The following is a 54932-nucleotide window of genomic DNA, read 5'->3' as shown; positions in this document are numbered from 1 at the left end:
GCAGGCGGGCGCTTCATCGACGCTTTGCAACTGGTGACCCGGCTGGTGAATATCGGCGATGCCAAATCGCTGGCCTGCCACCCGGCCACCACCACTCATCGCCAGTTGTCGGCTGATGAGCAATTGCGCGCCGGGGTGCGGCCGGAAATGGTGCGTTTGTCGATAGGCATCGAACATGTCTACGACATTCTGGCCGACATCAACCAGGCACTGACTGCTGCGGCGCGGTAACGCTTGTTTGCGGATGTGTGAGGCAAGATGGAGGGCCGAAGAGGGGGGGGCAAGCCGCGGTTGATCGCGAAGACACTATATATGGATGGATTCAGCCGCGGTGCAGCACTTGCGGATTCATGCCGTTGGGCAGGTGATGATGCCATTTGCCGTCGAGAAAGCTTTGAATCACATGCTGGACCTTGCCGTGCAGCGTCCAGCCGGCGTCTCGGGCGATGGCGGCCGCGGATAGCGGTTTGCCATCGGCTTGCGGTACCGGAGCAAGGTATTCCAATGGATGGTTCGCCAGCATGGGGTGTTCGATCTCCTCGCGCGACAGCAAGGTCAGTTGATGGTGCAGCGGGTCGCGCGCGATGCGTTGATAGAGCGCATCGATGTTTTCTTCAGGGCCTTCCAGTATTTGCAGAAAGTCGTCGTTCAGCATCAGCAGCACGCTGGCGATGCCCTGGCTTTGGTTGTAGTCGCGAAAATGGCGGATGCGCTTATGCATGGTTTCGGCTGAAACCGGGTGGTGGGCTGCGCTGCTATAGATCAGGCGGATCATGTGCGCTCCTGCCGCGTGGGGATTGCTCTGGTTTCAGTATAGAGGTTTAGAACGTGTTTACGATCTCGCGAGCTAAGGCGAGGCAAGGCGAAAACGGCTGAGAAAGCGGAATGTACGCGTGGCACATGAGCATTTTGAGCTTGTTTTTAACGCCGTATCGCCGACGCGCAGCAGACTTTGAACAGGTTTTTAGAGCCGAGCCAGCTTGAGCCAGCCCAATACGCAGGCAAACGCCACGGCGGCGTGGAGCCAGGCTCGGCGGCGGAACCATCGCGCGCTTTGCTCCGGCGACAAGGTGGTGATGATGAGCGGCCCGCTTTGCTCATCGCCGCTCAGCAGCAAGGAGGCCGGCTGTCGCGCCAGTTCCTGCTGCAGGGCGATGACTTCGCGTTGCGCCGCCGCGCGCGCCAGCGACCATTCCTGTTCGCTGAGTTGGCCGTCTCCGTCCAGGTCGAAGCGGCGCAACAGGTCTTCCTTGTCGTTTTTCCATTCCGCCAGTTTGGCGCCGATGTCCAGGCGCAAGTCCAGAGCGGTGGCGCGAGAATCCAGGCGTCGCAACTGGCCGCGGACATAGATGGCCTCGTCTTCGTCTATCCATTCCTCTATCAGCAGCATGCCATCTTCGTGCCAGCGGCGCCGGTGGCGGGCGACCACTTGCGCGGCGCCGGGGAGGATGGTGGCTTCCGCGTCGCCGTCCACTAGCAGGAAGCTGTCGTCGCTGCTGATTTCCGGCGGGTTAGCACTGGTCGCCATTCGGTTGGAGCGTTGCAAGGCCCAGGCCAGCCAGTCATCCCAGTCCAGCTTGCGGCGCTCGTCTATGCGCCAGCAGCGATACCAGGCGCAGCGCCGGCCGCTTAAGGGGCTGTAGTTGGGCGCGCCGGGATGGCAGCGGGCCCGGCCGCATAATTCGACCTGACCCAACGCCGCGCTGCCCAGCCTGGAGGTGGGCGTGTCCGCCACCTGGCGATAATGACGGTAGTTCATGCGCCAGCTTATCAGCCCGACGATGGCCGCGATCAGCAGGCCGTGGCGGGCTTCTCCGCCAAGGAGTGATATGGCTGCGGCCAGCAGGTACAGGGTCAGCCCCAGGACCTGCAGCACAGAGGGGAGCGCCGGCATGTCAGTCGCGCGCGAACAGCGCTTTCATGTCCACGTCGCGGGTTTCCGAGGCGGCAAAACGCAGCGACCGGGCCGGCGGGAAGTGAAATAATCGGGCCAGCAGCACATCGGGGAACTGTTCGATGCGGGCGTTGTGGAGTTTGACCGCCTCATTGTAAAGTTCGCGGCGATCCGCCAGCGCTTCTTCCAGTTGGCTGATGCGCGCGCTTAATTGCGAGAATTGCTGATCCGCCTGCAGTGCCGGATAGGCTTCGACCACCGCGTACAGCTGGCTGATCAGACCGTGCAGGCGGCCTTCCGCTGCGCCGAGGGCTTCCGGATCCCGGGCCCGGGCGGAGTCGGCCACCGCGCCGCGGGCGGCCATGACCTGTGTCAGGGTTTCCTGTTCGAACTGGGCGTATTGCCGGCACACCTCCACCAGCTTAGGCAACTCGTCGTGTCGCTGTTTGAGGATGACATCGATATTGGCCCAGCTTTGCGTCAACTGGTGCTTCAAATTGATCAGCGCGTTGTATAGCGTGATCAGGTAGAGAAAGAGGGCGGCGATGACGCCGAGAAAAACGGCGAGCTTCATGGTGGGATCTCTCCGGAGGCAGGCGTCGCCGATGCGCGGCGTCCATGCACCGCATTATCGTGCAACGATGTTTTTTTGTCTGCGCCCGGGTCGGGGCTCGCCCAGGCGGTTGAGATATTCAGGGGGAAGCGTGATTCGGATCAATATCATAGGCGCGGGGCGCCTGGGCAAGACCTTGGCGGCGTTGGCGCGGCGTTCCGGCCGCTACAGCGTGCAGGACGTGATGACGCACAATATGGACTCCGCCGCCGCCGCCTGCGCCTTCATCGGCATGGGCCGGCCGGTGACGGAGTGGGCGGATTTGGCCGCCGCCGATCTTTATCTGCTGGCGGTGCCGGATGCGGCGATCGCCGATTGCGCCCAGCGGCTGGCCGCGTCCGGCGTGCCGTCCGGCGCGGTGGTGTTTCACGCCAGCGGCGTTAGCGGGTCCGAATTATTGCGGCCGACGGCGGCGCGCGGCGCGCATATCGGCAGCCTGCATCCGGCTTTTTCCTTCGCCGATCCCGCTGTCGCGCTTGAAGGGTTTTCCGGCGTGCTGTGCGCGCTGGAGGGCGATGCCGAGGCGTGCGCCGCTTTGCGGGCGCTGGCGCAGGCCATAGGCGGCCTGCCGTTTCGGTTGGCCGACGGCGGCAAACCGGCCTATCACGCGGCCTTGTCGGTGGCGTCCAATTATCTAGTGACGCTGATGGCCATCGCGCGGCGTTTAGCCTGCCAGGGCGGCGTGCCGGAAGAATTGTTGACGCCTTTGCTGGGAGGGTTGATGCGGCAGACCTTGGGCAATGCGTTGGCGCTAGGGCCGCAAGCGGCCTTGACCGGGCCGATCGCGCGGGGCGACGCGTCGACGGTGGCCCTGCATTTGCAGGCGATGGACGACGGCGAGTTGCGCGCCGTCTATCAAGCCTTGGGCAGGCAGACGGTCGCGCTGGCCGGCGAAGGGTTGCCAGAACCGGCGCGCCGGCAAGTGCTAAGCGCGCTGGCGTTCGAGGAGGGCTCCGAGCCTGTTCAAGGTCTCGCGAGCTAGGGCGAGACAGGCGAAAACGGCTGAGAAAGCGGAATGTGCGTGTGGTACATGAGCATTTCGAAGCCGGTGCTCATCGCACAATTTCCCTTCCGACGCGCAGCGGACTTTGAGTGCGCTCTCAGGTTGGCAGCGCCACCTTGAACACCTGGCGCAGATAGGCGAGGAAGGTTTCGTCGCTGCACATGGTCTTGCCCGGGCTGTCGGACAGCTTGGCCACCGGCTGGCCGTTGCAGCTGACCAATTTGAGGACGATTTGCAGCGGCTCAAGCCCCATGTCGTTGGTGAAATGAGTGCCGATGCCGAAGCTGACTTGTATGTTGGGGCTGAAGTGGCGGTGCAGGTCCAGCGCGCTGTCCACGCTCAGGCCGTCGCTGAAGGTCAGCATTTTGGTGGCCGGGTCGATGCGTAGCTTGCGGTAATGCGCGATCGCCTTTTCGCCCCATTGATAGGGGTCGCCGCTGTCATGGCGCAGGCCGTCGAACAGCTTGGCGAAATAAAGGTCAAAGTCCGCCAGGAAAGCGTCCATGCCCACCACGTCGGTCAGCGCGATGCCGAGGTCGCCGCGATATTCCTGCACCCAGGATTCCAATGCCGCCTTCTGGAAATCGCGCAGCCGCACCCCCAGCGCCTGGAAGGCTTGGAAAAACTCATGCGCCATGGTGCCTATCGGGGTGATGCCCAGTTTCCAGGCCAGATAAACATTGCTGGTGCCGCGGAAAATGTCCGGTAGCGCGTTGTTCAGGCGCTCCACCACGTGCTGCTGCCATTCCCGGCTGAAGCGGCGGCGGGTGCCGAAATCGGCGATCAGCAAGGGGAAGCGTTGCTGTTCGGCCTCGCTGTCGCGGAAGCGTTCCAGCACGGCAATCTTGGCTTCCAGCCGGCGGAGGCCCTCGGCGCGGACCTCGGCTGAATCGAGGCGGCGGAAATACAGCTCGTTGACGATGGCGAGCACGAAGATTTCAAAGAACATCGCTTGCACCAGCGGGCCCTTGATGCGAATCACCAGTTCCTCGTCTTGGCAGGACACGGTGATGAAGCGCCGCTGTAGGTGGAACAGCTCCAGGTAATCGACGAAATCGCTCTTGATGAAGCGTAGCGTGCGCAGATGGGCCAGCTCTTCCTGGGTGAAGTGCAACTGGCACAGCCAGTCCAGTTGCGCTTCCAACTCCTTCTTCAGCTGGGTCAGCGGCATGTCTGGACGGTTGCGGCACTTGAACTCGTACTCGCCGTGCGAGGCGGGGAATTGGTGCAGCACCACTTGCAGCATGGTGAACTTGTAAAGATCGGTGTCCAGCAGGGAGTGGATCAGCGGCGGAATTTTGGCCATGGGCGGGCTCAGGCGGCGTGAATGATGAAAATGGCCGGACGTTTGTGCAGATCCGGCGCGTCTTTGGGCCAGTCCTTGACCCGGCGACTGACGATGGTCTGGCTCGGCAAAGTCAGGTCGCAAGCCACTGCCAGCCGGGTGGCGGGGGACAGCGTGTCCCGCAACTGTTGCAGCAAGGCGTTGTTGCGGTACGGCGTTTCGATGAAGACTTGAGTTTCGTTGCGCTGGCGCGAACGCAGCTCCAGCTCCTTGACGATTTTGGCCTTGTCCGCGGCGTCCACCGGCAGATAGCCGTGGAAGGCGAAGCACTGTCCGTTGGCGCCGCTGGCCATCAGCGCCAGCAGGATGGAGGAGGGGCCGATCAAGGGCTCCACTCGCAAGCCGCGTTCGTGCGCCAGCGCCACCAGTTGCGCGCCGGGGTCGGCCACCGCCGGGCAGCCGGCTTCGGAAATCAGGCCGAGGTCGTGGCCGTCCAGCAGCGGTTGGAGCAAGGCGGCCACGTCGGCGGCCGGGGTGTGCTCGTTCAGCGTGCTCATGGCGAGTTCGCGGATGGGCGCGCTGACGCCCAGCGCCTTCAGATGCTTGCGCGCGGTTTTTTCGGCCTCCACCACGAAGTGGGTCAGGTGCAGCACCTTGGCGCGTTCGGCTTCGGGCAACCAGGCGATGGATTCGTCGCCCAAGGGGGCGGGGATTAGAAACAGGGTGCCGCTCATCGCAAAATCTCCACGCCTTCGTTGGCCAGCATCGTAATCAATTTGAACAAGGGCACGCCGATCAACGCGTTGGGGTCGTCGGATTCCACGCGTTCCAGCAGCGCGCCACCCAGGCCTTCGCTCTTGGCGCTGCCGGCGCAGTGCAGCGCGTCCGGTTCGCGTTCCAGGTAGTTGCGGATTTGCGCTTCGCTCAGTTCGCGCAAGGTAACGCGGGTAATGCCCACCGTTTCCTGCAGGCGGCCTTCGGCGCTGTTGTACAAGGCCAGCGCCGAATGGAAGACGACGGTACGGCCGCTCATCCATTGCAACATCTTGACGCCGTTTTCAAACGATCCTGGCTTGCCTATCTGCTGTCCGTCAAGCAAAGCCACTTGGTCGGAACCTATAATCAGCGCTTGCGGATGCTTCTCCGCCAGCGATTGCGCCTTGGCGCGCGCCAGCCTCAGCGCGGTTTCCAGCGCGGTTTCTCCCGGCAGCGGGGTTTCGTCGCACACCGGCGGTTCAGCGTGGAAGGGCAGGCCCAGACGGGCGATGATTTCTTGGCGATAGCGGGAAGTGGAGGCCAGTACGATCTGCATGGTGTGGACGTCGCTTGTTGCGGAGCCGGGGCGGCCAGGCGGCGCGCGCGGAGGGCTCCTTGTTTCTTTTGACAAATCAGGGGAATGGATTGTACCATGCGAGGTTTATGTCTAAACCGATTTTGATCGATCCGCTCAAGTTCGCCCGGGAAGGGCGTTCGCAAGCCGGCAAACTGCCGGTTGGCGAGCTGGATGAGCGTGTGCACAGCGACCTGTCCGACGCCTCCGGGGAAGTAAAATACGCCCTGGACGGTTTTCGCGACCGGTTGAACCGTTTGTCGCTGCGTCTTCATTTGTCGGCGGAACTCAAAGTGACTTGCCAGCGCTGCATGGAAAGCATGCCGTACAGCCTGGACACCGATTCGGTGGTCACCTTGTTTACCGATCCGGACAAGCTGGAAGAAGCTTGCGAGCAGGACGAAGAGCTGGACGCGATCATCGCCGAACCGGAACTGAACCTGACTGCGCTGATCGAAGACGAAATCATTATGGGCTTGCCGTTGTCGCCGAAACACGACGATTGCGGCAGGGAAACTCTCTCGCTCGCCAAGGCTGACAAGCCCAATCCGTTTGCGGTGCTGGCGGCGCTTAAGAGACCCAAGTCCGAGTAAAACCCGGATTCGAACCGAATCTACTTGAATTTCTTAGGAGTCGACCATGGCTGTTCAACAGAACAAAAAGTCCCCGTCCAAGCGCGGCATGCATCGTGCACACGATTTTCTGACCGCCCCGGCATTGGCCGTAGAAGCCAGCACCGGTGAAGCACACCTGCGCCACCACATCAGCCCGAACGGTTTTTACCGCGGCCGCAAAGTTGTGAAGACCAAGGGCGAGTAATCTCCCCGTTTTCCTACTTTCCTCACTGATTAGGCAGCACTATTACCGCACTCGTTGATGACTATCACCGTCGCGGTTGATGCAATGGGCGGTGACGTTGGCCTCAAGGTTACCGTCCCTGCATCGATCCAATTCCTGCAGAACCATCCCGACACCCGTTTGATTCTTGTTGGCGACCAGCCTGCCCTAGAGGCGGAACTGGATGCGCACCAAGGCGTCGCGCGTGAACGCATCCGCATCCAGCACGCTACCCAAGTGGTGGGCATGGATGAGGCGCCTCAGCTCGCCTTGAAAAACAAGAAAGACTCGTCGATGCGGGTGGCCATCAATCTGGTCAAAGAAGGCGAGGCTCAGGCCGCCGTGTCCGCCGGCAATACCGGCGCCCTAATGGCGACCGCGCGTTTCGTGCTCAAGACCATTCCCGGCATCGACCGGCCCGCCATCGCCAAGATGCTGCCCACCGTCAAGGGCTTGTCTTGCGTGCTGGACTTGGGCGCCAACGTCGATTGCACTCCAGAACAACTGTTGCAGTTCGGCATCATGGGGTCCGAACTGGTGGTGTGCCTTAGCGGCATCGCCACTCCTAGCGTGGGCCTGCTGAACATCGGCTCGGAAGACATCAAGGGCAACGACAATATCAAGAAGACCGCTGAACTGCTGCGCCAGTCCGAACTCAATTTCCACGGCAACGTGGAGGGCGACGACATCTGTAAAGGCACGGTGGATGTGGTAGTCTGCGACGGTTTCACCGGCAATGTGGCTTTGAAGACAGCTGAGGGGCTGGCTCACATGTTCGCCGTGTTCCTGAGAGAAGAGTTTGGCCGCAGTTGGTGGACGCGCTTGTGCGCGCTGGCCGCGCTGCCGGTGCTCAAGCTCTTCAAGAAACGCATTGATCCTCGCCGCTACAACGGCGCCAGCTTGCTGGGGCTGCGCGGCATCGTGGTGAAAAGCCACGGCGGGACCGATGTCACAGGATTCCGTTACGCGCTGGAGCAGGCTTGCGAGGAAGCCGGCTCCGACGTGATTGGTCACATCGCCGACCGGATTGCTCACCAATTAAATAATCTCAAGCAGTCCGAGGCGGAAGCGAACTGACAACCATGGGCTATTCCCGCATTCTAGGCACCGGCAGCTTTCTGCCCGAGCAGGTGCTCACCAATGCGCAGTTGGCCGAACGCGTGGATACCAGCGACGAGTGGATAGTCTCGCGCACTGGCATCCACGCGCGCCATATTGCGGCAGAGGAACACAAAACCAGCGATCTCGCGCTCAAGGCGGCGGAAGCCGCGATCCAGAGCGCGGGCATCGACAAGCACGAGATCGATCTGATCATCGTCGCCACCACCACTCCCGACATGGTCTTCCCCAGCACCGCCTGTTTGCTGCAGGAAAAACTGGGCATTCCCGGCTGCGCGGCGTTTGACGTGCAGGCGGTATGCGCCGGCTTCATGTTCGCCTTGGTAACCGCCAACAACTACATCAAGAGCGGCATGGCCCGTCGCGCCTTGGTGGTGGGCGCGGAAATCATGTCGCGGGTGCTGGATTGGGACGACCGCCGCACCTGTGTGCTGTTCGGCGACGGCGCCGGCGCGGTGATTCTCGGCGATTCCGACGAGCCGGGCATCCTGCATGCCAAGCTGGCGGCGGATGGACGCTACAAGGACATTCTCAACACCCCGGCCCAGATTTCAGGCGGCAAGATCCAGGGCATGCCCTATCTGCACATGGATGGCCCGGCTGTGTTCAAATTCGCGGTCAAGGCCTTGTCCGACATCGCCGTCAAGACGCTGGCGGAAGCCGGCGTCGACAAGAGCGAAGTGGACTGGCTGGTGCCGCATCAGGCCAATTTGCGCATCATCGAATCCACCGCCAAGCATTTGGGCTTGCCGATGGACCGCGTGATCGTCACATTGCCGCAACAGGGCAATACTTCCGCCGCATCGATTCCGCTGGCCTTGGACAGCGCGGTGCGCGACGGGCGCATTCGTCGAGGCCAGACCGTATTGCTTGAAGGCATAGGCGGCGGTTTCGCCTGGGGCGCTGTATTGTTGAAGATCTGATCCAAACATTGGCGCGCAAGCCGCCGACGGCTGACCGTGAGGTCACTAGTCTGAGCGATATTTGATCGTTAGGCTTGGCAGACGTCGCCGGTTTGCGTCATTCTTGCGTCGAATTCTCAGGAGTCGACTATGGCGTTTGCATTTCTGTTCCCGGGCCAAGGCTCGCAAAGCTTGAAAATGATGGATGGCTTTGCCGATTTGCCCGTGGTGAAACACACTTTTGACGAAGCATCGGACGCCTTGAGCGTCGACCTGTGGGCGATGCTGCAGGCGGACTCGGCCGACGAGATCAACGCCACCGTCAACACCCAGCCCATCATGCTGGCCGCCGGCTACGCCACTTACCTGGCCTGGCAGGAATTGAACGGCCGGCAGCCGACGCTGGTGGCCGGTCACAGCCTGGGCGAGTACACCGCCTTGGTGGCGGCGGCGGCGCTACCCTTCGCCGAAGCGGTGAAACTGGTGCGCCTGCGCGCCGAGGCGATGCAATCCGCGGTGCCCGTGGGCGTCGGCGCGATGGCCGCCATCCTGAACTTGTCCGACGAGGACATCCGCGCCGCTTGCGCGGAAGCGGCTCAGGGCGAAGTGGTGGAAGCGGTCAATTTCAATTCGCCGGGCCAGGTGGTGATCGCCGGGCATAAAGGCGCGGTGGAACGGGCCATGGAGCAGTGCAAGGCCCGCGGCGCCAAGCGCGCGCTGCCCTTGCCGGTGTCCGTGCCCTCGCATTGCGCGCTGATGCGGCCCGCGGCGGAGCAGCTGGCCGCGGCGCTGGAGCAGGCGGACATCAGCGCTCCGGCCATTCCGGTGCTGCACAACGCAGACGTCGCCAGCTACACCGAGCCGGCGCAGATTCGCGACGCGCTGACGCGCCAGTTGTACATGCCGGTGCGTTGGACCGAGACCATCCAGAAGCTGGCCGCCGATGGCGTGACGCAGATGGCGGAATGCGGGCCGGGCAGGGTATTGGCCGGCTTGGCGAAGCGCATCGACGGTAACGTCAAATGTCTGGCGCTGACTGATGTGGCGGCGCTGGAAGCCGCTCGCGGCGAACTGAACTGAATGTAATGCGGCCTCGCCAAGACGGGGCCGGGAATAACGATAAGGAGACTGCAATGAGCCTGCAAGGCAAAGTGGCATTGGTCACCGGCGCATCGCGCGGCATCGGCGCGGCGATCGCCGCGGCGCTGGCCGCCGAAGGCGCCGTGGTGATCGGCACCGCAACCAGCGAGGCCGGCGCAGCGAGCATCCATGAGCGTCTGTCCGCACAGGGCGGCGCCGGCAGGGTGCTGAATGTGACCGAGGCCGGCGCGATCGACGCGCTGGTCGAATCCATCGAGAAAGAATTCGGCGCAATCGCGATCCTGGTCAATAATGCCGGCATCACTCGCGACGGCTTGCTGATGCGGATGAAGGACGAAGACTGGGACGACATCATGGACACCAATTTGAAATCGGTGTTCAAGGCGTCCAAGGCTGTGCTGCGGGGCATGATGAAGGCGCGCTTCGGCCGCATCATCAATATCGCCTCGGTAGTGGGCGTGTCCGGCAATCCGGGCCAGACCAACTATTCGGCGGCCAAGGCCGGCATCATCGGCTTCACCAAGTCGATGGCGCGCGAAGTGGGCAGCCGCAACATCACCGTCAATTGCGTGGCGCCCGGCTTCATTGATACCGACATGACCCGCGCGCTGCCGGAAGCGCAACGCGCGGCGCTGGTCGAGCAGATTGCCCTGGGCCGCCTGGGCGACGCCAAGGATATCGCCGACGCCACCGCATTTTTGGCGTCGGATCGCGCTGGCTATATCACCGGCCAGACGCTGCATGTCAACGGCGGCATGTTGATGCCGTGAACGAGCTTGCGGCCCGCCTGGAGATTTAGGTAGGCTGCTCTAATTTTTTTTTGTAGAATACCGGGGTTTTGTTATCCCGAATCAGAAAGGTCAAGGGTTTAAACAAATGGAAAACATCGAAGCGCGCGTTAAGAAGATCGTTGCCGAACAACTGGGCGTGAACGAAGCCGAAGTGAAAATCGAATCTTCGTTCGTGGACGATCTGGGCGCCGACTCCCTCGACACCGTTGAGCTGGTAATGGCTCTGGAAGAAGAGTTCGAGTGCGAAATTCCGGATGAAGAGGCCGAGAAGATCACCACCGTTCAGCAAGCCGTCGACTACGTCACTGCTCACTTGAACAAGTAATTCCTTCCCTTTCGAGGGGTATTAGGACCTCTGCCCGGAGCCTTCTGGTCTCTTCGCAGAGGTCTTTTGCCAAGAGGATGCCAAACGCGCGTTTGATCCCTGCCAAACCGTAGGGCATCGTAATGCGTGGACGGTCTCGTCGGGAGACTGCCCTCCCATCTCTCACGGAGATTCTTCGTGTCAAAACGCAGAGTTGTAGTAACCGGCCTGGGCCATGTGTCCCCGGTCGGCAACGACGTCGCCACCGGTTGGGCCAATTTGCTGGCCGGCCACAGCGGCATCGCCAAGATTACCCGTTTCGACGCCAGCGACATGGCTTGCCAGATCGCGGGCGAAGTGAAGGGCTTTGAGATCAGCGACTATATCTCGCCGAAGGAAGCCCGCCGCAACGACCTGTTCATCCATTACGGCATCGCCGCGGCCTTGCAGGCGGTGGCGGACGCTGGGCTGGATGATATTCCGGGCCTGGACAAGACCCGGGTCGGGGTCAACATCGGCTCTGGCATCGGCGGCTTGCCGCTGATCGAGGAAACCGGCGTGGCCTTGCAGGAAGGCGGCCCGCGCAAGATCGGCCCGTTCTTCATTCCGGGCTCGCTGATCAATTTGATCGCCGGCCAGGTATCCATCCTGAAAGGTTATCAGGGGCCGACCTACGGCATCGTGTCCGCCTGCACCACAGGCGCGCATTGCATCGGCGACGCGGCGCGGATGATCCAGTACGGCGACGCAGACGTCATGGTGGCCGGCGGCGCCGAAGGCGCGGTTTCCCGCCTGGGCATCGGCGGTTTCGCCGCGATGAAGGCCCTGTCCACGCGCAACGACGACCCGGCCACGGCTTCCCGTCCCTGGGACAAGGGCCGGGACGGCTTCGTCATGGGCGAGGGCGCCGGCGTGCTGGTGCTGGAAGACTATGAGCACGCGGTCAAACGCGGCGCCAAGATCTACGCCGAGTTGATCGGCTTCGGCATGAGTTCGGACGCCCACCACATCACGGCGCCCAGCGCCGAGGGTCCCGCGCGCGGCATAAGCAACGCGCTGCGCGACGCCGGCATCAACGCCGACCAAGTGCAGTACGTGAACGCTCACGGCACGTCCACGCCTTTGGGCGACGCCAATGAAACCACGGCGCTCAAACTGGCCTTTGGCGACCACGCCAAAAAGCTGGTGGTCAACTCCACCAAGTCGATGACCGGCCACTTGCTGGGCGGCGCTGGCGGCGTGGAGGCGATCTACACCATTTTGGCGGTGCACAACCAGGTTTCGCCGCCCACCATCAACCTGCATGATCAGGATGTGGAGGCCGGCTGCGATCTGGACTACGTGGCCAATACCGCTCGCGAGATGAAGATCGACATCGGCATCTCCAACTCCTTCGGTTTCGGCGGCACCAACGGCACGCTGGTGTTCAAGCGCGTCTGATCGTAGTCTTGTCGATTGACAGCCCGAACCGCTGCGCTACACTCGCAGCGGTTTTTCTTTGTTTTCACGCCGTCCGGGTCAAAGCGGGCGGCAAGCTGCGCCGGGCTGCCGGCCCGGGACTTTCTCGATGTTCACTCAGAAACTGGATTTTGCGCCGGACTTGCTGGCGATGCATGCGGCGGATCCGCAAACCTTTCCCTACTTGATGATGTCCTCCGGGGACACTGGCTGGGATCTTTTGTTGCTGGAAGACGGGCGCGAGCTGTTTTACGCGGGCGAAGGCGGCGATTTCCTGCGCCGCTTGGCGGAGTTCAAGCCGCAAGCGGTCGATAACCGCCACCAACTGCCTTTTGTCGGCGGGCATTTTCTTTACCTGGGCTACGATCTGCTGTCCGAGTTCGAGCCCAGCGTGCCCGAAGCGTTGCCGGACAGCTTTCCGCTGGCGGCGTTGGCGCGCACCCCGGCCGCGGTGCTGGTGGATCGCCGCGAGGGCTGCGGCTGGATCGTGGCGGAAAGCGCCGAACTGTGGCAGCGGGCGTTGAGCCTGGCCCAAGCTGCGCCGGTGTTCGCGCCGCGTCCGGTGGCCCTGCGGGGTTTGGAGGAAGATCCGCCGCAGTGGTACACCGACGCGGTCGTCCGTCTCAAGCGCTACATCTACGAAGGCGATGTGTTCCAGGTGAATATTTCGCGCGGCTGGCGCGCCGAGCTGGAAGCCGGCGTGGCCGCCGTCGATCTGTTCTCCGCTCTGCGCCGCGCCAACCCGGCGCCGTTTTCGGCCTTGGCGGACTTTGGCGACGCACAGATCGTCAGCTCTTCGCCGGAGAGACTGGTGCGGGTGAGCGAGGGATGGGCGGAAACGCGGCCGATCGCCGGCACCCATCCGCGCTCGAAGGACCCGGTGGAAGACGCCGCCTTGAAGCAACGGTTGATTTCCAGCGTCAAGGAGAGGGCGGAGCATGTGATGCTGATCGATCTGGAGCGCAATGATCTGGGGCGTATTTGCCTGCCCGGCAGCGTTGAGGTCAACGAATTGATGGCCGTGGCAAGCTACGCTTATGTCCATCACATCGAATCCAATGTTCGAGGCCGCCTGCGTTCCGGCGTGGGTCCGGCTGACACGCTGCGTGCGTTGTTTCCCGGCGGCACCATCACCGGCTGCCCCAAGGTGCGCACCATGCAAATTATTCGCGAACTGGAAAACAGCGCTAGGCGCGCCTATACCGGCAGCCTTGGCTACCTCAACCGCGACGGCAGCATGGACTTGAACATCCTGATCCGCACTTTCATGCAAGAGGGCGCCTCGCTGCGTTTTCGCGCCGGCGGCGGCATCGTCGCCGATTCCGATCCCGAGCGCGAACTGCAGGAAACCCGCCACAAGGCGCGCGGCCTGCTGCGGGCGCTGGGCGTGGAGCAGGCCTGATGGCGATGCTGATCAACGGCCGCGCCGACGAGAGGGTCGCTGCTGCGGATCGCGGCCTGGCCTACGGCGACGGCGTGTTTCGGACGCTGGAGCTGATAGAGGGCAAGCCCAGGTTGTGGGCGTGGCAATACGCGCGTTTGTGCGACGACGCGCGCAGGCTGCGCCTGCCCCCGCCTGAGGAGAGCTTGCTGCTGGCGGACTTGGCCGCGGCGGGAGACGGCCTGCCGCGCGCTGCGGCCAAGATTATGCTGACCCGCGGCGCAGGCGCGCGTGGTTATGCGATGCCGGAGGCCCCGTCCTGCACTCGCATCGTCAGCGCCGCGGCCTGGAACGGCTATCCGCCGGAGCGATCTGAACAGGGCGTGACGGCGCGCTGGTGCGAAACCCGCTTGGCCTTGCAGCCGGCTTTGGCCGGCATCAAGCACCTAAACCGGCTGGAGAACGTGCTGGCGTGCTCTGAGTGGCAAGACCCCGCCGTCGCCGAGGGCCTGATGCTGGACATGGAGGGTTGGGTGGCCGAGGGCACGATGAGCAATGTCTACGTGCTGGAAGGCGAAGCGATCGTCACGCCGAGGCTGGACCGTTGCGGTGTGAACGGAGCGGTGCGGGATTGGTTGACCGCGTATTGTTTGGATATCGGACGCTCTTTTACTGAAACGCGACTTTCCACGTCGCGCTTGATTGACGCCGATGCGGTGTTTCTCTCCAATAGCCTGATGGGTATCTGGCAGATTACCCGCTTGGGCGAGCGCAACTGGACACCTCATCCGCTGCTGCGCGCCCTGCAACACAGCCTGTCGCTTCAAGCCTGAAGGTTGAAGCCTGGCGCCGGGAGGGCAGTTCCCGGCGTTGTCGGCAGGCCTGCCCAGACCGCGTCTGCTTTCTTGTCCAAGCCGCCCTTGCCGGGCGGATTCCATTCTTCCGACTGGCGCGCCGTGTCCGGACCGGGCATGGCGGCAAGCGCATGCGCGGATCGCGAACAACATTAAGACCAAGCTCAGAGAGGTTGCCGTGAAATTGATCCTTAAACTACTGGCCGGCATGGCGGTTGGCCTGGCGCTGGGGCTATGGGCCCCGGATGGGCCGCTGACCTTGCTGATGACTTTCAAAGCCCTGTTCGGGCAGTTCATCGGCTTCATGATTCCGCTGATTATCGTGTTTTACATCATGAGCGGCATCGCCGCGTTGGAGTCCAACTCCGGCAAGATGCTGGGCTGGACCGTGGGGTTGGCCTATTGCTCGACTATTCTGTCCGGTTTGGCGGCCTTCGCCGTCTCCTCCGGCGTGCTGCCGTCGCTGATCGCTCAGGGCGTGCACGCTACCGATAAGCCGGCGGCGATCAAGGCCTTGTTCACGCTGGAGATCAAGCCGCTGTTCGACGTGATGACCGCCTTGATGCTGGCCTTCGTGTTTGGCCTGGGCATCGCCGTCACCCGCGCGCAGCGCCTCAAGGAAGTGGTGGATCAAGGCAAGGACATCGTCGAACTGGTGTTGGCCAAAGTGCTGATTCCGTTGTTGCCTGCCTATATCGCCTGCGTTTTCGCGGAGATGGCGGCCGACGGTTCCGTGTTCTCCACGTTGAAGACCTTTGGCGTGGTACTGGTGCTGGCCATCGCCATGCATTGGATCTGGCTGACCCTGCTGTACACGGTGACGGGCCTCGCCAGCGGCCGCAACCCCTGGTCTTTGATCCGCAATATGCTGCCGGCCTACCTGACCGCGTTGGGCACCATGTCGTCGGCGGCGACGATTCCGGTGGCGTTGCGCTCGGCCAAGCAGATGAAAGTCTCCGGCCCGGTGGCGGATTTCGTGATGCCGCTGTGCGCCACGATCCATCTGTGCGGTTCCACCATCACGCTGGTGACTTGCGCCACCGCGGTGATGTTGATGACGGCCGGCCTGGATGTGCCTAGCTGGGATGTGATGTTCCCCTTCATTCTGCTCTTGGGCGTGACCATGGTGGCGGCGCCGGGCGCGCCGGGCGGCGCGGTGATGTCGGCGCTGGGCATCCTGGCCAGCATGTTGCATTTCCCCGAGGCCAGCCTGGCCCTGATGATTGCGCTCTATTTGGCGCAGGATAGTTTCGGCACAGCCTGCAACGTCACCGGCGACGGCGTGATCGCGTTGTGGCTGGACCGCATCATGGGAAGGCCGGCGGGGGAGACGGATGAGGCGGAAGCCAAGCCGGCTTCGCAGCAAGCCTGAATTCGACTCATAGATTTATACGAACTATACAACGAGCATTTAATTATTTTTAGAGATAAAGAGAGCCATGTATATTGAGCCGGTCTTTCTGGCGCAGTAGAGCGCTGGCGGCTTTCGGCGGCGCTGTCGCCTGAAAGCCGGCCTTTTTCTGTTTGCCGGTTCAATGGAACCGCATGCAGGTTTCTCTCGTATCCTGTTTGGGCCGAACGATGTTCGGCCTTTTTCTTGTTTGTTTTCTTGGCGCATGCCGGGAGGCGCGATGTCGGCGATGGCGGAGTGTGAGGTGGCGGTTTGGGACCTGGGCGCGCCGCGCGCGCAGGCGGCGTTGCCGCGCTTGAATCAGATGCTGGCGCGGCATGGCTTCGAGGAGGAGCCCTTGTCCTGGCGTGATGAGCGCGTGCGCGGACAGCACGAGGACTGGCGTTTTCGCAGCGTCTTCCAGCCGGTGTTTCGTTTGCAGGACGGCGAGCCGAAGTTGTGGTCGGTGGAGGCGCTGGCGCGGGTGTCGGACCGCTTTGGGGGCCAATTGATTCCCACGGTGCTGTTCGCCGCGGAAACCACGCCGCGCCGCACCGTGTATGTGGACCGGCAGCTGCGCTGTCTACATCTGCTCAATTTCTTGTTGCAAGCGCCGCCGCCGGGCCTGGTGCTGTCGCTAAACGTCAATGCCCAGCACTTGGTGAACGTCAGCGAGGCGCATGGGCAGTTTTTCGCCGAGGTCTTGCAACTGCTGGGCGTGCAGCCTAGCCATGTGTGCCTGGAGATTGTCGAGGACGCGGTCAGCGATCCGGTGCGGCTGCATGGCGCGGTGCAACGCTACCGCGATCTGGGCTTCCTGATTTCCCTGGACGACTTTGGCCAGGGCGCGTCCAATCTGGAACGGGTGTGGCTGCTGGAGCCTGATTACGTCAAGTTGGACAAGGTGCTGATGCGGCGGGCCTTGATGCGGCCGGCGTTGCGAGACAAATTGGCCGAGTTGGTGGCCATCCTGAAGCTGCACGGGGCCAAGGTGGTGGGCGAGGGCATAGAAAGCGAGATGCAACTGGACATCGCCCGCGCCGCCGGTTGCGACTTTGTCCAGGGATTTCACTTGGCGCGGCCGGTAGATACCCTGAGCTGGCCGATTTCTTAGAACCAGTTCAAAGTCTGCTGCGCTGCGGCGATACCGCCTTGAAAACGGCTGACACGGTGCATGTGCATTTCGAAGGGATACTCACCGTGTCACGCCCCACAACGCGCAGCGGATCGTGAACAGCTTCTTAATCCAGCGGCTGAAACCACTCCTCATGGCGGCTTAAGGCCGCAAGTCCGCATTCGGCGCTGACCTCCTGCCAGACGCGGCGGAAAGCGTCCGCGTCGGCTATCTCCTCATAAACTTCCATCCAGGTGCCGGCGTCGTCGCGTCGACGCAGCAGGCGGCCGGCGACGCCAGCGCGTGCCAGGACGCCGGCTTGCAGTGCCCGCAGCCGCGCAAGCAGGGGCGCGTTGTCCGTGTCGACCTTGAAATAGCAATAAAAACTGTAGCTCATCGGATGTCCTATGCAGGGGGCGCGCTTGATGCGTCGCAACGGAGTGGTTGTCAGCCAACACTAGGCAGGTATGATAGCCGTTCTAGGTTCCAAGGCGATGGATAGAGGAGAAGCGGTGCAGCAAGGGATGGATACCCTGGTGGTGGTGGGCGTGGGCCTGATTGGCGGTTCGTTCGCCCTGTCGCTGAAGCGCGCCGGGATGGCGCGGCATGTGATCGGCGTCGGCCGCACCCGGGAAAACCTGGAGCGGGCGCTGGAACTGGGCGTGGTGGACGAAATCAGCCAGGATTTGGCCGAGGTGGCCGGGCGCGCCGATCTGGTGTTGCTGGCCTCGCCGGTGGGGCAGATGGGCGCGCTGATGGCGGCGATGACGCCGCGGCTGCGGCCGGAGACGGTCGTTACCGACGCCGGCAGCACCAAGGGCGACGTGGTGGAGTTGTACCGCCGGCATTTGCCGGACCAGTTGGCGCATTGCGTGCCGGCGCATCCCATCGCCGGCTCCGATCTATCCGGGGCCGCCGCCGCGCAGTACGGCTTGTACGAAAACCGCAAAGTCGTGCTGACGCCGTTGCCGGAGACCCTGCCTTCCGTCGCCGAGCGAGTGGCGGCGCTATGGCGCGCCTGCGGCGCGGAAATCCACTGCATGACGGCGCAGGAGCACGACGCGGTCTTCGCCACCGTCAGCCACCTGCCGCACTTGCTGGCCTTCGCCTATGTGGACATGGTGGCGGGCAAGGCCGACGCCGAGCGCTGCTTTGATTTCGCCGCCACCGGTTTTCGCGATTTCACCCGCATTGCCGGCAGCCATCCGGAAATGTGGACCGACATCAGCCTGGCCAACCGGGACGCCTTGCTTGAGGAACTCGACCGCTATCGCGCCGGTTTGGACCAATTGCGTCAAATGCTGGCGGCGGGAGACGGAGAGCGCTTGGCGGAGCGTTTCGGCGCGGCGCGCGGCGCGCGCACGCGCTGGCATCAGCAATTCATGCGCAAGGGGTGAAGATGAGCGTCAAAGTGGTGTTGATTACCGGCGCTTCGCGCGGCATAGGCGCGGCGACCGCGCGTCTGGCGGCAGTGGAGGGCTGGCGCGTTGCAGTCAATTACCGCCTTGACCAAACCGGAGCGGAGGCGGTTGTGGCCGAGCTGCGGCAAGCGGGCGCGGACGCCGAAGCGTTTTGCGCTGATGTCTCGCTCGAGGCGGACATCGTGGGCTTGTTCGACGCGGTGGCGGCGCATTTTGGCCGCCTGGACGCGCTGGTCAACAATGCCGGCGTCACCGCGCCGATTGGCCGGCTGGAGGATTACTCGGCGCAACGGGTGGAGCAAGTCTTGCGCAGCAATGTTTTGGGCCCCGTTCTCTGTTGTCGTGAGGCGGTGCGCCGGATGTCCACCCGCCATGGCGGCGTTGGCGGCGCCATCGTCAACGTCTCTTCCGCCGCGTCGCGGCTGGGCTCGGCCGGAGAGTATGTCGATTACGCCGCTAGCAAGGGGGCCATCGATACCCTGACCCTGGGCCTGGCGCGGGAGGTGGCCGCCGAAGGCATCCGCGTCAACGCAGTGCGGCCGGGGCTGATCCATACCGGCATTCATGCCTCCAGCGGCGAGCCCGGCCGGGTGGAGCGCCTGGCCGGCAGCGTGCCGATGGGGCGCGGCGGCGCGGCCGAGGAGGTGGCGGCCGCCATTGTCTGGCTGTTGTCCGACGCCAGCTCTTTCTGTACAGGCAGCTTGCTGGACGTCAGCGGCGGTCGTTGAGCCAGCGCTCTCGCATCAAGTTGAGAAACTGGGCCACCAGCGGCGAATCTTCGTCCTGACGGGTGGCCAAGCCCATCGCCAGATAAGCGCCCTCGTCCAACAGCGGCACATAGCGCACGCCGGGGAGCCGCACGCATTCCAGCGGAGAGGGCAGGATGGCGATGCCGAGTCCGGCGGCCACCAGGCCGATTTGGGTGATCGCCTCGCCCGCCTCCTGTCGCGGCCGCCAGTCCATGCCTTGGCGGCGCGCCAGTTCGCGCAGCACCGTATTCAAGCCGGTGCCGGCCTCCTGGGGATAGCCGATCAGGCTCTCTCCGCGCAATTGCTCGAGCCGCAGCGCCGGCAGGCCCGCCAGCGGATGATCGGCGCTGATCACCACCCGCAAAGCGTCCCGCTGCAATTCCACCATCGCGATGTCCGCCATGGGCTCCAGACCGTTGAAGCGCACGAAGCCGATGTCCAGTCGCCGTTGTTGCAAGGCTTGGTATTGGTCTGTGGTGAACATCTCGCGCAGTTTGAGCCGCACTTCCGGAAAGCGCTGGCGATAATCGTGCAAGCCGGTGTGAAGGATGGGGGACAGCGGCAAAGAGGAGGTGAAGCCTATGCTCAACTCTCCGATTTCGCCGCGCGCGGCACGCCGGGCTTCCATCGCGGCCAGTTCCGCGTCGGCCAGAATGCGTTGGGCGCGGCCCAGGAATTGGCGGCCGGCCTCGGTCAGCTCCACCTTGCGCTGGTGGCGGCGCAGCAGCCGCACGCCCAGTTCGGATTCCAGGGCCTGGATCTGCTGGCTGAGCGGAGGCTGGCCAATGTGCAGGCGCTGGGCCGCGCGGGTGAAGTGGAGCTCCTCGGCAACCGCAACGAAGTAGCGTAGATGGCGCAGTTCCATGATTGATATTTCAAAAGTATCAAATGATGTTTAAATATATATTGGACTGCGCTTTCGGCCAAGACTAAGCTCAAAGCCATATTTCGCATTGAAAGCTTTTTCATGTCCGCCGATTCGTCGTCTCCTTGCCTTCGCGCCCTTGCGCCGCCACCGTCCGAACCCAGCTTTCCCCCGGCCAAATTGCATGCAGGCACCCCAGAATTTCGCGCCACCGCGCGAGCCATGTTTGTCGGCGGCTATTGCACCTTCGCCATGCTTTACGGCGCGCAGCCGCTGATGCCGATGTTCGCTCAGGAGTTCGCCCTGTCGCCGGCCGCCTCCAGCGGCGTGGTGTCGCTCGCCACCGGCAGTCTGGCCCTGAGCCTGATTCCCGCCGGCCTGCTGGCGGATCGCCTTGGCCGGCGCCCCTTGATGAACGCGGCGCTGGCGCTGGGCGCGCTGCTGATGTTGCTGTCTGCGCTGGCGGACAGCTTCCAGCATCTGCTGTGGCTGCGCGCGGCGTTCGGGGTGGCTCTGGCCGGCTTGCCTGCGGTGGCGATGACCTATTTGAGCGAAGAGGTGGACGCCAAGTCACTGGGCCACTCTATGGGCCTGTATATCGCCGGCAATGCGCTGGGCGGGATGAGCGGCCGTTTCATCGCTTCCTTGCTGGCCGATCATCTAGGCTGGCGCTGGGCGTTGCTGACGCTGGCCTTGCTTGGCGTGGCGGGGGCTTGCTTGTTCTGGCGCAATCTGCCCCCGTCGCGTCATTTCCAGCCGCGCAGGCATGATTTCGGCCGCATGTGGCGGGAAGCCAAGGGCTTGTTCCGCGATCCAGGACTGCCCTGGTTGTTCGTCAGCGCCTTTTTGTTGTCCGGTTGTTTCGTCAGCTTGTACAACTATTTGGGTTTTCGTCTGCTGGCCGCGCCGTTCAATATGAGCCAGAGCTTGTTGGGGCTGGTGTTTTCGCTGTATATCGTCGGCGTCTGGTCATCGGCCTGGGTAGGCAAGTTGTCGGACCGCCTGGGCCGGCGCAATGTGCTGTGGCTGATGGTCCTGTCCATGTTGCTGGGGCTGGGCTTGACCCTGAGCGACCGCGTGACGCTGCTGGTGGCCGGCATCGCCTTGTTCACCTTCGGTTTTTTCGCCGGTCATTCGGTGGCCAGCAGCTGGGTGGGGCTGCGGGCGCGGCAGGGGCGGGCGCTGGCCTCGGCCATTTATCTGAGCGCCTACTATCTGGGCTCCAGCTTGGTGGGGTCTTTGTCCGGCCTGATGTGGGGGAGGGGCGGTTGGCAAGGCGTTGCCGCGGTGCTGGCGGCCAGCCTGGCGGCGATGCTGGCGATCAGCCTGGGCTTGAGGCGGCTGCAGCCCTTGCCGCAACCTTGAGCCTGAAAGAAAAAAGCCCTGCGGCTTGGCGCAGGGCTTTTTCATTGTGCCGTCGGCACGCAGCGGACTTTGAATCGCTTCTTATTGGATGATGCCGCCGCCCAAGCAGACATCGCCGTCGTACAGGACCGCGGACTGGCCGGGGGTGACCGCCCATTGCTTGTCGCGGAAGGTCAGCGTGGTCTGGCCGTCGACGATGGCGGATAGATTGCAGTTGGCGTCGGCCATGCGGTAGCGGTTCTTGGCGGCGTATTCGCCTGCCGCCGGCGGCGCCGGCAGCGTCCAGCTCAGGTCAGCCATCGCCAAGGTGGGCTTCAGCAGCAGCGGGTGGTCATGGCCTTGCACCACGATCAGCTTGTTGCCGGGAATGTCCTTGCCGGCGACGAACCACGGTTCGCCGGTGCCGTCGCGCGCGCCGCCTATGTTAAGCCCCTTGCGCTGACCCAGGGTGTAATACATCAGGCCGATGTGCTCGCCCACCACCTTGCCGTCCGGAAGGATCATTTCGCCGGGCTTGGTGGGCAGATAGCGCTGCAGGAATTCGCGGAACGGCCGCTCGCCGATGAAGCAGATGCCGGTGGAGTCCTTCTTGGCCGCAGTGGGCAGGCCGGCTTCCTCGGCCAGCTTGCGCACCTCGGTCTTGCGGATGTCGCCAAGCGGGAAAATGGCCTTGGCCAACTGATGCTGTTGCAGCCGGTACAGGAAGTAGCTCTGATCCTTGGTGTGGTCCACCGCCTTCATCAGATAGTGGGTGCCGTCTTTTTCCAGCTTGCGCGCATAGTGGCCGGTGGCGATGCAGTCGGCGCCCAGCTCCATCGCATAATCTAGAAAGGCCTTGAACTTAATTTCGGCGTTGCACAGCACGTCGGGGTTGGGCGTGCGGCCGGCGGAGTATTCCTTCAAGAAGTAGGAGAACACGCGGTCCTTGTACTCCTTGGCGAAGTTGACGATTTCCATGTCGATGCCGACGATGTCGGCCACGCTCATCGCGTCCAGCGCATCTTGTTTGATCGAGCAGTATTCGTCGTCGTTGTCGTCTTCCCAGTTCTGCATGAAGACGCCGATCACCTCGTGCCCTTGCTGTTTCAGCAGCGAAGCGGTCACTGAGGAGTCCACGCCGCCGGACATGCCGACGACAATTCTTTTCTTACCCGTCACGGGGAATATCCTTCCATCCAAATATCAAGGGCAAGCACCACCGGGGCTTGCCCAAAGTCCTTGAACCAGCTGTCCACTGCCCAGTCCTGGCCGGAAAGCATGTCGCGCAGCACCGCGGTGTAATGCAGATCGAGCAGGCGCGGCGCGCGCCAGGCCGGTTTGCCCACCGTGTGGTATTGCAGCCAGCCGTGATCCTGCAGATAAGTGAGGAAAGTGGTGACATTGCTGCTGTGGTCCACGCAGTCCATGCGGCCTTCGGCGGGTCCGTCGCGGAAATTGCCGCCCTTGTCCTGCCAGATGGGCAGCGTGCGCGCGGCGATGTGATAGAGCGCGGTGACCGCGGCGCCGACGGCGGAACGTTCGGTTTCCGGGCTGTTGGCCTCGGACAGGCGAGCGGCGAGCCAGGCGTCGGCCTCGGCGGAGATGTCTACGTAGGCATGTCTGGAACAGCCGTAATGGTAGCAGATATTGATGGCGCTGGCTTGCGCGGCCCATGGAAACCAGGCCAGCATAGCCAATAGGAAAGGCAATGATCTCAAGGACATGCAGACTCCGGGCTGCGGGCTAAGGCGCCCGCTAGCGGTCGAGGTGGTGGATGAGCGACAGGGGGTGGCGCTTGCCGGCGCGGTAATCGTCCAGGCATTGCTGCACCACGGGGCTGCGATGCCGGGGGCGCAACGCGACGATGTCATCGTGGCTCAGCCATTGCGCGGACAGGATGCCCTCGTCCAGCCGCGGGTAGTCCTCGCGGCGCAAGGGGTGGCCGTAGAAGGCGAAACGCAGATAGGTGATGTCGCTGTTGGGGCGGTCCACCAGATAAATGCCCACCAGCCCCAAGGGCCGGAAGTGCCAGCCGGTTTCTTCCAAAACTTCGCGCTTTACCGCGTCTTCCAGTGTTTCGCCGTATTCCAGGTGGCCGGCGGGCTGGTTGAAACAAATGCCATCGCTGGTCACCTCTTCCACCATCAGGTAGCGCCCATCCAGCTCAATGACTGCCGCAACTGTCGCATTTGGTTTCCACTGCGTCATGGTCTGCGCTTTCTTGTTGACAATGATTCTTGTTTGAATCTATATTCTTGATAACGATTCTCGATTACTTTAACTCAATCCCGAGTTAACTCACCACCGGAACTGCCATGTACGTTTGCCTCTGCCACGCTGTGACTGACAAGCAAATCCGCGAAGCGGTGCACAATGGGGCAACCCGCATGTGCGATCTGAGCCGCGAGCTCGGGGTGGCGACAGAGTGCGGCAAATGCGCCTGCATGGCTAACCAACTTCGCAAGGAGGCTGTCCACGCGCTTGGACCGGCTTCGACCGCTCGCAGCGCCGCCTAACTCCTGACCTCGCCTGTTGCTAGTCTCGGCCAAGGCCGAGCGAACTGCAAATCTCCCACGCACCGCACCCCGCGGCGCGTAGTCCTTTATTTTGCTTGTGATAACTTGAGACTGGCTCGCGCTATGTCATAATGGAAGAATCATTTCTTCCCGGAGAGCGCGATGCAAGGCGATAAAAAAGTTATCAAGTATCTGAACCAGATCCTCAAGAACGAACTGACCGCGATCAACCAGTACTTTTTGCATGCCCGCATGTACAAGAACTGGGGTTTGAAGAAACTGAACGAGCACGAATACCACGAGTCCATCGATGAGATGAAGCATGCCGACGCGTTGATCGAGCGCGTGCTGTTTCTGGAAGGTTTGCCGAATCTGCAGGATCTGGGCAAGTTGCATATCGGCGAGAATCCGAAGGAAATGCTGGAATGCGACTTGAAGCTGGAAATGGACGCGCTGCCGGTGTTGCGCGAAGCCATTGCCTACTGTGAAAGCGCCAAGGACTATGTGACCCGCGACTTGCTGGAAGACATTCTGGAGAGCGAGGAAGAGCACGTGGACTGGCTGGAGACGCAACTGGGCTTGATCGAAAGCGTGGGGCTGCAGAACTACCTGCAAAGCCAGATGCACGACGATTAAACGCGGCCGGGTTTCGACCGGGTCGGGAAAGAAAAAGGGCTGTCTTGCGACAGCCCTTTTTGCATGCGGCGTCCGCCGCCTTATTTCTTTTTGTCCGTATTCTTGTCGGTGCTGGGCTGGGAGGCGTCGCGCGGGGGTTCCGCCTCGGCTTCCTCCCAAGGCAGGGCCACTTTCTTTTTATTGATGGTCAGCACGCCGCTGCCGTAATTGAGCTCGGTGTTGATCTGGCCCTTGTCCTCGACGATGTACTGCTCGCTCTTCCACTGCGCCAACTGGCTGTCCAGCAGGTTCTTGGCCAGGTCTTCCACTTCCTTCATGTTCGGCTGGTCCTCGGCGCTCTGATCGACGGTGAACAGCGTGCGCGCCTGGGCGATCACCAGGTCTTCCAGCGTCTGGCGCGGCAGGCTGAGCTTGGCGTCCACTTCGAAGCGCCGGATGAACTGCGCCGCGTCGTTGAGGTCCGCGGGCTGCAGGCCCTTGACGCCCAGGCTGCCTTCCAGCTTGGCTTCGCCGTTGGGCATTTTCAGGTAGAACTCGTTGATCACCACCTTGGGGTCGTTCTGCAGCAGCGGAATGCCGTTCTTCTTGATGGTGTCGATGTATTGCTTGCGCAGCAGCGCGGGGTCTACGCCCTCGAACGGGATTTGGCCGATGGCCTGGTCCAGTTTGACCAGCGTCGGGCCGTGCAGGTGGTTGGCCGAGATATCCAGGCGCATCGGGCCGTAGCGGTGGTCGTTGAAGTTGAACTCGGCGAAGTTGAGCTTGCCGCGGGTGTTGACGTAGTCGTCCTGCTCGCTGGTGACGATTTGATAGCGGAAATCCTTCAGCGTCACCGCGGACGGCTTGAATTCGCCGGACGGGTTGATGAACTCCCCAACGCGCACGCGGGTCATCAGATAGACCAGCTCGTTCAGCTTGATGCTGTAGGGCACGCTTTCGCGGGAGTTGAGCCGGACATTGCCCACGGTCAGTTCGCTGGTGCCCAGCTTGACGCCGGTGCTGCCCGGACGGATGTCGGAAACGTAGCGCACGCCGTCGAAGGCGACCGTGCCTTTGCTGGCGGCTTCCAGTAGGAAGCCGGGAGACAGCGCTTCGGTTTTGTATTCCTTGTAGCCGTTTGCGTAGTCGAGCTTCAGGTCAAAGCCCTTCCATTTCATCTTCACGCCGGACAGAGCTTCCTCATAGTCGAAGGCCGGAACCTTGACGTCCAGTTCGCCGCCGCCGCCGAAGCCCAGACGGTTGAAGATGGTGATGGGTTCCTTGTCGCCGAAGAAGCTGGCCAGCGTCTTGCGGGTGGAGTCGCTCATCGCGAACTCCGTGCGCACCAGCGCGCGGCCGGGCCGGAAGTCGAAATCGCCGATGCCGGGAAGGGGGCCGTGCTTGACGTGGTTGGTGAACTTGATGGTGGCGTTCAACAAGGGCTTCACATTGTCGGGCAGCATGTTTTCATACGGGCCGGACAAATGGCGGTTGAACACCAGTTCTGTGGTTTCCGTGGAGGAGAACCAACCGCGTTGGTAGCTGTGGGATTTGACTTTGAACAGCGGCAGGTCGGCCAGCATCTTGTGCTGTTCCTGCAAGGTCTGCTCCGCCTTGACGCCGGCCCACAGGGTTGCGCCTCCATACAGAACGAACAGGCCACCGAGTGTGGCGCCGGCAATGATCAGACGACGATTTGGCAACACTAGCGCTTTTTCTTAACTAGGATGGAATGAAGCCCTATGGTACACCATCGTCCGCCGCTTGCGTTACTGCCGGCGAGTGAACCCAAGGGCGCTGGCGGGGTCCAAACTCGCGTTTGCGGCGGATGGATAATCGGCGAAAACGCAAAACGGTCTGACATTGGCGGACCGCTTGTATAGAATAGAGTCTTTCTTCTAGTTTGATTTACGAGGCGCGATTAGTACATGAATTGGATAAACGGCGTGCTTGACCTCCCCTGGTGGGGCTATATCGTGGTCGCTTTGGCTCTGACCCACGTCACCATCGCAGCGGTCACCATCTTTCTGCATCGTCACCAAGCGCACCGCGCGCTCGATTTGCATCCCATTCCCAGCCACTTCTTCCGTTTCTGGTTGTGGCTGACCACAGGCATGGTCACCAAACAGTGGGCCGCCATCCATCGCAAGCATCACGCCAAGTGCGAGACTGCGGACGACCCGCACAGCCCGCAGGTCTTGGGCATCAAGAAGGTATTGTGGGAGGGCGCGGAACTGTACCGCGGCGCCTGCAAGGATCAGGCCATCATGGACAAGTTCGGCCACGGCACCCCGGACGATTGGCTGGAACGCAATGTCTACACTCGTCACAGCGCCAAGGGCATCGTGCTGATGTTGCTGATCAATCTGGTGTTGTTCGGGCCTATTGGGCTGACGATCTGGGCGGTGCAGATGATCTGGATCCCGTTCTGGGCGGCCGGCGTCATCAACGGCATTGGCCACTTCTGGGGCTACCGCAACTTCGAGAACGAGGACGCGTCCACCAATATCTTCCCCTGGGGCATCCTGGTGGGGGGCGAAGAGTTGCACAATAACCACCATACCTTCGGCACCTCGGCCAAGCTGTCGTATAAATGGTACGAGTTCGACATCGGCTGGATGTATATCCGCATTCTGGAAATCCTGGGTCTGGCTAAGGTGCGCAAGGTGGCGCCGCGCTTGGCCGAGGACGCTTCGCGTCCGCAATTGGATCTTGAACATTTGCAGGCCATCATTTCCAACCGCTACGCCATCGCTTCCCGTTACGCGCGTGAGTTGAAGGAGGTGTATCGCAGCGAGTTGGACAAGATCAATCTGCCCGACTTTTCCGGCAGCAAGCTGAGCCGCAAGATGAAAGTGTGGTTGAAGCAGGACGCCAAGGATACGCCGGAAACCGAGCGCATGCAGTTGGCCGCTTTGATGGAACACAGCCAGGTGCTGGCCACGGTGTATTCGATGCGTCAGGAGCTGACCCGCCTGTGGGAGCGCTCCACGCTGAGCCGCGAGCAACTGCTCAAGGAGCTGCAGGACTGGTGCACCCGCGCCGAGGCTTCGGGCATCGCCGCCTTGCAGCGTTTCTCGATAAGTTTGCGTCAGGCCGCAATGGTTTAGCCGGTTTGATTCGATAAAAACCCGCAGCGCGCTGCGGGTTTTTTTGCGTCCGCGCGGGTTGGCAACCATGCTTTTTGCATGCCAATTAGATTTGTTTTTTATATAAAAATAAGAAATAAAATTTATATTTGTAATAATATTTGGAAATATAATGGGCCATCTTGATGCAACTCTGCGAGATGGACATGGCTACACTGCAACTGACCGACGGGGCGAGCGAGCTGCCCTATATTCATGGTTTTTCCGCTACCGAGCAGGCGCGTTTGGTGCGCCAGGCGCGCTTCTCAGAATCCGTCGTGTACCGGGACATCGATTTCTCCGGCGTCGGCCAATTGCTGGAAGTAGGGTGCGGCGTCGGTGCGCAGACCGAGATTCTGTTACGGCGCTATCCTGATCTGGAGGTGACCGGCGTCGACTTCAGCCAGCGTCAGTTGGCTGTGGCGCGCCAGCGTCTGCAAGGCAGCCCATGGCAGGACCGTGCTCGGCTGCTGCATATGGATGCCGAGGATTTGGACTTCCAGCCGGCCAGCTTCGACGCCGCCTTCCTGTGCTGGGTGCTGGAGCATGTATTGTCGCCGGAGCGGGTGTTGGCCGAGGTGCGTCGAGTCTTGAAGCCTGGCGCGCGGCTCTACGCCACCGAGGCGATGAACGCCTCTTTCTTCCTGTCGCCTTATTCCTCCCATCTGCAGCAATACTGGCTGGCTTTCAATGATCATCAACTGGCGGTAGGAGGAGATCCCTTCGTTGGCGCCAAGCTGGGCAATATGCTGCTGCGGCTGGGTTTCCGCCATGTCGAAACCCAGGTCAAGACCTGGCATCTGGATAGCCGCGACCCGCACCGCCGACAGCAAGTGCTGGACTATTGGACCGAGCTGTTGTTGTCGGCCGCGGATCAACTGATCGAGGCCGGACGAGTGGACGCCGGGCTGGTGGCGGCGATGACGCGGGAACTGCGCCAATTGCGCAGCAATCCGGAGCTGGTGTTTTTCTATAGTTTTCTGCAAGCCACCGCCGTGGTGTGAAGCGGCGGTTTTTTTTACTCTCTATATAACTACAAGTTTTTAAAAATAATATTTATATGCGGTAGCTAGGAGATTTCAATATGCAAGACCAATCCGTTTTGTCCTTGATCGGCAATACGCCGCTGGTAAAGGTGGCGCATCTGGACACCGGCCTGTGCGAGCTGTATTTGAAACTGGAAAGCCACAATCCGGGCGGTTCGATCAAGGACCGGGTGGCGTTGTCGATGATTGCCGCGGCCGAGCGCGAAGGCAAGCTGAAACCGGGCGGAACCATTGTCGAGGCCACCGCCGGCAACACCGGTTTGGGGTTGGCGCTGGTGGCTTCGCAAAAAGGCTATCGGCTGGTGCTGGTGGTGCCGGACAAGATGAGTCGGGAGAAGATTCTGCATCTGCAGGCCTTGGGTGCGGAAGTGGTGCTGACCCGGTCCGACGTGGGCAAGGGGCATCCGGAGTATTACCAGGACTTGGCCGCGCGTATCGCCAAGGAAACGCCGGACGCTTATTACATCGACCAGTTCAACAACCCGGCCAATCCGCTGGCGCATGAAACCGGCACCGGCCCGGAGATCTGGGAGCAGATGCGTCATGAACTGGACGCGGTGGTGGTGGGCGTCGGCTCCAGCGGCACCTTGACCGGGCTGACGCGTTTTTTCAGCCGAGAGGCGCCGCAAGTGGAGATCGTGCTGGCGGATCCGGTGGGCTCGGTATTGGCCGACCATGTTGAAACCGGACGGCACGGCGAGGCCGGCAGCTGGCTGATCGAAGGCATAGGCGAGGACTTCATCCCGCCGCAAACCGATTTCAGCCTGGTCAAGCGCGCTTATCGCATCAGCGATCAGGAAAGCTTCGACAGCGCCCGTCTTTTGCTGAGCCAGGAGGGCATTCTGGCCGGATCCTCGTCCGGAGCGTTGCTGGCGGCGGCCTTGCGTTATTGCCGCGTCCAAACCGAGCCCAAGCGGGTGGTGACGCTGGTGTGCGACAGCGGCAACAAGTATTTATCCAAGATGTACAACGACGATTGGCTGGTGGACAACGGCTTGGTGGAGCTGCCGCGGCTGGGCGATCTGACCGACTTGATCGTGCGCCGCCATGCCGACGGCAGCACCGTTTCCTGCCACCCGGACGAGCCCTTGAACGTGGTGTATCAACGCATGCGCCTGCACGATGTGTCGCAGTTGCCGGTGCTGGCCGATGACAAGGTGGTCGGCATTCTGGACGAGTGGGATTTGCTGCTGTTAGTGCACGGCGAGCCGGAAAACTTCCGTCAGAACGTGCGCAGCGCGATGACCAGCGAGGTGCGCACCCTGTCGCCGCGGGCTTCTTTGCAGGATCTGCTGCATATTTTCAACGACGGCCACGTTGCCTTGATGGTGGACGGCGAGCGCTATCTGGGCCTGATCACTCAGGCCGACCTGCTGGCTTTCTGGCGCCGTCAGCCGCGCTCGCGCTCCGTTTAGTCCTAATTAAGCGCCGGTCCGAACGGGACCGGCCATCCGTATTGAAAGTAAACGCCATGACCGATTTCAACACTTTATCCATCACCGCCGGACTGCATCAGGACGCCTTCGGCGCGGTAATTCCGCCCATCTACGCCACCTCCACTTACCGGCAGTACGCGCCGGGCGAACACAGCGGCTACGAGTATTCACGTTCGCAGAACCCGACGCGCGAAGCCTTGGAGCGCGCTTTGGCGGAGCTGGAAGACGGCGTGCGCGGCTACGCCTTTCCCTCCGGCCTGGCGGCCATCGCCACGGTGCTGGAGCTGCTGCCGGCGGGCAGCCACCTGATCGCGGTCAACGATCTGTACGGCGGCACTTATCGATTGTTCGAGCAGGTGCGCAAGCAAAGCGCTCAGCTGGAGATTAGCTATGTGGCGTCGGAGGACCTAGAGGCCTTGCAGGCGGCGATCCGACCGAACACCCGCATGATTTGGGTGGAAACCCCGTCCAATCCGCTGAACCAGCTGGTGGATTTGGCGGCGGTGGCCGAGCTGGGACGGCGGCACGGCCTGATCACGGTGGCGGATAACACCTTCGCCTCGCCGGTGGTGCAACGGCCGCTGGCTTTCGGTTTCGACATCGTCGTCCATTCCGCCACTAAATATCTGAACGGTCATTCCGACGTGATCGCCGGCGCGGCGGTGGTGAGCCGGCGGCGGCCTGAGCTGGCCGAGCAACTGGCTTTCCTGCACAACGCCGTCGGCGCGGTGCTGGACCCGTTCGCCAGTTTCTTGGTGTTGCGCGGCTTGCGCACGCTGGCCCTGCGGGTGGAGCGCCACAACAGCAACGCGCTGGCGGTGGCGCGCTGGCTGGAAGCCCAGCCGCAGGTGGAGCGGGTATTGTATCCGGGCTTGGCCAGCCATCCGCAACATGAGCTGGCGCGCAGGCAGATGCAGGGTTTCGGCGGCGTGGTGTCTTTCTATTTGAAAGGCGACGCCGAAGAAACGCGGCGGGTGCTGGCGCGTTTGAAGTTGTTCACGCTGGCGGAAAGCCTGGGCGGAGTGGAGAGCCTGGTGTGCCTGCCGGCGGCGATGACGCATGCGTCGATTCCGCTTGAACGTCGGCGCGAGCTGGGCATTGCCGATAATCTGATCCGTTTGTCGGTGGGCATCGAGGGCGAGGCCGCGCTGATCGAGGACTTGCGTCAGGCATGGCAATAGCCTGCGCGACCGGGTTAGAATATTTGTCTTGATCCGACTCACCAAGGGGAATCCGCATGAGCATTTATCGTCACAAGCAAGGCGCGCGTCTGGCAGAAGCCGTGGTCACCAACGGCCTGATCTTCCTGGCTGGCCAGGTGCCGGAAAACACCGACGCCGACGCCAAGGCGCAAACTGAAAACGTGCTGGGCCAGATCGACGCGCTGTTGGCGGAGCTGGATTCGGACAAGAGCAAGATCGTCGACGTCACCATCTTCTTGGCCAACCTGGTCGATTACGATGCGATGAACGCCGCCTGGGACGCCTGGGTGCCGGCTGGAAGCGTGCCTGCGCGCGCCACGGTGGAAGCCAAGCTGGCCAATCCGGCCTGGAAAGTGGAAATCAAGCTGGTGGCCGCACGCTAAGAACGTGTTTACGATCTCGCGAGCTAAGGCGAGACAAGGCGAAAGCGGCTGAGAAAGCGGAATGTACGCGCGTTAGATGAGCATTTCGAAGCCGTTTTCAATGCCCCTTTCTATCCATCTCGCCGACGCGCAGCAGACCGTAAACAGGTTCTAAAAGGTCCTTGCCGCCGCCACCGCCCACGTCATGCGACGTGGGCTTTTTTATTGATTTTTGTAGGCTGTCTGCTGGGCCAAAGGCCAGCAGGAAATAAGAACGGGTCTTTCTATAACCCTATGGTTCGCGGCGTAATGTCATTGGCATTGCGTCGCTTTGGTTTTTCCCAACCAGGAATGGAGCCCAAAATGAAACAAGCAGCTCTAATGATGGCGGTATTGGCAAGCTTGGCCGGCGGCGCGCAGGCGGAATCGAAGCAGCCGGACCCGCTGTTGCGTCAGGCGGCGGCCAAGGCCTTGCAGCCCTTGTTGCCGCTGGCCAAGGGGGAGGCGCTGGATATGCTGGTGGAGGTCAATCGCGACAGCGAGGACGGAGGCTGGGTGCTGGGGTCGGTAACCCAGCCCCTGCCGACGATGACCACGATCGCGGCGATGGACCATGTGCCGGTGTCCAAGCTGTTCCTGGCGCGCCGCGACGCGCAAGGCTGGACGCTGGAGCTGGAAGGCAGCCCGGGTTTCGCGGCGATGTTGACCCAGGCGCCGGCGAACTGGCTCAGCGCGGACGAGCGCCGCGCCTGGGGCAGTCAGTCGGTCCGGCCGGGACAGCCGTTCGCGCCCAACGCCACCGGCCTGGGGCTGCCGTGGCGTCAGGGCGCGGCTTGGCGAATGACCGGCGGCCCGCACGGCTACAGCGGCGAAAGTCAGCCTTACGATTCCATCGATTTCGCCGGCGGAGACGGCAGGGTGCTCGCGCCGCAGGCAGGGGTGATCTACAAGAGCTGCGTGCGCGGCGGTAGCGGCTTGGTCAAGCTGGTGCACGACAACGGCTTCTCGTCCACTTACTACCATATGATCAATCTGAACACGCTGGCGGACGGGACGCGGGTCAATCCGGGCGCTTATCTGGGCACCATCGGCAATGGCCTGCCTTGCGGCGGCAGCACCACCGGCCCGCACGTGCATTTTTCCTTGTTGTATCAGGGCCGGGCCGAGCCGGTGAACGGCAAGCTGTTCGGCGGCTGGCAGTTCTTCGCCGGCAACCGCGCTTACCAAGGGTACGCTTTGCGCAACGGGACGCGGGTCAATGTAGGCGGCCTGCTGAACAACTACGGCGGCGGCGCGCCCGCGGGCGCCAGCGGGGTGGCGACGCCGGCGCAGGGCGAGGGGAGGGTGAATCTGCGTAGCGCGCCCAGCCTGAGCGCCGGCGTCACCGGCACGGTCAATCGCGGAGAGAGCGTCGCTTTGCAGTGCCATGTGCGCGCCGAAGCGGTGGAGGGCGTATGGGGCCGCACCGATGTGTGGAACCGCACCCGCGGAGGCGATTGGATCAGCGACGGCTTCCTCGATACAGGCAGCAACGGACCGGTGGTGCCGCTGTGCGCGTCGGCCAGCCGGCCCTGGTGAGCAATTAATACACGCCGTTGAAACGCAGGCCGGCGGGCATGGGCTCGCCGGCCTGGAAGGCGGCGACGGCGGCGCCCAGCTCTTCGGCCAAGTCGGCCCGCTGGGCGTTGACCGGCACAAGGTCCAGGCTGCGCATCCAGGTCAGCTGGCGCTTGGCCAACTGGCGGGTAGCGGCGACGCCCTTGTCGATGAAGGTTTGCTCATCGCCGGCGCCGTCCAGATATTCCCAGGCCTGGCGATAGCCGACGCAACGCATCGACGGCAGCTCCAGCGTCAGCGCCGGATAATCGGCGCGCAGGCGCCGTACTTCGGCCAGGAAATCTTGTTCCAGCATCAGTTCGAAGCGTTGTGCGATGCGTTGGTGCAGCCAGCCGCGTTCCGCAGGCACCAGACCCAGCGACAGCAGGCGGAAATCCGCCGCGGCTTCCTTGCCGCGAGCCAACAAGCGCGACATCGGCTCGCCGCTGAGCAGGCAGACTTCCAGCGCGCGGTGGATGCGTTGCGAATCATTGGGATTGAGGCGGGCGGCGGTGTCCGGGTCCAGTTGCGCCAGCCGCGCGTGCATCGCTGGCCAGCCGGCTTGCGCGGCGTCGGCGTCCAATTGCGCGCGCAGCGCGGCGTCGGCGCGCGGCAGGTCGGACAAGCCTTCCAGCAAGGCCTTGTAGTAAAGCATGGTGCCGCCCACCAGCAAGGGCAGCCGCCCGCGGGCGTTGATCTCGCGGATCAGCCGGTTGGCGTCGGCGTGGAACTGAGCGGCGGAATAGCTTTGCAGCGGGCTGATAATGTCGATCAGGTGATGCGGACATTGCGCCATTTCCGCCGCGCTGGGCTTGGCGGTACCGATGTCCATGTCGCGATAGACCAGCGCGGAGTCCACGCTGATGATCTCCACCGGAAAATGTCGAGCCAATTCCAGCGCCAAGCCGGTTTTTCCGGAGGCGGTGGGGCCCATCAGCAGGATGGCGTGCGGAATGTCGTTCATGAGCGGGTCTTGCGGTTCAATCGGCGGATTGTCGCATAAGTGGATCATGGGCGGACAGCGCCGCCCATGACTCAGAATCTGTTTACGATCTGCTGCGCGTCGTGAGGCGCCCCACGGTGAGTACGGCTTCGAAATGCTCATATACCACGCGTACATTCCGCTTTCCCGGCCGTTGTCGCCTTGTCTCGCCCTGCTCGCAGATCGTCAACACGTTCTCAAGAGCCGGATTCTGGCGCCGGCAGCGCCCGGCGGCGGCTGGCGCGCCACCAGCCGCCCAGGGTGATGAGGAACCACATGCACTGGTTGACGAAGGACGCCAGGTTGAAGTGGTTGGACAGCGATACCAGGATACAGACCGGACCTAGCAGATTCAGGACGAAATAGCGAAGGTCCGATGTGCGCAAGCCGAATAGCTGGCTGCCTAAGTAAGCGCCCAGATAGCTGATGACGCCGATCAGGCCGATGAGGTCGTACATGGCGAAGCTCCTGGGAAAACGGCTATAGGGGAAGCGCTTGCGCATCGTCCGTCGCGGAGGCTTGCTCGCGGGCGGCCTGGTAGAACGGCGCGTTCGAGCGCGGCAACGGCGGCAGTTGGCGGATCTGATCGGCGATCTTCTCCGCCATCATGATGGTGGGCGCGTTCAGATTGCCGGTGACGATGCGCGGCATGAGGGACGCGTCCACCACGCGCAGGCCGGACAAGCCGTGCACGCGGCCCTGATGGTCGACCACCGACGCCGGGTCGTCGGCGCTGCCCATCTTGCAGGTGCCGGACGGATGCAGCGCGGTTTCGGCGTGGGTTTTGACGAAGTGATCGATTTCGCTGTCGCTGCTTACCCGCGCGCCGGGTTGGATTTCCCGGCCGCGAAAGGCGGAAAGCGCGCGTTGGCCGATGATCTCGCGCGTGAGCCGCACCGCGGCGCGGAACTCCCGCCAGTCGGTGTCGTGGGCCATGTAATTGAATTGAAGTTGAGGAGGGTCGCGCGGGTCGCGGCTGGCCAGTTTGACGTGGCCGACGCTGGGCGAGCGCATTGAGCCGACGTGGCATTGGAAACCGTGCATCTTGACAGCGTGGCTGCCGTCGTAATTCACCGCCAGCGGCAAGAAATGGTATTGCAGATTGGGGAAGGCGAAGCCCTCGTCGCTGCGGATGAAGCCGCCGGCTTCGAAGTGATTGCTTGCGCCCAGGCCGCTACCGTTCAGATACCACTGGGCGCCGATGCGGGCCTTGTTCCACCAGCTCAGCGACGGGTACAGCGACACCGGCTTCAGGCATTCATACTGAAGATACATTTCCAGGTGGTCCTGCAAGTTGGCGCCGACCCCGGGCAGGTGGGCGACCACGGCGATGTCGTGGCGGCCGAGCTCGGCGGCGTCGCCGACACCGGAGCGCAGCAGTAGCTGCGGCGAGGCGATCGCGCCGTTGCAGACGATGACTTCGCGCAAGGCGCGGGCGCGTTGGCTGCGCTCGCCCTGCAGATATTGCACGCCGACGGCGCGCGCGCCGTCGAACAAGACGCGGTCCGCCAGCGCACGGGTTTTCACCGAAAGGTTGGCGCGGTCGCGGGCAGCGTCCAGATAGGCCAGAGACACGCTGCAGCGCCGTCCCTGTGCGGTGGTGGTGCGGTCCATCGGGCCGAAGCCCTCCTGGCGGTAACCGTTGAGATCGTCGGTGCGGCGGTAGCCGGCTTGCTCGCCGGCCTCGATGAAGGCTTCGAACAGAGGGCTGATGCCGGCCTTGGGCGTGGTCACGTGAAGCGGCCCATCGCCGCCGTGATAGTCGTTGGCGCCCTTGTCATAGGTTTCCGCCTTGCGGAAATAAGGTAGGCAGTCGGCGTAGCTCCAGTCGCCAAGACCCGGCAGCTCGGCCCAGCCCTGATAATCCAGCGCATTGCCGCGGATATAGACCATGCCGTTGATCAGAGAGGAGCCGCCCAGCCCCTTGCCGCGCGCCTGGGCCATGCGTCGTCCGCCCATATGCGGCTCCGGTTCGGTCATATAGGCCCAGTTATAGGTGGTGCCTTGCAAGGGATAAGCCAGCGCCGCCGGCATTTGGGTACGCCAGTCCAGCCGCCAATCCGGGCCGCCCGCCTCCAGCAACAGCACGCTGACGTCGCTGTCCTCGCTCAGCCGCGCCGCCAGCACGCCGCCGGCGGAGCCGGCGCCGACGATGATGTAGTCGTATTCCTGAGTGGTGCTCATCTTGATTCTCCTCGGACGTGAACGAAGGCGGGGGCCGGGCGATGGGAGGTTCAAGCGCCGAACCACCCCATGGGCTTGGGCGCCAGATTGATGTAGCTGTGCTTCAGCTCGGTGTATTCGTCCAGGCCGATGCGCGAAAGCTCGCGGCCTATGCCGCTGGATTTGAAGCCGCCCCACGGCGCTTCCGGGAAGTAGGGGTGGTAGTCGTTGACCCAAACCGTGCCGAAGCGCAGCGCGCGGCTCATGCGGTTGGCGCGCGCCAGGTCTTGGGTCCACACCGCCGCCGCCAGGCCGTAAGGGGTGTTGTTGGCCAGCCGCAGCGCCTCGGCCTCGTCGCGGAAGCGCTCCACGGTGATGACCGGGCCGAAGATCTCTTCCTTGGCGATGAGCATGTCCGCGTGGACGTCGACCAGCAGCGTGGGTTGCAGCCAGTAGCCCTTACGGTAGCGCTCTCCATCCGGACGGCCTCCCCCATAGACCAGGCGGGCGCCTTCTTTCACGCCTGCGGCGATCAGACTCAGGATCTTGTCGTGTTGTTGGGACGACTGCACTGGTCCCATTTGCGTGTCCGGCTGCTGGCCGGGGCCGACGACGATGCGCGGCAGCCGTTCCGCCAGCCGCTTCACGAAGTCGTCGTGAATCTCGTCTTGCAGCAGCAGCCGCGAACCGGCCGAGCAGACCTGGCCGGCGTGAAAGAAGGCGGCATTCAGCGCGTAGTCGACGGCGGCGTCCAGATCGGCGTCTGCGCAGACGATGTTGGGGTTCTTGCCGCCCAGCTCCAGGGCGATGCGTTTGAAGTTGCCGCTGGCGGCGCGCATGATGCTGGCCCCCGCCTGGGCGCCGCCGGTGAAGGACAGCAGGTCGACATCGGCATGCTCCGCCAATTCGGCCCCTACCTCGGAACTGCCGCTGACCAGGTTGAACACGCCGGGAGGCAAGTCCAGCTCGGCCAGCAACTGGGTGAAGCGCCAGCTGCTGAGCGGGGTCAGGCTGCTGGGCTTGAGCAACACGCAATTGCCGGCGCCTAGGGCCGGCGCGATCTTCCAGGCCGCTTGCAGCAAGGGGTAGTTCCAGGGAGTAATCAGGCCGCAGACGCCCACCGGCTCGTGCAAGGTTCGGCTGATCACGTGCTCAGGAGCGGAATTGACCTGCCCGCTTTCGGTGGCCACCAGGCCAGCGAAATAACGGAAGGTGGCGGCGATGTCGCCCATGTCGGTGCGGCTCTCGCTTAAGGTCTTACCGGTGTTCAGCGTCTCCAAGGCGGCGAGGCTTTCGCTCTCGCGTTCCACCCGTTGGGCGATGTCCAGCAGCAGACGGCTGCGTTGTCGCTGAGTGCTGGAGCGCCAGGGACCGTGATCGAAAGCCGCGCGCGCTGCGGCGATGGCGGCCCGGGCGTCGGCACGGCCGCCGTCCGCGGCGGCGGCGATCACGCTTTCATCGCAGGGGTTGAGAATCGGACGGGTTTGCCTATTGGCGGCGTCGCGCCATTGGCCATCGATGAAGAGCTGGGTTGAGATCATGGCAGCCTCGCACAGAATGTAAAATTAACTATTGGTAAATTAATTTACCTTTGGTTTAATTGTAGTGTCGATTAGCCATGGACTGCAATCCAGGTCCGGCTATGGCGGCGATGGCTTGATTTGCTTTGGCTATATCGCTCGCGTTCCCGCCAGGGCGGAGGCCCGTTGAGGTTTGGCTGCGCCGGATTCTTTAGTCCGCTTCGGGATTTTTCTAGCCTGGGTTAACATGGCGGGTCGACAGCCGTAGGCTGTGGCGCGCGCGCATCGCCGCGTCCCGTTCGCATTCAATTACCCAGGAGGCGCGGCCCGCCGCCGCTACCAGTTCTGTGTCGTCAAATCAACTCAGTCAAGCCGCAGTTCCCGCCGGGGATGAAACCTTCGCCGTTCGTCTGAAAGACGTGCTGGGACGTAAGCGCGTCATGCTCAAACAAGTGGCGGAAGCCCTGGGCGTGTCGTCCGCGGCCGTTCACAAATGGACACGCGGGGGGGAGATCGAATACCGCAAGTTGCGGGTGTTGGCCGATTTTCTAGGCGTGAACTGGATATGGCTGCGCTACGGCGAACAAGCGGTGCTGGATCTCGCCACGGCGGCAACGACGGACGCGCAATTGACGGAGATCCGTCGCAAGCATCTGGCCGAGATCATGGAAAGCGAAGCGCGGATGAAGTTTGCGCAGGAGGTTTCCGGCATTGTGACTTGGGAATGGAACATCCTGAGCGATGCGGTGGCCTATTCCGCCAACGCGGAACAGCTGTTCGGCCGCCCCGTCCGCGAGCTGACGGATTTCTGGCTAGCCCTGGAGCCGGCCGACGCGCCAGCGCTGCGCGCCAAACTGGAGACATGCTTAAGTTCCGGCCTTGCTTACGAGGCGGAGTTCCGCGTGCGCTGGCCGACGGGCGAAACGCGCTGGATCGCCTCGCGCGCCACTTGCGTGCCGGACGCGGACCGCCGGCCGGTCAAGATGATAGGCGTCAGCTTCGACATCACCCAGCGTTGCCTGGCCGAGCAGGCGCTGCGCCAGAACCAGGCCATTCTGGACAAGGCGCAGTCCATTGCTCATCTGGGGAGCTGGTTTTGGGACGTGCGCAACGACGACTGTATCTGGTCGGACGAGGCCTACCGGATTTTCGGCTGGCAACCGCAGGCCTTCAAAGTAACGATGGAGCGCTACTTCGCCGCGATGGCACCGGAGGACCGGGGGCGCATTGATCAGGCCATCCGACGGGCGATAGACGAGCGCCAACCCTATTGCGTGGAGTACAGCATCTTGCTGCCTGACGGCCGTCGCCGACATATCCACGAAGAGGGCGAGGTCTTGTACGGGGAAGGGCGGGCGGAGGCGATGATAGGCGCTACACAAGACGTGACCGACACCCGACAGGCCGCGCTGGCCTACAGCGAGAGCGAGGAGCGCTTTCGGGAGATTTTCGAACAGGCGGCGCTGGGGTTGGCGCATCTGGGTCTGGACGGACGTTGGCTCAAGGTGAATCGGCGCCTGGCCGAGATGGCCGGTTATTCACCGCAAGAGATGGAGGGGATGAGCTTTCAGCAACTGACCCATCCCGAGGATCTGGAAGACAATCTATTGAGGTTGGATAGGCTGCTGAGCGGGGAGGTGGCCAGTTTTTCGCTGGAGAAGCGTTTGCTGCGCAAACAGGGCGGCCATGTCTGGGTGAATGTCAGCGTCTCGCTGAGCCGTCATCCCGTGAGCGGCGAGCCATGGCATTTGATTGCCGTAGTGGAGGAAGCGGCCGAGCGCCGCGCTGCCCGCCGCGCGCTGGAGGAGGCCCGGCTCCGTAGCGAGCTGGCGCTGCAGTCCATAGCCATGGCCAGCTGGGAGTGGGACCTTGCCGCCGGGCGCTTGCGCTTGTCGCCGCAGGCCGCGCGGCTGTTGTTCGGCGAGGCCTTGGAGGAGGCCCCCGAACAGCGTTTTCTGGATGGCTTGCGCATCGTGTCGAGGCAGGGCTGGTTGGACAGCCTGGAAGGGATATTCAATATGTCCAGCCGCGCGCAGTTGGATGTGCTATGGCATGCCGAGGGCGGCAAAACCTTGCCGCTGGTGTTGTCCTTGGCGGCGGATCGGGGAAGCGACGGCGTGCTGGATCGCTTGATCGGAGCCCTGGGGCCGCGCTGATTCCTGCGGTTTGCCAAGGGGGACATGGGGCCCGCCGCTTGTCGGCGGGCTTTTTTGCGCCCGCTTTGCGGTCACATATTGGCGACGGCATTTTGATTTACTGTTGGTAAAAAAATTAACTTATGGTAATTTTTGTGCCTCGTCTGGCAAGGCAGATGGATAGAGTCTTGTTGCGTTTCAACCCAGAGTAGGCGCCGCAGAGTGTGTGGGCGGCGTCCGATAACCGGAGCTGACGCGCTATGAACAGCATCCACAGACAGCAGTATCTCCGCCGCCGGACCCGCTGGGGCTATGGCTGGGCGCTTTGTGCGGCGGTGTTGTGGGGCGCATGGTATGTGCCGGGCGCCGCGGTGTGGCACGAGGCGCCGCTGGCCGGGCTGGCGCAAGGGCGGCCCGAGCCGTTTTTGATGGCGGCCGCGGTGTTGACGGCTTTTCACGCTTGCCTGGTGGCGGCGTTTCAATTGTTATGGCTGGCAGCCTTGGGCAAGCTGGCCGACTTCTTTCGCACGCTATGGCGTTTCGGCGGCATTTCCAAGTGGTATTTCCTGGCGGCGGTATTGGGCGGTTTGATGGCCAATTTCGGCTCCTACCTGGCGATGGGCTATGTGGGCGCGGTGTTCGCCGCAGTGGCTGGCCTGTTGTACCCGGTGGTGGGCGCGGCGCTGGCGCGCCTGTGGTATCACGAGCGGATAGGCCGCCGCGCGGCACTGGGCATCGCGGTGATCGTGCTGGGAGGGGCGGCGATTTACGCGCCGGGCCTGTCAGGCGACCTGGCCGGAGAGGGCGCCGCGCGCTGGCTGGGCTATCTGGGCGGCGCGCTGGCTGCGCTGGGCTGGGGGCTGGAGGGCGCCATCGTTGGACGAGCGATGGATGTGACCGATCCCGATTGCGGGGTGGCGATCCGTTATCTGGCAGAGGCGCTGTATTGGGTGTTGCTGATTTTGCCGGCGTTGGCCTGGTTGACCCCTTTGCCGGTGTATTCGCTGGCCGGCGAGCTATGGTCGTGGCGGCCTATGCTCTATTTGGCGGTGGGCGGGCTCAGTTTCGCTTTCTGCGCGGTGGCCTGGTACAAATCCTTTCCCTTGATCGGTGTTGGGCGCGGCCAGGCTATCGGCGCTTTCTACGCGCTGTTCGCGACGCTGTTCACCGCGGCGTTTACCTTGAACTTTCCCGAGTGGCATTTTCTGATTGGCCTGGCCTTGGTGATTCTGGGCGGCTTCGTCATGGTGTCGGACAGTGAGCGCCATCCGGGCGCGGTGCGCAATGTGGAGGAGGGGGCATGAAGGTGCATATCAAAGGTTTCATTCTGCAAACCCTGGCCGGGCAACCGGGTTTGTGGGATGTGGAGCTGGCCCGGCGTATCTGCTGGGAGTACCACAAACCGGATGATGCTTATTGTTTGGGCATGGTACGGGCCTGCCTGGCGGATTTGAGCGCCAGCGGCCTGGTGGTGGCGCTGTGCGAGCGCTGGCAAGAAGAGGGGGCGCGTCTGCTGTTCAACTATCGCGTCAGCGATTTTGGGCTGGAGCGCATGCGCCAGACCGGTTTGGCTTGAGAACCTGTTAGCTACCGCGCGGGTAACGGCGAGACAAGGTGTGAATGGCTAAGAGTCTGTTCATAATCTGCCGCGCTTCGTGAGGCGTGACACGGTGAGTACCGCTTCGAAATGCTCATGTACCTCTCGACCATTCCGCTTTTCGCTCGTTTTCGCCTTGTCTCGCTCTGGCTCGCGAGACTTTGAACGGGTTCTGAGGCGGCGGCATGGCGATGAGGCATTAGCCTTTCGAAGGCGCTGCAACGTCGTATCTTCACGGAGCGACAGATTTATGAACAGGCTTTAAAGGGAGATATATGTCTGGTTATTGGGGCTATGAAGGCGCATCGACCTTGGCGATGATCATGATCGTGGGCTTGAGCCTGGCGGCTTTGTTCGTCGCCAGGCGTTATGTGCGGACGCTGTAGTCTTGGAGCCTGTTCAAAGTCTGCTGCGCTTCGTGAAGCGTCGCACGGTGAGTACAAGCTCAAAATGCTCATGTACCACGTGTACATTCCGCTTTTTCGCTTGTTTCCGCCTTGTCTCGCTCTTGCTCGCGAGACTGTGATTGGGTTCTTACAGCTGCGCGGCGTAGGCCTCCAACTGTGCCAGCACGCTTTGCGCCTGTTCGTTTAGCTCGCCGGCGCGGGCCTCCGCCAGTTCTTGACGGAATTGCTGAAAATCACGACCGGGGCCGCGGTTAAGCTTGGCTTGGCGCCATGTCTGCCAGCGCTGTTGCTCCTCGCCGGACAGGGAACGCGGGAAGTTGCGCGCGCGGTAACGGAACAAGAGTTCGGCCAGTTGCGGGTCCTCGAAGAAAGCCATTTCACCGGCGAGCTGGTCGGCCGACATGCGGCGCAGCTTGGTCAGCACTTTGCGGTCGTTATTTGAAACGAATCCGCCGTAGAGGTTCTCGTCGACGTCGCGGGGCTCGCCTGACTCGCGCTTATAGACTTTTCTCCAGACCGGGGTCAGGTCCGGCAAGGCACCGGCGTAGTCCGCGTGCCGCTGGACTTGCTCCATGTCCAGGCCCCAATGCGCGGCGCGTTCCGGGCTCAGCACCTTGAGATTGGCGACCACGAAGGGCGATTTATTGATATGCACGGTTTTGAGCGGCAGGCGCTGCACGCCTTCGGGCAGGTCTTCGCTGCGGGTGTACAGGCGTTCGCGGATGGCGTCCGGCCCCAGGCCTTGCAGTTCGCGGGGGTCGTGGGACAAGTCCCAGACGATGACCTCGTTGGCGTTGTACGGGTGGGCCGCCAGCGGCCAGACCACGGCCATATTGCCGCGCTCCGCGCCGTACATGCCGGAAACGTGCAGCACGGGCTTGGGGGCGTGAAGGCTGAGCTGAACCTTGACCGCGTCTTTTTTGCGCAGCGACAGGTAGAAGTCGAACAGCTTGGGCTGATGCTGTTTGATCAGGCGCGCCAGCGCAATGGTGGCGCGCACATCGGAGAGCGCATCGTGGGCGGCTTCGTGGGCCAGGCCGTTGGCGGCGCTTAGATGTTCCAGTTTGAAGCTGGGACGTCCGTCTTCGTGTTGCGGCCATTGAATGCCGTCCGGGCGCAGCGCGAAGGTGGCGCGCACCAGGTCCAGCAGATCCCAGCGGCCGCATTGGTTCTGCCATTCGCGCGCGTAGGGGTCCATCAGATTGCGCCAGAACAGAAAGCGGGTGACTTCGTCGTCGAAGCGGATTGAGTTGTAACCAACTCCAATCGTGCCCGGCGTCGCCAGTTCGCGTTCGATCACGCCGGCGAATTCGTGCTCGGCCACGCCATGCTGCAAGCACCACTGCGGGGTGATGCCGGTCAGCAGGCAGGCCACCGGAGACGGCAGGTAATCGGGCGCCGGCCGGGCGTAGAGCATGACCGGCTCGCCGATTTCATTGAGATCGGCGTCGGTGCGGATGCCGGCGAACTGCGACGGGCGGTCCTGGCGGGGCACGGCGCCGAAGGTTTCGTAATCGTGCCAAAAGAAGCTGTGATTGGACATGGCGGCAACAATGCGGTGAAGTTGGCCGCATTGTCGCATCCATAGGGGCGGCGGGGCCAGCCGCGCCGTTCTCGTGCGTCCGCGGCGCTCAATCCATCCATGAGGGTTTGCGTGTTTCCAGCATGGCCTGGATGCCTTCGCGGCCCTCTTCGCTCAGGCGGACGGAGACTATGCGCTGGATGCAGATTTCCATGCTGTCTTCCCCCACGCCCAGGCCCGCGATGTCGGCCAGCAAGCGTTTGGCTTCCAGCATGGCCGCCGGGCCGTTGATCAGCAGATGGTTGATCAGGAAGTCCACCGCCATGTCCAGCTCATCACTTTCCACCACTTGGTGCACCAGTCCCAGGCGCTTGGCCTTGCCGGCGTTGAAGCGCTCCGCGGTCATGAAGTAACGGCGCGTTGATCTCTCTCCGATGGCGCGGACCATATAGGGCGCCACCAGCGCGGGGATGACCCCCAGTTTGACTTCGGAAAAGCTGAACAGCGCTTCCGAGCTGGCGATGGACACGTCGCAGCAGGCGACCAGCCCTGCGCCCAGGCCGAAGGCGGATCCCTGAATTTTGGCGATGGTGGGCTTGGGCAAAGTGTCCAGCGTGCGCAGCAGCTTAGCCAGAAGGCGGGCGTGGCGTTCCAGCTCTTCGCGCCCGAAACCGGCCATCCGCCGCATCCAGTCGATATCGTGTCCGGCGGAAAAGCTGATGCCGCTGCCGGTCAATACCACGGCGCGCACGCTCGGGTCTTCGGCCAGGGTTTCCAGCATCGCGGTCAGCAGGCCGACGGTGTTGTCGTCCAGCGCGTTCAGCAGCTCGGCGCGGTTGAGGGTGATGGTGGCGATTCCCTTTGGATCAACGGCAAGCAAAACGGACTCGACGGTCATTCGGTTCTCCTTGTTCTGACGATGGGCGTTTTAGCTGTGGCCAAAACGGATAATGCTGCGGACAAAGGCGTCCGCGGCCTCGATATGCAATACATGGCCGGCGCCCGGCAGGATTTCCAGCTGCGCGGCGGGCAGGCGTTCGCGCAGCAATTCGGCCTGATACAAGGGCGTCAGGCGGTCTTCGTCGCCAACCAGTATATGGCAGGGCATGGCCAGCTCGTGCAGCCAGGTCCGCGCGTCGTGCTCGGTGACGCCGGCGATCAGCCGGATCACCGCATCCCAGTCCACCATGCCGGCAATCAACTTCATATCGTCCAGCATGGCGGCGTTGCTGGCGAGAAAACGGCTGGAAAACAGCCAGGGGACGCTGACCGCGTAGCGCAAGTCCAGCCCGCCGCTTTGATTGGCCGCGATCCAGCTGTCGCTGATGTGATTGTTGACGCTGTCGGCCCAAGCCAGCGTGGCGGCCAACAGCAGGCGCGACACGCGGTTGGGATGACGGTGCGCGAAGTGCTGCGCCACCATGCCGCCGTAAGACAAGCCGGTGAGATAGACCTCGGCAATGCCCAAATGATTCAACAGACCGGCGGCGAGGTCGGCTTGTTCGCCGAGCGGATATTTGTCGCCGCCGGGGTGGTCGCTTTGGCCCTGGCCGAGAAAATCGAAGCGCAACAGCTGGAAATGCGGCTCCAATTGAGGCTGGAGCAGAGCCCAGGCTGCGGTAGACATGGTGATGCCATTGAATAGCACCAGCACTTGGGCGCCCTGCCCGCTGAGTTCGTAATAGACATTGTGTCCTGAGATTTCGGCATAGGGCATGGCGTTTTTCCTTTGGTCAGGCGTTGGGCGACGTCAACATGCATGCTTCATTCTAGAGCGCGCCGGCGCTTGCGGGGCAATTTGCTGGCGGCGCGGGCTCAGGAAGACGGGCCGGCGCAACGCCGGCATTTACGCGGGCGGTTCCCAAGCGTTGGATAAGGGTAAAGTGTTTGACGAATTAAACAATAACGATCATGCCGCGTTTGCCGGCCATCTTGATCGCGCCCGCCTGATTGGCGGGCCCTGCTGATCTGTCCGGGTGAGGCGCGCGCGCCACAGCGGAGATAATTTTTCGAGAGTGTTTGCACTAGATGTTGTCAAATTTATTAAACGTGGCATAGGCTTCTGTTCAAGACTAAAACGACAAAGGCGCTTGCTATCGTCGCGGCCGTCCGGCCGCGGCAGCTATCGGCGCCGCACAGAGGAGACATCATGTTGGCAACGGACACGGCGGTGGCGGCATGGCCACGCGCCCTCGCGGCGGGGCCGCCGGCCGGCGCGGAAAGCCGGACGGACTCTTGACCCCATGCGCGCCGGCCCCGACCGGCGCGATCATCAAGCAAGGCATTCGATTGCCGCCGCGCCGCCTCGAGATGGGGGCCGCGCGGCGGACGCAGCAGGCCCGCGCCGCTGCGGAACTGCAATAGAGGGAACGACTCAATGACGCAAGCTGTTGCCGCCAAACCGGCCCAAGCCGCTTTTTCCGCCCACAACGCCCAAGCCGCCGAGGCGCAGACCGACGCAGACAAGGCTTATCTGCGCATTGCCGGCGTACTGAAAAAGTTCGGCGATCATGTCGCGGTGGATCATGTCGATCTGGATATCCGCAGAAATGAAATTTTCGCCTTGCTCGGCAGCTCCGGCTGCGGCAAGTCCACGCTGTTGCGCATGTTGGCGGGGATGGAGACGCCGACTTCGGGCCGCATCATCCTCGACGGGGAAGACATGCAGGGCCTGCAGCCATACGAGCGGCCGGTGAACATGATGTTCCAGAGCTACGCGCTGTTTCCGCATATGACGGTGGAGCAGAACGTGGCCTTTGGTTTGAAGCAGGATAAGGTGTCCCGGGGCGAGATCGCCGAGCGGGTGGGCAAGATGCTGGACCTGGTGCAGATGCGCAAGTACGCCAACCGCAAGCCGCATCAATTGTCGGGCGGTCAGCAGCAACGCGTGGCGCTGGCGCGCAGCCTGGTCAAGCGCCCCAAGCTGCTGCTGCTGGACGAGCCCTTGGGCGCTCTGGACAAGAAACTCCGCCAACAGACCCAACTGGAACTGGTCAACACCATCGAACAGGTGGGGGTGACCTGCATCATGGTGACTCATGATCAGGAAGAGGCGATGACCATGGCCAGCCGCATCGGCATCATGAGCGAGGGCTCCTTGTTGCAAGTGGGCACGCCGTCTGAAATTTACGATTACCCCAACTGTCGCTTCACCGCGGAGTTCATTGGCGAGAGTAATATTTTCGAGGGCGCGGTGGTGGTGGACGAACCGGACCTGGTGGAAATCCGCTCGCCGGAGCTGGGCGGGGACATCCGCATCGATCACGGGATTACCGGCCCCAAGGGCATGCGTGTTTGGGCCAGCATTCGCCCGGAAGATGTGCGGCTGGACATCAAACCGCTGCCGGCGGGGCCTAATGTCGCAGCCGGCGTGGTGGAGGACATTGCCTATCTGGGCAGTTATTCCATCTATCACGTGAAACTGGCCAGCGGCAAGGTCGTCAAATCGGTGGTGCCGTCTTCGCGCTGGTATGATGCGGGCGAAACCGCGCCAACCTGGGGCGACGCGGTGTTCGTCAGCTGGCGGCAGGATGTTCCAGTGGTTTTGACCCGGTAAGAGCTGTCCGCAAGCGGATGCCCGCGGCCGGGTATCCGCTTTTTTCATCTTCCATCGCGAAAGGAAAGGCTTTGACGCGTTTGTCCATCCCTTGATCCTGCCGCCGCATCATTTGTCTTCATGAGAGGTTTCCATGCTTCGTTTTGCCCATCAAGCCCATGCGCCATCCTATTACGCCGCCACCGCTCAGCCTTGGGAGCCCGGGGCGGCGTTGCAAGGCGCGGTCGACTGCGATGTCTGTGTGGTGGGCGGCGGGCTGGCGGGTTTGTCGGCGGCGTTGAACCTGCGGGAGCGAGGATTTTCCGTCGTGTTGTTGGAAGGCGCGCAGATAGGCTTTGGCGCTTCCGGGCGCAATGGCGGACAGGTGATTTCCGGGTTCGCCTGCGGCATTGACACGTTGCGCGCGCAGCTGGGCGACAGCCTGGCAAAGCAGATGTGGAATATGTCGGTGGAGGCGGTGGAGATCATTGAGCAGCGGGTGAGCCAGCACCGCATCGACTGCGATTGGCGACGCGGCTATATCAGCGTGGCGGTTAAGCCGCGGCAAATGCAGGAATTGGAGGACTGGCAGCGCGAGGCGGCGCAGACCTATGACTACAGCGGCATGCAGCTGTGGGATAAGGCCGAGCTCAGAACGCGGCTAGCCAGCGAGCGCTATCAGGGGGGGCTTTACGATCCGCGCTCGGGTCATCTGCATCCCTTGAACTATGCGCTGGGGCTGGCCCGAGCCGCGCGCGAGGCGGGCGTCGCCATTTACGAGCAAAGCCCAGCATTGCGCCTGACCCGCGGCGCGCGGCCGCAAGTGGCGACTGAGCAGGGCGTGGTCAATTGCACCCAGGTGGTGTTGGCTTGCAACTCCTATATTGGCGCGCTGGTGCCGGAATTGGAGCGGCGGATCATGCCGGCCGGCACCTATGTAATTGCCACCGAACCCTTGGGCAATGAGCGGGCCGAGGCTCTGATCGCCAACGACATGGCGGTGTGCGACACCAATTTCGTGCTGGATTACTATCGCTTGTCCGCCGACCACCGTTTGTTGTTCGGCGGGAAGGTCAGCTATTCCGGACGCGAGCCGACCAATCTGGCCGCAGGCATGCGCAGCGACATGTTGCGGGTGTTCCCGCAACTGGCAGACGTCAAGATCGACTACGCTTGGGGCGGATTCTGCGATATCACGGCAAACCGCGCCCCTGATTTTGGACGCTTGGACGGTAATATCTATTACCTTCAGGGTTTTTCCGGACACGGCGTCAACATCACCGGTTTGGCCGGCAAGGTGGTGGCGGAGGCGGTGGCCGGCGACGCTTCGCGCTTCGACCTGTTCGCCAAGATTCGTCATAATCACTTTCCCGGCGGCCGCTGGTTGCGCACGCCGGCCTTGGTGCTGGGTATGGCTTATTTCCGGATGCGGGATTATTTATGAACCGGCGCTGACGCGTTGCGGATCATGGGCAGCCTTCGCGCTGCCTTTTTGCTTTTCAGGAGGGGTCCAGATAATCGTAGCCGCCCCAATCCAGCGCGTAGGCGGTATGGTTGTCCGCGGTGCGGATGGGTTTGAGCAAGCCGTTTTGCTCCATGTAGACTAGATGCTCGTGAACGTCGTCCGCGCTGTATTCGCCGCCGGATTCGCGAGAGAGCGCTAGGAACAGTTTGTGTTCGTCCAGGTACTGGATGTGCATGGTCTGCAGCAGGCGCAGCGTGCGGAAAATCAAGGTTTCGTTGCGGGTCATGACAGCGGATATTTTATTTTTATGACTATTCATTTATCTGACACTTTAGTTTGGCGCGTCAAGAAATATGACATTATTGTTTCAAGGGACGGGCATGACGACAGAACGGCCTGACTCGCCTTGCATCGCTGTGTGTTCCACCGCGGTGGGCGACGATATCTGCCGCGGCTGCGCGCGCAGCTTCGATGAAATCTCGAATTGGTGTTTTATGGACGCGGAGGAGCGGGAACGGGTCTGGTTGCAACTGCCGCTGCGCCAGCGAGGGTTGAAGATCGCCGCGGTCTTCACTTGCCTGCCGGAGCTTCACCAAGTTGAGGACGGCGAGTGGATGAGCGTGCCTTGCCTGTCCTTATGGTTCCGCATGGATGGAGACTGCCTGTTTTGGCGAGAGAGGGAAGGTGCGGTTTGTCAGCGGGATTGCGCCGGCTGGAGCCCGGCGCAGGTTGCCGCCTTCCTGAGAGAGCAGGCAGGGGCTGAGCATCACTAGGAGGAGAGATGGCGCAGGACAGTTCTTTGACCGAGTTTTGGGATGTGCGTTATCGCGATGGCGTGACCCCTTGGGAGGGCGCGCAAACCAGTCCGGAGGCCTTGGCGTTTTTTCAGCGTCAGCCGGCTAGCCGAATCCTGCTCCCAGGCTGCGGCAGCGCCGGAGATTTACCCTTGTTGCTGGACTGCGGCCATCAGGTGTTGGCCATCGATTTCAGCGAGCAGGCCGTGGCGATCGCGCGCGCGCAATGGCCGCAGGCGGCCGCTCATATCCAGCAGGCTGATTTTTTCGCCGTCGAGCACGAGCCGCCTTTCGACGCGGTGTTTGAGCGTGCCTTTCTCTGCGCGCTGCCGCCCCGCCTGCATACACGCTATGCGGAGCACATGGCTCGTTTGCTGCGCCCCGGCGGCGCGCTGGCGGGCGTGTTCTTCATCGCGGACACCCCGCGCGGCCCGCCGTTCGGCCTGAGCATGTCGGCCTTGAGCGCTTTGCTGGAGCCGGCTTTCGCGTTGGAGAGCTGTCAGCCGCAGGAGGACGGCGTGCCGGTATTTGGCGGTCAGGAATTCTGGATGGTGTGGAGAAGGCAACACGGAAGCGCAGATTTGTAATACATTGGCATTGCCTATTTGATGATAATCAATAGTCCGCCAACTATTCCAAAAACAAGGCCGCCATCGCTTAGGATGGCTGACTGAAGTCAATAAACAACAATAATTCTAGATAACAGCGGCAATCGGGTCCAAAGCGCCGGATGGCGCGGGGCCTGAATCAGGCGCTGAACAGGATTGCGGAGCAAGAGGAGAAGTCATGCAGTGGTTCTGGCGCGTGTATACCCTGGTGGAAAAGACTTTCTGGGATACGTTGACCAAGAAATTGTGCAGTTTCTTTTTTATCAGCCTGTTTCAGTTGGGCATGGTGGCTTATGTTTATTATGTTCTGGAAGACATTCGGAGCCTGCTGAAAGGGCAAGTCGCTTCGCCCCAAGTGTTGGCGGGCATCGAGTCCAGCATAGACGGAGCCCTGTTTTGGACGATGGCGCTGTGGATGGTCAGCTTCGTCTTCATTGCCTTTATGGTCTGGTATCTTCGTTTTTTGATTGTCCGGCCTCTAAAAATGATTATCCGGATTTTCAATGAAATAGGCACCGGCGAGGGCGACCTGTCCAGAGACATTCCCACCATCACCCACGATGAAATCCGCGAACTGTCGCTGTCGTATAACCGTTTTCTGCTGAAAATGCGCGAAATCATCAGCAATGTGCGGTTGATGACGGTGCGGATCGCGATGGATTCGGCGCGCACCCGAAAGAATGTGGTTGAGTCGCTGGAGGGGGCGCGCAAACAGGATCAGTTGGCGACGCAAGTCCGGGCCGCCAGTGATCAGAGCACCGAGGGCGTGGGCCAGGTCACGGAGCAGACCCAGGCGATTTCATCCACCACCCTGGCCAACCTGGACGTGGCGCGGGAGTCCTACGCCGAGCTCAAGTCCGTGGCTGAGAGCATTTACGGCATTAATCAGAAGGTGGGCCATTTCAACCACACTGTTGATGATTTGAGCCAGCGCTCGTCCAGCATCAAGACCATTGTGGATCTGATCAAGGATGTGTCGGACCAGACCAATCTGTTGGCTTTGAACGCGGCGATCGAAGCGGCGCGGGCCGGCGAGAGCGGACGCGGTTTCGCCGTGGTGGCCGATGAAGTGCGCAAGCTGGCGGAGCGAGTCAAAAAAGCGACGGACGAGATTTCGCATAATATCGACGATATGCTGGGGCTGGTGTCGGAAACCCAGGTGGAAACCGCCCAGATCACCGAGGACACCAAGTCTGCTCGCGAAATCGTCTCCAAGGCGTCGGAGCATTTCAGCAAGATGATGGGAGACTTTGAAACAACGGCGAATAGTCTCAGTCAGATCGCCGCCACCATGTCGGAGTTCGTCGCCTCTAATGGACAGGTCAATCTTCATGTGGCGGAAATTCACGAGCTAGGTCATCAAGTGACGGACCGCCTGAACCATACGGAAGAGTCGGCCACCAAGTTGTCCGGCGCTGCGGAGCAGGTGCAGCAGTTAGTGGCGCGCTTCATTTTGGGCGAGGGCGAGTTCGACCAGATCATGCAGACGGCCCAGGGGGCGCGGGATGAGTTGCAAGCCATCATGACCACGCAGCTGGCCGCGGGCGTACCGCTGTTCGATCAAAACTACCAGCCCATCGCTGGCGCCAAGCCTGCCAAGTTCCGCACGCAGTACGATGCCAAGCTGGAAAAGCTGATGCAGCCAGTGTACGACCGCGCCGCCAAGTCCGTGCCCGGCGGCGTGTTCTGTCTGGCGGTGGATACCAATGGCTACGCGCCGACTCACAATAGTTGGTATAGCCAGCCCTTGAGCGGGGATCCGGCCAAGGACTTGATCAATAGCCGAGACAAGCGCAAGTTTGCCGACGTCGCCGGCCTGCGCGCGGCTCGCAGCACACAATCCTTCCTGTTGCAGACGTACACCCGCGATACTGGAGAAGTGTTGTCGGAGGTGGTGCTGCCCATCATGCTGTCAGGCAAGCATTGGGGCGGCTTCCGACTGGGCTTCAACCCGGAGGAACTGCTGGAATCGCTTGGACGCGGAGCCGGCCGGAACTGATATGTTGCCGGGTGGAAGCAAAACAAAACGGAGGCCGCGGCCTCCGTTTTGTTTTGAGCTGCGCTTCAAATTTGCAGCGGGGTCAGTAGAGTGACGACGCCCAGGCCGGCAAACAGCAGCGCGGCAATGGTGTGCACCATTTTTTGCGGCAACTTCTTCGCGGCCACCTTGCCCAAGAGCACCGCTGGCACATTGGCCAGCATCATGCCCAAAGTAGTGCCGGCCACCACCAGCAGCAAGGCGTCGGGAAAGCGCGCGGACAGGGCTACGGTGGCCAACTGCGTCTTATCGCCCATTTCCGCGATAAAGAAAGCGATACAGGTGGTGCCGAACACGCCAAACCGCTCCAGGAGCCGGCTATCTTCATCCAGCTTGTCCGGAATCAGCATCCAGCCCGCCATGGCGAGAAAGGAAAGACCCAGCCCCCAACGCATGAGATCCGGTCCAATCTTGCTCATTAGCCAGTGACCTACCGCTGCGGCGGCGAAATGATTGAACAAAGTAGCGACGAAGATGCCGAGAACGATGGGAACCGGCTTGCGGTAGCGGCCGGCCAGCATCAGGGCGAGCAATTGAGTTTTATCGCCGATTTCAGCCAGGGCGACGATTCCGGTGGAAATGAGAAAGGCTTCCATGAAGACTCCGGGGGCTGCGCATGCGCCATGACAAGCCCGCGCCGCAGCCCCGCATTGCGCAGACATGTCATGGGTCTTGCCAAACGGAAGTTTTCGTCGCATGCACCATGGCCGTGACGGCCAAGCCTGTTGATGCATGCCGGCGCTGAAAATCGCGCCGAGGCTACTCCCCCAGAACCAGCAAATTCTAAATCAGTTGGCGTATCAGGGCAATCGGAGCACTTTGAACCTGTTCACGATCTGCTACGCGTTGTGGAGCGTTACACGGTGAGTACGTCTTCGAAATACTCATGTGCCGTGTGTACGCTCCGCTTTCTCAGCCTGTTTCGCCTTGTCTCGCTCTTACTCGCGAGACTTTGGGCAGGCGCTTAGAGTTGAGATGTGCACTGAGGGCAGCGAGAAGCCTTTTCCGGAATATTGGATGCGCAGAACGGGCACTCTTTGGTGGCGGGAGCCGGCGCGGCGGCGGCAGGCTCCTCGCGCTTCAGCCGATTGATGGCCTTGACCAGCATGAAAATAGCGAAGGCCACTATGGTGAAGCTGACCATGGCGTTGATGAACAGGCCGATATTCAGCGTGACGGCGCCGGCTTGCTTGGCCGCGGCCACCGACACATAAGGTCCAAGCTGCTTGCTGCCCTCTTTTAGTACGAAGAACATATTGGAGAAATCGACATTGCCGACCAGCAGGCCGATGGGGGGCATGATCACATCGTCGACCAGCGATTTGACGATGGCGCCGAAGGCGCCGCCGATAACCACGCCGACCGCCAAGTCGATGACATTGCCTTTCATGGCAAATTCTTTGAATTCTTTGATAATGGACATGGTTAACCTCTGTTTAAATAGCGTTAAGCATTATAAGGTATTCAATTGCCGGCGCTCCACCTCAAGCGCATTCTCAAGCAAGCGAACGTGGACGAACGGGCAGGCTGCCAAGTAGAGCCCCGCCAAGAATCAGCACGATGGCGGTTATTGCAATAGCGTTCAATTGCCCTTGGCCGGTGCTTATCAGCAGCAGGGTGGACAGCAAGGGCGTGGCATAGGACAAGGAGCCAATCTGTCTGGGGTCGCCCTCCTTCAGCGCGCGGTCCCATAGGAAGAAGGCGCCGCCCATCGGGCCGATTCCCAGCAGGATCAAGGCCAACCATTGACCAGCGCTGGGGGCGACGTTGGGTTCGAACAGGGCGTGGCATAGTAGGGAAAGCAAGCCGGACAGCAGGCAGAACCCGCCGACCGCGCTATTGGGGAAGCTGGGCAGCCTGCGCGTCAGCAGGCTAAAAGTCGACCACACAACGGCGGCGCCGATGGCCAGCAGATAACCGACAAGATAGTTGCTGGACAAGGCGAGCTTGCCTCCGCTGACAATCAGCGCCGCTCCGCTGAAACCCAGCGCGCCGGCCAGAATGTGACGGCCGTGCAGTATGGTGCCGGGAACCAGGATGGGCGCGAGCATCACGATCAACAAGGGCCATAGATAGTTCAGCAGATTGGCTTCCATGGCCGGCGCGTGTCGAAATGCGAAGAACAGCAAGAAATGGTAGCCGAACAAGCCATAGATTCCGACCAGTAAGGTGCGCGGCGGCACTTTCCAGTCGCGGCAATGGCGGATACTGAGCAGGCTGCCGATCAACAGGCAGACGCCAACCACGAAAAATGGGGGAAGCGAGCGGGTTTGGGTGCCAAGCGTGGCCAGCGAAGCCCATAGCAAGATAGCGCCGCCGGCAAAAGCAATCGGTTTGGAAATCATTATTATTCCAATGGGGAAGGTGGGCCGATTGTAAAACGGAAGCGGAAATGGAAAAAGCCACAATCTGGCGATTGTGGCTTTTGGAAACTTGGCTCCCCGAGCAGGGCTCGAACCTGCGACCTGCGGATTAACAGTCCGTCGCTCTACCAACTGAGCTATCAGGGA

The 54932-nt window shown here is 62.1% G+C and carries 56 protein-coding genes, 1 tRNA gene and 1 riboswitch (1 of these 58 running past the window's edge); of the genes, 33 read left to right on the top strand and 24 right to left on the bottom strand.

What is annotated here, in order from left to right:
* Positions 1 to 231, top strand: partial view of an O-acetylhomoserine aminocarboxypropyltransferase/cysteine synthase family protein gene (locus BR71_RS08915; RefSeq protein WP_043635874.1) — the final stretch only. 1047 nt of this gene lie to the left of the window's left edge; the window shows 231 of its 1278 coding nt (coding positions 1048-1278); the start codon falls outside the window, past its left edge; the stop codon is at positions 229 to 231.
* Between the two features lie 91 nt (positions 232 to 322).
* Here BR71_RS08915 and BR71_RS08910 read toward each other — a convergent pair whose 3' ends face one another.
* From BR71_RS08910 to BR71_RS08900, 3 genes are all read right to left on the bottom strand, one after another.
* A complete protein-coding gene (locus tag BR71_RS08910; protein ID WP_043635871.1) occupies positions 323 to 775 on the bottom strand; it encodes a BLUF domain-containing protein in 453 nt (150 codons plus the stop codon).
* A gap of 189 nt (positions 776 to 964) precedes the next feature.
* Positions 965 to 1894 (bottom strand): hypothetical protein, encoded by a 930-nt coding sequence (locus BR71_RS08905; protein WP_043635868.1) that lies wholly within the window; start codon positions 1892 to 1894, stop codon positions 965 to 967.
* Between the two features lies 1 nt (position 1895).
* On the bottom strand, positions 1896 to 2468 hold the full coding sequence (locus tag BR71_RS08900; RefSeq protein ID WP_043635864.1) for a LemA family protein: 573 nt from the start codon (positions 2466 to 2468) through the stop codon (positions 1896 to 1898).
* Between the two features lie 130 nt (positions 2469 to 2598).
* Here BR71_RS08900 and BR71_RS08895 point away from each other — a divergent pair, with 130 nt between their 5' ends.
* On the top strand, positions 2599 to 3489 hold the full coding sequence (locus tag BR71_RS08895) for a Rossmann-like and DUF2520 domain-containing protein (RefSeq protein ID WP_052370445.1): 891 nt from the start codon (positions 2599 to 2601) through the stop codon (positions 3487 to 3489).
* Between the two features lie 118 nt (positions 3490 to 3607).
* Here BR71_RS08895 and pncB read toward each other — a convergent pair whose 3' ends face one another.
* The 3 genes from pncB to BR71_RS08880 are packed head-to-tail and all read right to left on the bottom strand — an operon-like array spanning position 3608 to position 6107.
* Positions 3608 to 4807, bottom strand: coding sequence for a nicotinate phosphoribosyltransferase (pncB, locus tag BR71_RS08890; protein ID WP_039756072.1), 1200 nt, complete (start codon positions 4805 to 4807; stop codon positions 3608 to 3610).
* Between the two features lie 17 nt (positions 4808 to 4824).
* The gene (locus tag BR71_RS08885; protein ID WP_043635862.1) at positions 4825 to 5529 is read right to left on the bottom strand and encodes an SAM-dependent methyltransferase; all 705 of its coding nucleotides are present in this window, start codon (positions 5527 to 5529) and stop codon (positions 4825 to 4827) included.
* Complete coding sequence (locus tag BR71_RS08880) at positions 5526 to 6107, bottom strand: Maf family protein (RefSeq protein ID WP_043591835.1); 582 nt, start codon at positions 6105 to 6107, stop codon at positions 5526 to 5528. The genes BR71_RS08885 and BR71_RS08880 overlap by 4 nt, the downstream gene beginning before the upstream one ends.
* Positions 6108 to 6214: 107 nt before the next feature.
* On the opposite strand from BR71_RS08880, the gene BR71_RS08875 reads away from it, so the two are divergent.
* From BR71_RS08875 to BR71_RS08820, 12 genes are all read left to right on the top strand, one after another.
* The gene (locus tag BR71_RS08875) at positions 6215 to 6718 is read left to right on the top strand and encodes a YceD family protein (protein WP_043591833.1); all 504 of its coding nucleotides are present in this window, start codon (positions 6215 to 6217) and stop codon (positions 6716 to 6718) included.
* Positions 6719 to 6764: 46 nt separating this feature from the next.
* Entirely contained in the window at positions 6765 to 6944 is a 180-nt protein-coding gene (gene rpmF, locus BR71_RS08870; RefSeq protein WP_011136965.1) for a 50S ribosomal protein L32, read from the top strand.
* Positions 6945 to 7001: 57 nt separating this feature from the next.
* Positions 7002 to 8039 carry a phosphate acyltransferase PlsX gene (gene plsX, locus BR71_RS08865; RefSeq protein ID WP_043635858.1) on the top strand — a complete coding sequence of 346 codons (1038 nt, stop codon included), beginning with the start codon at positions 7002 to 7004 and terminating at the stop codon, positions 8037 to 8039.
* Positions 8040 to 8044: 5 nt separating this feature from the next.
* Complete coding sequence (locus tag BR71_RS08860) at positions 8045 to 9004, top strand: beta-ketoacyl-ACP synthase III (protein WP_019103319.1); 960 nt, start codon at positions 8045 to 8047, stop codon at positions 9002 to 9004.
* A gap of 129 nt (positions 9005 to 9133) precedes the next feature.
* Positions 9134 to 10063: an ACP S-malonyltransferase gene (gene fabD / locus BR71_RS08855; protein WP_019103320.1), complete on the top strand. Its 930-nt coding sequence runs from the start codon at positions 9134 to 9136 to the stop codon at positions 10061 to 10063.
* Positions 10064 to 10116: 53 nt separating this feature from the next.
* Positions 10117 to 10854, top strand: coding sequence for a 3-oxoacyl-ACP reductase FabG (gene fabG / locus BR71_RS08850; protein ID WP_019103321.1), 738 nt, complete (start codon positions 10117 to 10119; stop codon positions 10852 to 10854).
* Positions 10855 to 10960: 106 nt separating this feature from the next.
* The gene (gene acpP, locus BR71_RS08845) at positions 10961 to 11200 is read left to right on the top strand and encodes an acyl carrier protein (RefSeq protein ID WP_019103041.1); all 240 of its coding nucleotides are present in this window, start codon (positions 10961 to 10963) and stop codon (positions 11198 to 11200) included.
* Positions 11201 to 11377: 177 nt separating this feature from the next.
* On the top strand, positions 11378 to 12619 hold the full coding sequence (gene fabF / locus BR71_RS08840; protein WP_039756356.1) for a beta-ketoacyl-ACP synthase II: 1242 nt from the start codon (positions 11378 to 11380) through the stop codon (positions 12617 to 12619).
* Between the two features lie 127 nt (positions 12620 to 12746).
* Complete coding sequence (locus tag BR71_RS08835) at positions 12747 to 14039, top strand: aminodeoxychorismate synthase component I (RefSeq protein ID WP_043635854.1); 1293 nt, start codon at positions 12747 to 12749, stop codon at positions 14037 to 14039.
* Positions 14039 to 14851, top strand: a complete 813-nt coding sequence (pabC, locus tag BR71_RS08830) for an aminodeoxychorismate lyase (protein WP_043635852.1) — start codon at positions 14039 to 14041, stop codon at positions 14849 to 14851. The genes BR71_RS08835 and pabC overlap by 1 nt, the downstream gene beginning before the upstream one ends.
* 199 nt (positions 14852 to 15050) lie before the next feature.
* The gene (locus BR71_RS08825) at positions 15051 to 16244 is read left to right on the top strand and encodes a dicarboxylate/amino acid:cation symporter (protein WP_043635849.1); all 1194 of its coding nucleotides are present in this window, start codon (positions 15051 to 15053) and stop codon (positions 16242 to 16244) included.
* 283 nt (positions 16245 to 16527) lie between these two features.
* On the top strand, positions 16528 to 17376 hold the full coding sequence (locus BR71_RS08820) for an EAL domain-containing protein (protein ID WP_162179206.1): 849 nt from the start codon (positions 16528 to 16530) through the stop codon (positions 17374 to 17376).
* Between the two features lie 127 nt (positions 17377 to 17503).
* Here BR71_RS08820 and BR71_RS08815 read toward each other — a convergent pair whose 3' ends face one another.
* Positions 17504 to 17773 carry a DUF4936 family protein gene (locus tag BR71_RS08815; protein ID WP_043635846.1) on the bottom strand — a complete coding sequence of 90 codons (270 nt, stop codon included), beginning with the start codon at positions 17771 to 17773 and terminating at the stop codon, positions 17504 to 17506.
* A gap of 70 nt (positions 17774 to 17843) precedes the next feature.
* On the opposite strand from BR71_RS08815, the gene BR71_RS08810 reads away from it, so the two are divergent.
* Positions 17844 to 18773, top strand: a complete 930-nt coding sequence (locus BR71_RS08810; protein ID WP_244269604.1) for a prephenate dehydrogenase — start codon at positions 17844 to 17846, stop codon at positions 18771 to 18773.
* A gap of 2 nt (positions 18774 to 18775) precedes the next feature.
* The gene (locus BR71_RS08805) at positions 18776 to 19525 is read left to right on the top strand and encodes an SDR family oxidoreductase (protein WP_043635841.1); all 750 of its coding nucleotides are present in this window, start codon (positions 18776 to 18778) and stop codon (positions 19523 to 19525) included.
* Here BR71_RS08805 and BR71_RS08800 read toward each other — a convergent pair.
* Positions 19509 to 20411 (bottom strand): LysR family transcriptional regulator, encoded by a 903-nt coding sequence (locus tag BR71_RS08800; RefSeq protein WP_043635838.1) that lies wholly within the window; start codon positions 20409 to 20411, stop codon positions 19509 to 19511. The genes BR71_RS08805 and BR71_RS08800 overlap by 17 nt on opposite strands.
* A 222-nt stretch (positions 20412 to 20633) precedes the next feature.
* Here BR71_RS08800 and BR71_RS08795 point away from each other — a divergent pair, with 222 nt between their 5' ends.
* Positions 20634 to 21776 (top strand): MFS transporter, encoded by a 1143-nt coding sequence (locus BR71_RS08795; RefSeq protein ID WP_244269603.1) that lies wholly within the window; start codon positions 20634 to 20636, stop codon positions 21774 to 21776.
* 81 nt (positions 21777 to 21857) lie between these two features.
* On the opposite strand, the gene mnmA is transcribed toward BR71_RS08795, so the two are convergent.
* From mnmA to BR71_RS08780, 3 genes are read right to left on the bottom strand one after another with little or no spacing between them, the layout of a single operon-like run.
* Complete coding sequence (mnmA, locus tag BR71_RS08790) at positions 21858 to 22934, bottom strand: tRNA 2-thiouridine(34) synthase MnmA (protein ID WP_043635833.1); 1077 nt, start codon at positions 22932 to 22934, stop codon at positions 21858 to 21860.
* The gene (locus BR71_RS08785) at positions 22931 to 23479 is read right to left on the bottom strand and encodes a hypothetical protein (RefSeq protein WP_240315025.1); all 549 of its coding nucleotides are present in this window, start codon (positions 23477 to 23479) and stop codon (positions 22931 to 22933) included. The genes mnmA and BR71_RS08785 overlap by 4 nt, the downstream gene beginning before the upstream one ends.
* 31 nt (positions 23480 to 23510) lie before the next feature.
* The gene (locus BR71_RS08780) at positions 23511 to 23963 is read right to left on the bottom strand and encodes an NUDIX hydrolase (RefSeq protein WP_043635827.1); all 453 of its coding nucleotides are present in this window, start codon (positions 23961 to 23963) and stop codon (positions 23511 to 23513) included.
* Between the two features lie 107 nt (positions 23964 to 24070).
* Between BR71_RS08780 and BR71_RS25130 the strand changes: the two genes are divergently transcribed.
* Positions 24071 to 24271, top strand: coding sequence for a (2Fe-2S)-binding protein (locus BR71_RS25130; RefSeq protein WP_043635824.1), 201 nt, complete (start codon positions 24071 to 24073; stop codon positions 24269 to 24271).
* 162 nt (positions 24272 to 24433) lie between these two features.
* The gene (bfr, locus tag BR71_RS08770) at positions 24434 to 24907 is read left to right on the top strand and encodes a bacterioferritin (protein ID WP_019103979.1); all 474 of its coding nucleotides are present in this window, start codon (positions 24434 to 24436) and stop codon (positions 24905 to 24907) included.
* 80 nt (positions 24908 to 24987) lie between these two features.
* Here the strand turns inward: bfr and BR71_RS08765 are convergent, their stop codons facing one another.
* On the bottom strand, positions 24988 to 26592 hold the full coding sequence (locus BR71_RS08765) for a YdgA family protein (RefSeq protein WP_043635821.1): 1605 nt from the start codon (positions 26590 to 26592) through the stop codon (positions 24988 to 24990).
* Positions 26593 to 26832: 240 nt separating this feature from the next.
* Between BR71_RS08765 and BR71_RS08760 the strand changes: the two genes are divergently transcribed.
* From BR71_RS08760 to BR71_RS08735, 6 genes are all read left to right on the top strand, one after another.
* Complete coding sequence (locus BR71_RS08760) at positions 26833 to 27996, top strand: DesA family fatty acid desaturase (protein ID WP_233423324.1); 1164 nt, start codon at positions 26833 to 26835, stop codon at positions 27994 to 27996.
* 185 nt (positions 27997 to 28181) lie between these two features.
* The gene (locus BR71_RS08755) at positions 28182 to 29018 is read left to right on the top strand and encodes a class I SAM-dependent methyltransferase (RefSeq protein ID WP_019103975.1); all 837 of its coding nucleotides are present in this window, start codon (positions 28182 to 28184) and stop codon (positions 29016 to 29018) included.
* 80 nt (positions 29019 to 29098) lie between these two features.
* The gene (locus BR71_RS08750; protein ID WP_043635817.1) at positions 29099 to 30475 is read left to right on the top strand and encodes a pyridoxal-phosphate dependent enzyme; all 1377 of its coding nucleotides are present in this window, start codon (positions 29099 to 29101) and stop codon (positions 30473 to 30475) included.
* Between the two features lie 56 nt (positions 30476 to 30531).
* Positions 30532 to 31677 carry a trans-sulfuration enzyme family protein gene (locus BR71_RS08745; RefSeq protein ID WP_019103973.1) on the top strand — a complete coding sequence of 382 codons (1146 nt, stop codon included), beginning with the start codon at positions 30532 to 30534 and terminating at the stop codon, positions 31675 to 31677.
* Positions 31678 to 31733: 56 nt separating this feature from the next.
* Positions 31734 to 32081, top strand: coding sequence for a RidA family protein (locus BR71_RS08740; RefSeq protein ID WP_019103972.1), 348 nt, complete (start codon positions 31734 to 31736; stop codon positions 32079 to 32081).
* A gap of 342 nt (positions 32082 to 32423) precedes the next feature.
* A complete protein-coding gene (locus tag BR71_RS08735; protein ID WP_162179205.1) occupies positions 32424 to 33638 on the top strand; it encodes a M23 family metallopeptidase in 1215 nt (404 codons plus the stop codon).
* Positions 33639 to 33642: 4 nt separating this feature from the next.
* On the opposite strand, the gene miaA is transcribed toward BR71_RS08735, so the two are convergent.
* The 4 genes from miaA to BR71_RS08715 all read right to left on the bottom strand — a co-directional run bounded on the left by miaA (position 33643) and on the right by BR71_RS08715 (position 38342).
* The gene (gene miaA / locus BR71_RS08730; RefSeq protein ID WP_043636055.1) at positions 33643 to 34620 is read right to left on the bottom strand and encodes a tRNA (adenosine(37)-N6)-dimethylallyltransferase MiaA; all 978 of its coding nucleotides are present in this window, start codon (positions 34618 to 34620) and stop codon (positions 33643 to 33645) included.
* A 215-nt stretch (positions 34621 to 34835) separates the two neighbouring features.
* Positions 34836 to 35096 carry a CBU_0592 family membrane protein gene (locus BR71_RS08725; protein ID WP_019103463.1) on the bottom strand — a complete coding sequence of 87 codons (261 nt, stop codon included), beginning with the start codon at positions 35094 to 35096 and terminating at the stop codon, positions 34836 to 34838.
* A gap of 22 nt (positions 35097 to 35118) precedes the next feature.
* Complete coding sequence (gene betA, locus BR71_RS08720) at positions 35119 to 36822, bottom strand: choline dehydrogenase (RefSeq protein WP_043635811.1); 1704 nt, start codon at positions 36820 to 36822, stop codon at positions 35119 to 35121.
* Between the two features lie 50 nt (positions 36823 to 36872).
* Complete coding sequence (locus tag BR71_RS08715; protein ID WP_043635808.1) at positions 36873 to 38342, bottom strand: aldehyde dehydrogenase family protein; 1470 nt, start codon at positions 38340 to 38342, stop codon at positions 36873 to 36875.
* A gap of 419 nt (positions 38343 to 38761) precedes the next feature.
* On the opposite strand from BR71_RS08715, the gene BR71_RS23485 reads away from it, so the two are divergent.
* The 3 genes from BR71_RS23485 to BR71_RS08695 all read left to right on the top strand — a co-directional run bounded on the left by BR71_RS23485 (position 38762) and on the right by BR71_RS08695 (position 42032).
* The gene (locus tag BR71_RS23485) at positions 38762 to 40477 is read left to right on the top strand and encodes a helix-turn-helix domain-containing protein (protein ID WP_081862603.1); all 1716 of its coding nucleotides are present in this window, start codon (positions 38762 to 38764) and stop codon (positions 40475 to 40477) included.
* A gap of 239 nt (positions 40478 to 40716) precedes the next feature.
* Positions 40717 to 41760, top strand: coding sequence for a DMT family transporter (locus BR71_RS08700; RefSeq protein WP_052370442.1), 1044 nt, complete (start codon positions 40717 to 40719; stop codon positions 41758 to 41760).
* Positions 41757 to 42032, top strand: a complete 276-nt coding sequence (locus BR71_RS08695; RefSeq protein WP_043635805.1) for a hypothetical protein — start codon at positions 41757 to 41759, stop codon at positions 42030 to 42032. Before BR71_RS08700 ends, BR71_RS08695 begins: the two co-directional genes overlap by 4 nt.
* Before the next feature lie 555 nt (positions 42033 to 42587).
* Here BR71_RS08695 and sbcB read toward each other — a convergent pair.
* The 3 genes from sbcB to BR71_RS08680 form a co-directional block, all read right to left on the bottom strand.
* Positions 42588 to 44003, bottom strand: a complete 1416-nt coding sequence (gene sbcB / locus BR71_RS08690) for an exodeoxyribonuclease I (protein WP_043635801.1) — start codon at positions 44001 to 44003, stop codon at positions 42588 to 42590.
* Positions 44004 to 44091: 88 nt separating this feature from the next.
* A complete protein-coding gene (locus BR71_RS08685; protein WP_043635796.1) occupies positions 44092 to 44880 on the bottom strand; it encodes an enoyl-CoA hydratase-related protein in 789 nt (262 codons plus the stop codon).
* A 30-nt stretch (positions 44881 to 44910) separates the two neighbouring features.
* Positions 44911 to 45699, bottom strand: a complete 789-nt coding sequence (locus tag BR71_RS08680) for an alpha/beta fold hydrolase (RefSeq protein ID WP_043635791.1) — start codon at positions 45697 to 45699, stop codon at positions 44911 to 44913.
* Positions 45700 to 46359: 660 nt separating this feature from the next.
* Between BR71_RS08680 and BR71_RS08670 the strand changes: the two genes are divergently transcribed.
* Both BR71_RS08670 and BR71_RS08665 read left to right on the top strand, forming a co-directional pair.
* A complete protein-coding gene (locus BR71_RS08670) occupies positions 46360 to 47538 on the top strand; it encodes an ABC transporter ATP-binding protein (protein ID WP_043635784.1) in 1179 nt (392 codons plus the stop codon).
* A gap of 133 nt (positions 47539 to 47671) precedes the next feature.
* Positions 47672 to 48961 carry an NAD(P)/FAD-dependent oxidoreductase gene (locus tag BR71_RS08665; RefSeq protein ID WP_043635781.1) on the top strand — a complete coding sequence of 430 codons (1290 nt, stop codon included), beginning with the start codon at positions 47672 to 47674 and terminating at the stop codon, positions 48959 to 48961.
* 55 nt (positions 48962 to 49016) lie between these two features.
* Here BR71_RS08665 and BR71_RS08660 read toward each other — a convergent pair whose 3' ends face one another.
* Positions 49017 to 49268 carry a hypothetical protein gene (locus tag BR71_RS08660; protein WP_019104139.1) on the bottom strand — a complete coding sequence of 84 codons (252 nt, stop codon included), beginning with the start codon at positions 49266 to 49268 and terminating at the stop codon, positions 49017 to 49019.
* A gap of 94 nt (positions 49269 to 49362) precedes the next feature.
* On the opposite strand from BR71_RS08660, the gene BR71_RS08655 reads away from it, so the two are divergent.
* The 3 genes from BR71_RS08655 to BR71_RS08645 all read left to right on the top strand — a co-directional run bounded on the left by BR71_RS08655 (position 49363) and on the right by BR71_RS08645 (position 52383).
* Positions 49363 to 49755 (top strand): DUF1289 domain-containing protein, encoded by a 393-nt coding sequence (locus BR71_RS08655; protein ID WP_196783792.1) that lies wholly within the window; start codon positions 49363 to 49365, stop codon positions 49753 to 49755.
* 8 nt (positions 49756 to 49763) lie between these two features.
* Positions 49764 to 50363 (top strand): methyltransferase domain-containing protein, encoded by a 600-nt coding sequence (locus BR71_RS08650; protein WP_043635774.1) that lies wholly within the window; start codon positions 49764 to 49766, stop codon positions 50361 to 50363.
* A 199-nt stretch (positions 50364 to 50562) separates the two neighbouring features.
* Positions 50563 to 52383 carry a methyl-accepting chemotaxis protein gene (locus BR71_RS08645; RefSeq protein WP_043635770.1) on the top strand — a complete coding sequence of 607 codons (1821 nt, stop codon included), beginning with the start codon at positions 50563 to 50565 and terminating at the stop codon, positions 52381 to 52383.
* A gap of 65 nt (positions 52384 to 52448) precedes the next feature.
* Here the strand turns inward: BR71_RS08645 and BR71_RS08640 are convergent, their stop codons facing one another.
* The 4 genes from BR71_RS08640 to BR71_RS08625 form a co-directional block, all read right to left on the bottom strand.
* Positions 52449 to 53018 carry a TMEM165/GDT1 family protein gene (locus BR71_RS08640; protein ID WP_043635767.1) on the bottom strand — a complete coding sequence of 190 codons (570 nt, stop codon included), beginning with the start codon at positions 53016 to 53018 and terminating at the stop codon, positions 52449 to 52451.
* Position 53019: 1 nt separating this feature from the next.
* Positions 53020 to 53202, bottom strand: a riboswitch (yybP-ykoY riboswitch).
* A gap of 184 nt (positions 53203 to 53386) precedes the next feature.
* Complete coding sequence (mscL, locus tag BR71_RS08635) at positions 53387 to 53845, bottom strand: large conductance mechanosensitive channel protein MscL (protein ID WP_019104144.1); 459 nt, start codon at positions 53843 to 53845, stop codon at positions 53387 to 53389.
* A gap of 73 nt (positions 53846 to 53918) precedes the next feature.
* Positions 53919 to 54767 (bottom strand): DMT family transporter, encoded by an 849-nt coding sequence (locus BR71_RS08630; protein ID WP_043635760.1) that lies wholly within the window; start codon positions 54765 to 54767, stop codon positions 53919 to 53921.
* An 89-nt stretch (positions 54768 to 54856) separates the two neighbouring features.
* Positions 54857 to 54932 (bottom strand) — tRNA-Asn (locus BR71_RS08625).

It is taken from the genome of Chromobacterium haemolyticum DSM 19808, assembly GCF_000711885.1.
Classification (GTDB): domain Bacteria; phylum Pseudomonadota; class Gammaproteobacteria; order Burkholderiales; family Chromobacteriaceae; genus Chromobacterium; species Chromobacterium haemolyticum.
Note: the sequence above shows the minus strand (reverse complement) of the source record. Positions and strands in the feature narration are given on the sequence as shown.

What these genes read in the sequence shown, in the direction of transcription:
- fabD (WP_019103320.1), top strand. Translation starts at nt 9,134, where the DNA reads ATGGCGTTTGCATTTCTGTTCCCGGGCCAAGGCTCGCAAAGCTTGAAA.
- BR71_RS08740 (WP_019103972.1), top strand. Translation starts at nt 31,734, where the DNA reads ATGAGCATTTATCGTCACAAGCAAGGCGCGCGTCTGGCAGAAGCCGTG.
- BR71_RS25130 (WP_043635824.1), top strand. Translation starts at nt 24,071, where the DNA reads ATGTACGTTTGCCTCTGCCACGCTGTGACTGACAAGCAAATCCGCGAA.
- BR71_RS08900 (WP_043635864.1), bottom strand. Translation starts at nt 2,468, where the DNA reads ATGAAGCTCGCCGTTTTTCTCGGCGTCATCGCCGCCCTCTTTCTCTAC.
- BR71_RS08725 (WP_019103463.1), bottom strand. Translation starts at nt 35,096, where the DNA reads ATGTACGACCTCATCGGCCTGATCGGCGTCATCAGCTATCTGGGCGCT.
- BR71_RS08700 (WP_052370442.1), top strand. Translation starts at nt 40,717, where the DNA reads ATGAACAGCATCCACAGACAGCAGTATCTCCGCCGCCGGACCCGCTGG.
- BR71_RS08795 (WP_244269603.1), top strand. Translation starts at nt 20,634, where the DNA reads ATGTTTGTCGGCGGCTATTGCACCTTCGCCATGCTTTACGGCGCGCAG.
- BR71_RS08835 (WP_043635854.1), top strand. Translation starts at nt 12,747, where the DNA reads ATGTTCACTCAGAAACTGGATTTTGCGCCGGACTTGCTGGCGATGCAT.
- BR71_RS08785 (WP_240315025.1), bottom strand. Translation starts at nt 23,479, where the DNA reads ATGTCCTTGAGATCATTGCCTTTCCTATTGGCTATGCTGGCCTGGTTT.
- BR71_RS08715 (WP_043635808.1), bottom strand. Translation starts at nt 38,342, where the DNA reads ATGATCTCAACCCAGCTCTTCATCGATGGCCAATGGCGCGACGCCGCC.
- BR71_RS08695 (WP_043635805.1), top strand. Translation starts at nt 41,757, where the DNA reads ATGAAGGTGCATATCAAAGGTTTCATTCTGCAAACCCTGGCCGGGCAA.
- BR71_RS08800 (WP_043635838.1), bottom strand. Translation starts at nt 20,411, where the DNA reads ATGGAACTGCGCCATCTACGCTACTTCGTTGCGGTTGCCGAGGAGCTC.
- pabC (WP_043635852.1), top strand. Translation starts at nt 14,039, where the DNA reads ATGGCGATGCTGATCAACGGCCGCGCCGACGAGAGGGTCGCTGCTGCG.
- BR71_RS08750 (WP_043635817.1), top strand. Translation starts at nt 29,099, where the DNA reads ATGCAAGACCAATCCGTTTTGTCCTTGATCGGCAATACGCCGCTGGTA.
- BR71_RS08660 (WP_019104139.1), bottom strand. Translation starts at nt 49,268, where the DNA reads ATGACCCGCAACGAAACCTTGATTTTCCGCACGCTGCGCCTGCTGCAG.
- BR71_RS08680 (WP_043635791.1), bottom strand. Translation starts at nt 45,699, where the DNA reads ATGCCCTATGCCGAAATCTCAGGACACAATGTCTATTACGAACTCAGC.
- BR71_RS23485 (WP_081862603.1), top strand. Translation starts at nt 38,762, where the DNA reads ATGCTCAAACAAGTGGCGGAAGCCCTGGGCGTGTCGTCCGCGGCCGTT.
- betA (WP_043635811.1), bottom strand. Translation starts at nt 36,822, where the DNA reads ATGAGCACCACTCAGGAATACGACTACATCATCGTCGGCGCCGGCTCC.
- BR71_RS08655 (WP_196783792.1), top strand. Translation starts at nt 49,363, where the DNA reads ATGACGACAGAACGGCCTGACTCGCCTTGCATCGCTGTGTGTTCCACC.
- BR71_RS08735 (WP_162179205.1), top strand. Translation starts at nt 32,424, where the DNA reads ATGAAACAAGCAGCTCTAATGATGGCGGTATTGGCAAGCTTGGCCGGC.
- BR71_RS08880 (WP_043591835.1), bottom strand. Translation starts at nt 6,107, where the DNA reads ATGCAGATCGTACTGGCCTCCACTTCCCGCTATCGCCAAGAAATCATC.
- BR71_RS08860 (WP_019103319.1), top strand. Translation starts at nt 8,045, where the DNA reads ATGGGCTATTCCCGCATTCTAGGCACCGGCAGCTTTCTGCCCGAGCAG.
- rpmF (WP_011136965.1), top strand. Translation starts at nt 6,765, where the DNA reads ATGGCTGTTCAACAGAACAAAAAGTCCCCGTCCAAGCGCGGCATGCAT.
- BR71_RS08645 (WP_043635770.1), top strand. Translation starts at nt 50,563, where the DNA reads ATGCAGTGGTTCTGGCGCGTGTATACCCTGGTGGAAAAGACTTTCTGG.
- BR71_RS08745 (WP_019103973.1), top strand. Translation starts at nt 30,532, where the DNA reads ATGACCGATTTCAACACTTTATCCATCACCGCCGGACTGCATCAGGAC.
- BR71_RS08875 (WP_043591833.1), top strand. Translation starts at nt 6,215, where the DNA reads ATGTCTAAACCGATTTTGATCGATCCGCTCAAGTTCGCCCGGGAAGGG.
- BR71_RS08910 (WP_043635871.1), bottom strand. Translation starts at nt 775, where the DNA reads ATGATCCGCCTGATCTATAGCAGCGCAGCCCACCACCCGGTTTCAGCC.
- BR71_RS08885 (WP_043635862.1), bottom strand. Translation starts at nt 5,529, where the DNA reads ATGAGCGGCACCCTGTTTCTAATCCCCGCCCCCTTGGGCGACGAATCC.
- BR71_RS08810 (WP_244269604.1), top strand. Translation starts at nt 17,844, where the DNA reads ATGATAGCCGTTCTAGGTTCCAAGGCGATGGATAGAGGAGAAGCGGTG.
- mscL (WP_019104144.1), bottom strand. Translation starts at nt 53,845, where the DNA reads ATGTCCATTATCAAAGAATTCAAAGAATTTGCCATGAAAGGCAATGTC.
- BR71_RS08665 (WP_043635781.1), top strand. Translation starts at nt 47,672, where the DNA reads ATGCTTCGTTTTGCCCATCAAGCCCATGCGCCATCCTATTACGCCGCC.
- miaA (WP_043636055.1), bottom strand. Translation starts at nt 34,620, where the DNA reads ATGAACGACATTCCGCACGCCATCCTGCTGATGGGCCCCACCGCCTCC.
- acpP (WP_019103041.1), top strand. Translation starts at nt 10,961, where the DNA reads ATGGAAAACATCGAAGCGCGCGTTAAGAAGATCGTTGCCGAACAACTG.
- BR71_RS08685 (WP_043635796.1), bottom strand. Translation starts at nt 44,880, where the DNA reads ATGACCGTCGAGTCCGTTTTGCTTGCCGTTGATCCAAAGGGAATCGCC.
- BR71_RS08815 (WP_043635846.1), bottom strand. Translation starts at nt 17,773, where the DNA reads ATGAGCTACAGTTTTTATTGCTATTTCAAGGTCGACACGGACAACGCG.
- BR71_RS08650 (WP_043635774.1), top strand. Translation starts at nt 49,764, where the DNA reads ATGGCGCAGGACAGTTCTTTGACCGAGTTTTGGGATGTGCGTTATCGC.
- plsX (WP_043635858.1), top strand. Translation starts at nt 7,002, where the DNA reads ATGACTATCACCGTCGCGGTTGATGCAATGGGCGGTGACGTTGGCCTC.
- sbcB (WP_043635801.1), bottom strand. Translation starts at nt 44,003, where the DNA reads ATGTCCAATCACAGCTTCTTTTGGCACGATTACGAAACCTTCGGCGCC.
- BR71_RS08630 (WP_043635760.1), bottom strand. Translation starts at nt 54,767, where the DNA reads ATGATTTCCAAACCGATTGCTTTTGCCGGCGGCGCTATCTTGCTATGG.
- fabG (WP_019103321.1), top strand. Translation starts at nt 10,117, where the DNA reads ATGAGCCTGCAAGGCAAAGTGGCATTGGTCACCGGCGCATCGCGCGGC.
- BR71_RS08670 (WP_043635784.1), top strand. Translation starts at nt 46,360, where the DNA reads ATGACGCAAGCTGTTGCCGCCAAACCGGCCCAAGCCGCTTTTTCCGCC.
- BR71_RS08780 (WP_043635827.1), bottom strand. Translation starts at nt 23,963, where the DNA reads ATGACGCAGTGGAAACCAAATGCGACAGTTGCGGCAGTCATTGAGCTG.
- bfr (WP_019103979.1), top strand. Translation starts at nt 24,434, where the DNA reads ATGCAAGGCGATAAAAAAGTTATCAAGTATCTGAACCAGATCCTCAAG.
- BR71_RS08905 (WP_043635868.1), bottom strand. Translation starts at nt 1,894, where the DNA reads ATGCCGGCGCTCCCCTCTGTGCTGCAGGTCCTGGGGCTGACCCTGTAC.
- BR71_RS08755 (WP_019103975.1), top strand. Translation starts at nt 28,182, where the DNA reads ATGGCTACACTGCAACTGACCGACGGGGCGAGCGAGCTGCCCTATATT.
- BR71_RS08640 (WP_043635767.1), bottom strand. Translation starts at nt 53,018, where the DNA reads ATGGAAGCCTTTCTCATTTCCACCGGAATCGTCGCCCTGGCTGAAATC.
- BR71_RS08805 (WP_043635841.1), top strand. Translation starts at nt 18,776, where the DNA reads ATGAGCGTCAAAGTGGTGTTGATTACCGGCGCTTCGCGCGGCATAGGC.